At 56.3% G+C, this 57,671-nt stretch carries 53 protein-coding genes and 1 tRNA gene (2 of these 54 cut by a window edge); 26 read left to right on the top strand and 28 right to left on the bottom strand.

Features of this window, described 5'->3' with window-relative positions:
* A protein-coding gene (locus tag GS636_RS00800; RefSeq protein ID WP_171182962.1) for a molybdopterin-binding protein crosses the window boundary here: on the bottom strand, positions 1-288 show its 5' end (the start). It extends 714 nt beyond the left edge of the window; 288 of the gene's 1,002 nt are visible here — the first part of the coding sequence; it begins with the start codon at positions 286-288; the stop codon falls past the left edge of the window.
* Positions 285-1,253, bottom strand: a complete 969-nt coding sequence (locus GS636_RS00795; RefSeq protein ID WP_171668126.1) for an XdhC family protein — start codon at positions 1,251-1,253, stop codon at positions 285-287. Before GS636_RS00795 ends, GS636_RS00800 begins: the two co-directional genes overlap by 4 nt.
* A 228-nt stretch (positions 1,254-1,481) precedes the next feature.
* Here GS636_RS00795 and GS636_RS00790 point away from each other — a divergent pair, with 228 nt between their 5' ends.
* Complete coding sequence (locus GS636_RS00790; RefSeq protein ID WP_171089709.1) at positions 1,482-1,982, top strand: hypothetical protein; 501 nt, start codon at positions 1,482-1,484, stop codon at positions 1,980-1,982.
* Between the two features lie 4 nt (positions 1,983-1,986).
* Here GS636_RS00790 and GS636_RS00785 read toward each other — a convergent pair whose 3' ends face one another.
* Together GS636_RS00785 and GS636_RS00780 are read right to left on the bottom strand one after the other, a co-directional pair.
* On the bottom strand, positions 1,987-3,246 hold the full coding sequence (locus tag GS636_RS00785; RefSeq protein ID WP_171668125.1) for a VWA domain-containing protein: 1,260 nt from the start codon (positions 3,244-3,246) through the stop codon (positions 1,987-1,989).
* Positions 3,247-3,304: 58 nt separating this feature from the next.
* Positions 3,305-4,213: a MoxR family ATPase gene (locus tag GS636_RS00780; protein WP_171668124.1), complete on the bottom strand. Its 909-nt coding sequence runs from the start codon at positions 4,211-4,213 to the stop codon at positions 3,305-3,307.
* 161 nt (positions 4,214-4,374) lie between these two features.
* Here GS636_RS00780 and pyrC point away from each other — a divergent pair, with 161 nt between their 5' ends.
* Positions 4,375-5,412, top strand: a complete 1,038-nt coding sequence (pyrC, locus tag GS636_RS00775) for a dihydroorotase (protein ID WP_171668123.1) — start codon at positions 4,375-4,377, stop codon at positions 5,410-5,412.
* Here the strand turns inward: pyrC and GS636_RS00770 are convergent.
* Positions 5,409-6,701: an MmgE/PrpD family protein gene (locus GS636_RS00770; protein ID WP_171668122.1), complete on the bottom strand. Its 1,293-nt coding sequence runs from the start codon at positions 6,699-6,701 to the stop codon at positions 5,409-5,411. The genes pyrC and GS636_RS00770 overlap by 4 nt on opposite strands.
* Before the next feature lie 37 nt (positions 6,702-6,738).
* Complete coding sequence (locus GS636_RS00765; protein ID WP_171183625.1) at positions 6,739-7,185, bottom strand: type II toxin-antitoxin system RatA family toxin; 447 nt, start codon at positions 7,183-7,185, stop codon at positions 6,739-6,741.
* 72 nt (positions 7,186-7,257) lie between these two features.
* Here GS636_RS00765 and hpt point away from each other — a divergent pair, with 72 nt between their 5' ends.
* Positions 7,258-7,794, top strand: a complete 537-nt coding sequence (gene hpt / locus GS636_RS00760) for a hypoxanthine phosphoribosyltransferase (protein WP_171668121.1) — start codon at positions 7,258-7,260, stop codon at positions 7,792-7,794.
* Between the two features lie 27 nt (positions 7,795-7,821).
* Here the strand turns inward: hpt and GS636_RS00755 are convergent, their stop codons facing one another.
* Both GS636_RS00755 and lipA read right to left on the bottom strand, forming a co-directional pair.
* The gene (locus GS636_RS00755) at positions 7,822-8,964 is read right to left on the bottom strand and encodes an amidohydrolase (RefSeq protein WP_171668120.1); all 1,143 of its coding nucleotides are present in this window, start codon (positions 8,962-8,964) and stop codon (positions 7,822-7,824) included.
* A complete protein-coding gene (gene lipA, locus GS636_RS00750; protein WP_171089690.1) occupies positions 8,961-9,911 on the bottom strand; it encodes a lipoyl synthase in 951 nt (316 codons plus the stop codon). The genes GS636_RS00755 and lipA overlap by 4 nt, the downstream gene beginning before the upstream one ends.
* Before the next feature lie 261 nt (positions 9,912-10,172).
* Between lipA and GS636_RS00745 the strand changes: the two genes are divergently transcribed.
* Entirely contained in the window at positions 10,173-10,721 is a 549-nt protein-coding gene (locus tag GS636_RS00745; protein ID WP_171668119.1) for a peroxiredoxin, read from the top strand.
* A gap of 61 nt (positions 10,722-10,782) precedes the next feature.
* On the opposite strand, the gene GS636_RS00740 is transcribed toward GS636_RS00745, so the two are convergent.
* Entirely contained in the window at positions 10,783-11,865 is a 1,083-nt protein-coding gene (locus tag GS636_RS00740; RefSeq protein WP_171668308.1) for a DUF6456 domain-containing protein, read from the bottom strand.
* Positions 11,866-12,105: 240 nt separating this feature from the next.
* Here GS636_RS00740 and GS636_RS00735 point away from each other — a divergent pair, with 240 nt between their 5' ends.
* On the top strand, positions 12,106-12,405 hold the full coding sequence (locus GS636_RS00735; RefSeq protein ID WP_171668118.1) for a DUF6477 family protein: 300 nt from the start codon (positions 12,106-12,108) through the stop codon (positions 12,403-12,405).
* Here the strand turns inward: GS636_RS00735 and GS636_RS00730 are convergent, their stop codons facing one another.
* Together GS636_RS00730 and GS636_RS00725 are read right to left on the bottom strand one after the other, a co-directional pair.
* Complete coding sequence (locus tag GS636_RS00730) at positions 12,406-13,950, bottom strand: trimethylamine methyltransferase family protein (RefSeq protein WP_171668117.1); 1,545 nt, start codon at positions 13,948-13,950, stop codon at positions 12,406-12,408. It lies immediately after the preceding gene.
* A 137-nt stretch (positions 13,951-14,087) separates the two neighbouring features.
* Entirely contained in the window at positions 14,088-14,783 is a 696-nt protein-coding gene (locus GS636_RS00725) for an MgtC/SapB family protein (protein ID WP_171089683.1), read from the bottom strand.
* Positions 14,784-14,942: 159 nt separating this feature from the next.
* Between GS636_RS00725 and guaA the strand changes: the two genes are divergently transcribed.
* The 9 genes from guaA (at position 14,943) to GS636_RS00680 (ending at position 24,360) form a co-directional block, all read left to right on the top strand.
* Positions 14,943-16,502, top strand: coding sequence for a glutamine-hydrolyzing GMP synthase (guaA, locus tag GS636_RS00720; protein WP_171668116.1), 1,560 nt, complete (start codon positions 14,943-14,945; stop codon positions 16,500-16,502).
* Positions 16,503-16,710: 208 nt separating this feature from the next.
* Positions 16,711-17,616 (top strand): DMT family transporter, encoded by a 906-nt coding sequence (locus GS636_RS00715; RefSeq protein ID WP_171668115.1) that lies wholly within the window; start codon positions 16,711-16,713, stop codon positions 17,614-17,616.
* 127 nt (positions 17,617-17,743) lie between these two features.
* The gene (locus tag GS636_RS00710) at positions 17,744-18,907 is read left to right on the top strand and encodes an OmpP1/FadL family transporter (RefSeq protein ID WP_171668114.1); all 1,164 of its coding nucleotides are present in this window, start codon (positions 17,744-17,746) and stop codon (positions 18,905-18,907) included.
* Positions 18,908-19,007: 100 nt separating this feature from the next.
* Positions 19,008-19,904 (top strand): DMT family transporter, encoded by an 897-nt coding sequence (locus GS636_RS00705; protein WP_171668113.1) that lies wholly within the window; start codon positions 19,008-19,010, stop codon positions 19,902-19,904.
* A gap of 48 nt (positions 19,905-19,952) precedes the next feature.
* Positions 19,953-20,825, top strand: a complete 873-nt coding sequence (locus GS636_RS00700) for an ATPase (protein ID WP_171668112.1) — start codon at positions 19,953-19,955, stop codon at positions 20,823-20,825.
* Between the two features lie 36 nt (positions 20,826-20,861).
* Positions 20,862-21,779 carry a homoserine O-succinyltransferase gene (gene metA, locus GS636_RS00695; protein ID WP_171668111.1) on the top strand — a complete coding sequence of 306 codons (918 nt, stop codon included), beginning with the start codon at positions 20,862-20,864 and terminating at the stop codon, positions 21,777-21,779.
* A complete protein-coding gene (locus GS636_RS00690; RefSeq protein ID WP_171668110.1) occupies positions 21,769-22,722 on the top strand; it encodes an alpha/beta fold hydrolase in 954 nt (317 codons plus the stop codon). The genes metA and GS636_RS00690 overlap by 11 nt, the downstream gene beginning before the upstream one ends.
* A 49-nt stretch (positions 22,723-22,771) precedes the next feature.
* Positions 22,772-23,641 carry a polyphosphate kinase 2 gene (gene ppk2, locus GS636_RS00685; RefSeq protein ID WP_171089667.1) on the top strand — a complete coding sequence of 290 codons (870 nt, stop codon included), beginning with the start codon at positions 22,772-22,774 and terminating at the stop codon, positions 23,639-23,641.
* Between the two features lie 104 nt (positions 23,642-23,745).
* Positions 23,746-24,360: a TetR/AcrR family transcriptional regulator gene (locus GS636_RS00680; protein WP_171089665.1), complete on the top strand. Its 615-nt coding sequence runs from the start codon at positions 23,746-23,748 to the stop codon at positions 24,358-24,360.
* Between the two features lie 6 nt (positions 24,361-24,366).
* Here GS636_RS00680 and GS636_RS00675 read toward each other — a convergent pair whose 3' ends face one another.
* From GS636_RS00675 to pyrH, 11 genes are all read right to left on the bottom strand, one after another.
* Entirely contained in the window at positions 24,367-25,425 is a 1,059-nt protein-coding gene (locus tag GS636_RS00675; RefSeq protein WP_171089663.1) for an adenylate/guanylate cyclase domain-containing protein, read from the bottom strand.
* Positions 25,422-25,790 (bottom strand): group 1 truncated hemoglobin, encoded by a 369-nt coding sequence (locus GS636_RS00670; protein ID WP_171089661.1) that lies wholly within the window; start codon positions 25,788-25,790, stop codon positions 25,422-25,424. The genes GS636_RS00675 and GS636_RS00670 overlap by 4 nt, the downstream gene beginning before the upstream one ends.
* A 306-nt stretch (positions 25,791-26,096) precedes the next feature.
* A tRNA-Ser gene (locus GS636_RS00665) sits at positions 26,097-26,186 on the bottom strand.
* 146 nt (positions 26,187-26,332) lie between these two features.
* Positions 26,333-28,759, bottom strand: coding sequence for a DUF3772 domain-containing protein (locus GS636_RS00660; protein WP_171668109.1), 2,427 nt, complete (start codon positions 28,757-28,759; stop codon positions 26,333-26,335).
* Positions 28,759-29,793 (bottom strand): cysteine synthase A, encoded by a 1,035-nt coding sequence (locus GS636_RS00655; protein WP_171668108.1) that lies wholly within the window; start codon positions 29,791-29,793, stop codon positions 28,759-28,761. The genes GS636_RS00660 and GS636_RS00655 overlap by 1 nt, the downstream gene beginning before the upstream one ends.
* A gap of 68 nt (positions 29,794-29,861) precedes the next feature.
* Positions 29,862-30,977 carry an NUDIX domain-containing protein gene (locus GS636_RS00650; protein WP_171668107.1) on the bottom strand — a complete coding sequence of 372 codons (1,116 nt, stop codon included), beginning with the start codon at positions 30,975-30,977 and terminating at the stop codon, positions 29,862-29,864.
* Positions 30,978-31,004: 27 nt separating this feature from the next.
* On the bottom strand, positions 31,005-31,445 hold the full coding sequence (locus GS636_RS00645) for a TrgA family protein (RefSeq protein ID WP_171668106.1): 441 nt from the start codon (positions 31,443-31,445) through the stop codon (positions 31,005-31,007).
* A gap of 15 nt (positions 31,446-31,460) precedes the next feature.
* Complete coding sequence (locus GS636_RS00640) at positions 31,461-32,669, bottom strand: cyclopropane-fatty-acyl-phospholipid synthase family protein (RefSeq protein ID WP_171668105.1); 1,209 nt, start codon at positions 32,667-32,669, stop codon at positions 31,461-31,463.
* A 69-nt stretch (positions 32,670-32,738) separates the two neighbouring features.
* The gene (locus GS636_RS00635) at positions 32,739-34,163 is read right to left on the bottom strand and encodes a deoxyribodipyrimidine photo-lyase (protein WP_171668104.1); all 1,425 of its coding nucleotides are present in this window, start codon (positions 34,161-34,163) and stop codon (positions 32,739-32,741) included.
* 48 nt (positions 34,164-34,211) lie between these two features.
* A complete protein-coding gene (locus tag GS636_RS00630; protein WP_171668103.1) occupies positions 34,212-35,438 on the bottom strand; it encodes an aminotransferase class V-fold PLP-dependent enzyme in 1,227 nt (408 codons plus the stop codon).
* A 249-nt stretch (positions 35,439-35,687) separates the two neighbouring features.
* Complete coding sequence (gene pyrH, locus GS636_RS00625; RefSeq protein WP_171089645.1) at positions 35,688-36,440, bottom strand: UMP kinase; 753 nt, start codon at positions 36,438-36,440, stop codon at positions 35,688-35,690.
* Between the two features lie 97 nt (positions 36,441-36,537).
* Here pyrH and miaA point away from each other — a divergent pair, with 97 nt between their 5' ends.
* The 5 genes from miaA to GS636_RS00600 all read left to right on the top strand — a co-directional run bounded on the left by miaA (position 36,538) and on the right by GS636_RS00600 (position 44,283).
* Positions 36,538-37,443, top strand: coding sequence for a tRNA (adenosine(37)-N6)-dimethylallyltransferase MiaA (miaA, locus tag GS636_RS00620; RefSeq protein ID WP_171668102.1), 906 nt, complete (start codon positions 36,538-36,540; stop codon positions 37,441-37,443).
* A 330-nt stretch (positions 37,444-37,773) separates the two neighbouring features.
* On the top strand, positions 37,774-39,444 hold the full coding sequence (locus GS636_RS00615; RefSeq protein WP_171089641.1) for an ABC transporter substrate-binding protein: 1,671 nt from the start codon (positions 37,774-37,776) through the stop codon (positions 39,442-39,444).
* A 136-nt stretch (positions 39,445-39,580) separates the two neighbouring features.
* Complete coding sequence (locus tag GS636_RS00610) at positions 39,581-40,627, top strand: ABC transporter permease (protein WP_171089639.1); 1,047 nt, start codon at positions 39,581-39,583, stop codon at positions 40,625-40,627.
* 13 nt (positions 40,628-40,640) lie between these two features.
* Entirely contained in the window at positions 40,641-42,104 is a 1,464-nt protein-coding gene (locus GS636_RS00605; RefSeq protein ID WP_171668101.1) for an ABC transporter permease, read from the top strand.
* A gap of 91 nt (positions 42,105-42,195) precedes the next feature.
* Positions 42,196-44,283 carry an ABC transporter ATP-binding protein gene (locus GS636_RS00600; RefSeq protein ID WP_171668100.1) on the top strand — a complete coding sequence of 696 codons (2,088 nt, stop codon included), beginning with the start codon at positions 42,196-42,198 and terminating at the stop codon, positions 44,281-44,283.
* 120 nt (positions 44,284-44,403) lie between these two features.
* Here GS636_RS00600 and GS636_RS00595 read toward each other — a convergent pair whose 3' ends face one another.
* The 3 genes from GS636_RS00595 to GS636_RS00585 all read right to left on the bottom strand — a co-directional run bounded on the left by GS636_RS00595 (position 44,404) and on the right by GS636_RS00585 (position 47,157).
* Positions 44,404-45,390 (bottom strand): MBL fold metallo-hydrolase, encoded by a 987-nt coding sequence (locus tag GS636_RS00595; protein WP_171668099.1) that lies wholly within the window; start codon positions 45,388-45,390, stop codon positions 44,404-44,406.
* 129 nt (positions 45,391-45,519) lie between these two features.
* The gene (locus GS636_RS00590; RefSeq protein WP_171668098.1) at positions 45,520-46,482 is read right to left on the bottom strand and encodes a LuxR C-terminal-related transcriptional regulator; all 963 of its coding nucleotides are present in this window, start codon (positions 46,480-46,482) and stop codon (positions 45,520-45,522) included.
* 96 nt (positions 46,483-46,578) lie between these two features.
* Positions 46,579-47,157: a lytic transglycosylase domain-containing protein gene (locus tag GS636_RS00585; protein ID WP_171668097.1), complete on the bottom strand. Its 579-nt coding sequence runs from the start codon at positions 47,155-47,157 to the stop codon at positions 46,579-46,581.
* A 203-nt stretch (positions 47,158-47,360) separates the two neighbouring features.
* On the opposite strand from GS636_RS00585, the gene ssb reads away from it, so the two are divergent.
* A complete protein-coding gene (gene ssb, locus GS636_RS00580) occupies positions 47,361-47,849 on the top strand; it encodes a single-stranded DNA-binding protein (RefSeq protein ID WP_171174437.1) in 489 nt (162 codons plus the stop codon).
* 18 nt (positions 47,850-47,867) lie between these two features.
* A complete protein-coding gene (locus tag GS636_RS00575; RefSeq protein ID WP_171668096.1) occupies positions 47,868-48,938 on the top strand; it encodes a site-2 protease family protein in 1,071 nt (356 codons plus the stop codon).
* 9 nt (positions 48,939-48,947) lie between these two features.
* Here the strand turns inward: GS636_RS00575 and aroB are convergent, their stop codons facing one another.
* A complete protein-coding gene (aroB, locus tag GS636_RS00570; protein ID WP_171668095.1) occupies positions 48,948-50,060 on the bottom strand; it encodes a 3-dehydroquinate synthase in 1,113 nt (370 codons plus the stop codon).
* The gene (locus GS636_RS00565; RefSeq protein ID WP_171668094.1) at positions 50,060-50,647 is read right to left on the bottom strand and encodes a shikimate kinase; all 588 of its coding nucleotides are present in this window, start codon (positions 50,645-50,647) and stop codon (positions 50,060-50,062) included. The genes aroB and GS636_RS00565 overlap by 1 nt, the downstream gene beginning before the upstream one ends.
* A 79-nt stretch (positions 50,648-50,726) precedes the next feature.
* Between GS636_RS00565 and GS636_RS00560 the strand changes: the two genes are divergently transcribed.
* From GS636_RS00560 to GS636_RS00545, 4 genes are all read left to right on the top strand, one after another.
* The gene (locus tag GS636_RS00560) at positions 50,727-50,876 is read left to right on the top strand and encodes a hypothetical protein (protein ID WP_171089619.1); all 150 of its coding nucleotides are present in this window, start codon (positions 50,727-50,729) and stop codon (positions 50,874-50,876) included.
* Positions 50,866-52,386 carry a hypothetical protein gene (locus GS636_RS00555; protein WP_171668093.1) on the top strand — a complete coding sequence of 507 codons (1,521 nt, stop codon included), beginning with the start codon at positions 50,866-50,868 and terminating at the stop codon, positions 52,384-52,386. Before GS636_RS00560 ends, GS636_RS00555 begins: the two co-directional genes overlap by 11 nt.
* A 2-nt stretch (positions 52,387-52,388) precedes the next feature.
* Entirely contained in the window at positions 52,389-53,345 is a 957-nt protein-coding gene (locus GS636_RS00550; protein ID WP_171668092.1) for a site-specific tyrosine recombinase XerD, read from the top strand.
* Between the two features lie 62 nt (positions 53,346-53,407).
* A complete protein-coding gene (locus GS636_RS00545) occupies positions 53,408-54,715 on the top strand; it encodes an HlyC/CorC family transporter (protein WP_171668091.1) in 1,308 nt (435 codons plus the stop codon).
* Positions 54,716-54,767: 52 nt separating this feature from the next.
* On the opposite strand, the gene GS636_RS00540 is transcribed toward GS636_RS00545, so the two are convergent.
* On the bottom strand, positions 54,768-56,336 hold the full coding sequence (locus GS636_RS00540) for an ABC transporter substrate-binding protein (protein ID WP_171668090.1): 1,569 nt from the start codon (positions 56,334-56,336) through the stop codon (positions 54,768-54,770).
* A 192-nt stretch (positions 56,337-56,528) separates the two neighbouring features.
* Between GS636_RS00540 and GS636_RS00535 the strand changes: the two genes are divergently transcribed.
* Positions 56,529-57,671, top strand: partial view of an FAD-dependent oxidoreductase gene (locus GS636_RS00535; RefSeq protein WP_171668089.1) — the start only. Its footprint extends 1,275 nt past the window's final position; 1,143 of the gene's 2,418 nt are visible here — the first part of the coding sequence; it begins with the start codon at positions 56,529-56,531; its stop codon lies beyond the right edge, outside the window.

The raw sequence follows: 57,671 nt of genomic DNA, 5'->3' as shown, positions 1-57,671 counted from the left end.
ATCGGCCAAAAGGTTGACCCGCCCGGTAAACGCCTCGGTCACGCGCAGGTTGGCTGCGGCAGCATCAGGCGCAAGGGCTGCCGCCAAGTTACGTGCGGCCTCGTCCTCATGGCAGTCACCGGTATCAAGCTGTGCGACAATGACTTCGCTTAGACCAGCTTGCGTCAACTGCACGATATGTTCGGGCTGCAATGCCAGTCCCTTTCGCAGCTTGCGCCCACCTGCAGTGACCGAATGCGCCAGAATGGCCCCTTCGGCCTGCGCTACGGGAACCGGGCCAAACCTCATGCTTTGCCCCGCAAGACCGCTGTCATCTGAGCAAGAATAGCAACGGCGATTTCTGCAGGTCCCGCAGCACCAATATCCAATCCGATCGGGCCGTGAATTCTGGAAATCTGTTCCTCAGTGAACCCTGCAGCTTTCATGCGATCCACCCGTTTGGCATGGGTGCGCGTCGAGCCCAGAGCGCCGATATAAAATACACCTGCATCAAGTGCCGCTTGCAGCGCCGGGTCGTCCAGCTTGGGATCATGGGTCAGCAAGACAATGGCGGTCCGCGCGTCCAGCCCCAGCTTGGCCACCGCTTCGTCCGGCCAATCAGTCAGGATCGTTTCCCCCGGAAATCGCGCGCTGGATGCAAAGGCATCGCGCGGATCAATGATGGCCGGATCATAGCCCGCAATACGCGCCATCGGTACAAGTGCCTGTGCGATATGGACGGCACCCACAACGATCAGCCGCAAAGGTGGGTTGTGAACCGCCACAAAGGTTTCGCCGTCCTCCTCAAAACCGGACCGATCCATACGCAGCCGTTCCGCATAAACGTTGCGGCGCAAAGCCCTGTGCCCGGTGTTTGTATTCACTTCATACGCCACCGGCTCGCGTGCGGCACGGGCTGCGACCAATTCTGCCAGCATGGGCTCGGGCAGGACCTTTCCAATGGGTTCGACCAGAACACGGATCGTTCCGCCGCAGGCCAGACCAACGGCAAAGGCATCCTCGTCGCTGACACCAAATTCCAAAAGCCGGGCTTCGCCCTCGTCCAAGGCTTCAAGCGCTTCAACGATCACCGCACCTTCTACGCAGCCGCCGGAAACCGAGCCTTCAATCCGCCCGTCGCCGCCGATCACCAGTTGAGACCCTACGCGTCTTGGCGCGCTGCCCCAGGTTTCGACAACGGTCGCCAAGGCCGCGCCCCGCCCGCTGCGGTGCCAGTCCAAAGCCGTTTCCGGGCTGTTGTCGAATCGCTCCATCAAACCCTCCAGATGTCACCCGTTTCCAACATAGGCAGGATTGACGCGAAGAAAAGCGCGGCAGTCTTGCCAAAAGGTCTATGTCTACTCTTTTTCAACGCTATCAATGGCTGAACCGCATTCAACAAATCATAGGATTGATTGTTAGGTGTCAGAGCTCTAGCTTGCACATGCAACCGGTATTTTACCGGACTGCGTATCCAAAATTTATATATCGGAGACAAGCAGTTGAAACGTTTTTTGACACTGGGTGCCGCAGTAGGTCTTTTGGCCTCGACGGCGGCGTGGGCTGACACATTCCAACGGTATGGAGAAGTCGAGGGCTGGAAAGTCTTCATCGACAATGAACGGAAATCCTGCCTGATCGAGGCCGTGGATGATGCGGAAAACGTCGTGCAGATGGGTCTGACCGAAGATCGCAGCGTCGGTTATGTCGGTGTGTTCACCAAAGCCGATACCGATATCAAACGGGGCGAGACGCAAGAGGTTGCGATCCTGATTGGTGACAACATCTACTTGGGTGAAGCCACTGGTATGAAAGGCAACATCACCAAGGGTTATTCAGGCGGCTACATTCTGTCGGACAACCCTCAATTCGCGGACGATCTGGCCAAGAAAAAGGTCATGATCGTGTTCCCCGAGACAGCGTATGCCTTCACTGTTGATCTGACCGGCACATACAAAGCCATGGAAATGGCGCGTAAGTGCAATGACGAGCAGCTGTCGTAATCGACTAACCGGAAAGCGCGGCCATCAGCCGGGCTTTCTGACCCTGGTCGTCGGTTTTTGAAATCACGTCGGCCAGGTCTTCGAGTGAGGCAATGGAATGCCCTGCCCGGAAACTGTCCACATGCGGCAGCATGGTCGCCACGCCTTGCGCTTTTGGGGCGAACCCATCCCAGCGCAGCAACGGATTCAGCCAGATCAGCCGTTTTGAAGACAGGTGCAGGCGCTCGATCTCTTTCTGCAGAACCTTAGGCTCGCCCCGTTCCAGCCCATCCGTAATGAGCAAAACAACCGCCCCCTGCCCCATGACCCGGCGCGACCAGTCACGGTTGAATTGGTGAAGGCACTCTCCTATACGCGTGCCGCCTTCCCAATCCTGCGCCTCGGCCCCGGCGGCGGCAAGCGCTGCATCCACATCCCGTTGACGTAAATGTCGGGTGATGTTGGTCAGGCGGGTGCCGAAAGTGAAAGCGTGAACTTTGGCCCAGCCCGCCCCCTTGGCATTCGATACCGTATGCAGGAAATGCAGGATAATCCGACTGTACTGGCTCATCGATCCTGAGATATCACACAACGCCACAAGGTTAGGCCAGCGTGGCTTGGGCTGCAGCCTGTAGATATCGTGCAGCTTGCCGCCTTGCCGCATAGCCCCGCGCAAGGTGCGGGCCCGGTCTATGCGGTGCCCAAGATGGCTCGCCTGCCCCCGGCGCGACTCGATGGGTTTGACCGGCAGAGTCATCCGCGCCAAGACGCGTTTGGCTTGCGCTATTTCAGCGGTGCTCATCTGTTCAAAATCCAGATTGCGCAGTCGTTCCTCGGATGACGCCGTCTGAGTGGCGTCTATCTCGATTTCAGTTTCGCCTTCGTCTTGCGCGGCGGGTTCAGGCATATCCCGTTCAACGCCGTCCAACAGTGCCTCGGCCGCCCGTTTTTCACCCGCGTCCGCTTTACGCTCTTCCTGCACGCCGCGAATGGCGGGCAGCATCATGGCCATCATGTGTTCCATGTATCGCGGATCGCGCCAGTACATTCGGAAGACTTGCGCGAACACCGTTCGATGTTCCGGGCGGTTCACAAAACAGGCGTGCAGAGTCCAATAAAAGTCTCGTTTCCTAGTAAACCCAGCCGCCTGCACGGCGTTGATGGCATCAATCACGCGCCCTGGGCCAATTGGCAAACCCGCCTTTCTAAGGGCACGGGCGAAGTGCGTGATATTCTGCGCCAGCTTTGGATTGTCCGGTATGTCCAGAGGGAGTTGTTCTGCCATCAGCATCCATGGGGGCTCTGCCCCCATACCCCCGGAGTATTTGTGAAAAGATGAAGCATCAGGCCGGTTCGAGGGTGGCCTTGGCCTCGTCCAGAATGCGTTTCGCCTCGGACCCTTGCAGTTTCTGGATGTCGTCCTGGTATTTCAGGATTGCGCCCAGAGTGTCGCCGATCACCTCTGGGCTGAGGTTCATCACATCCAGCGCCAGCAGACATTTGGCCCAGTCAATGGTCTCGGCCACACCGGGTTTCTTGAACAAGTCCTCGGTGCGTAGCCGTTGAACAAAGGCCACGACCTCACGGCTGAGCGCATCAGCCGCTTCAGGTGCACGGGCGTGCAGGATTGCCATCTCGCGCTCGAAGTCCGGGTAATCGACCCAATGATAAAGGCAGCGGCGTTTGAGGGCGTCATGCACCTCGCGCGTGCGGTTTGACGTGACAATGACAACGGGCGGCTCGGGCGCTTTGACGGTGCCGAGTTCCGGGATCGTGACCTGAAAATCGCTGAGGGCCTCAAGCAGGAAGGCTTCAAAAGGTTCGTCGGTGCGGTCCAGTTCGTCGATCAGTAGAACCGGCGCGCCATGTTTATCAGGCCGCATCGCTTGCAACAAGGGGCGTTCGATCAGGTATTCGTCTGAGAACAATTCCGCCTGAAGCGCGCTTCGGTCCGCCCCGCCCGACGCCTCAGCCGTACGGATCGCCACCATCTGCGCCGGAAAGTTCCACTCGTAAACAGCAGAGGACGCATCCAGACCTTCGTAGCATTGCAGGCGGATCAGGCGACGTTTTAACCCCGCAGCCAGTGCTTTGGCGATCTCGGTTTTCCCAACGCCTGCTTCACCTTCCAGAAACAGCGGTCGGCCCAGTTTCAACGACAGAAAAACAACAGTCGCAAGGGCGCGTCCGCAGACATAGCCCTGGGCTCCCAACATCTGCTGCACGGCATCAATTGAATTTGGTTGCGTCATGGACCCCTCTCTCCTTAGCGGACAAACAGGTCATGCACCGACCTGCGCGTCAAGACCTCGCGCCAAGACACAGCTACGACGTTCGGGTTGGTTGACAAGTTTTTTCACCAACGCGTGCGGTCGCGGTTGGTCTTTTTCAACAGCTATGCTAGCGGAAGCCCATGACCGATACCCTCACGATCCGCCGCCCCGACGACTGGCATCTGCACCTGCGCGATGGCGCCATGCTGCAGGCCGTTCTGCCCGAAACTGCACGCCATTTTGGCCGTGCGATCATTATGCCCAATCTGGTGCCTCCGGTCGTGACCGGCGCGCACGCCGCAGCGTATCGCGACCGCATCATGGCCGCGCTGCCCGACGGTATGACGTTTGAGCCGTTGATGACACTTTATCTGACCGAGGATACGGACCCGGACGATCTGGCGGCTGCCCATGCAAGCGGTTTGGTCAAGGCCGTGAAGCTGTACCCCGCAGGGGCTACGACCAACTCGCATTCCGGTGTGCGGAACTTTGACAACGTGCGTCCTGTGCTGGAGCGTATGGCCGAGATTGGCCTGCCCCTGTGTGTGCACGGCGAAGTCACCGATGCCGAGATCGACATTTTCGACCGTGAGGCCGTGTTCATCGACCGTGTACTGGACCCGATCCGAAAGGCCACTCCGGGTCTGCGCGTGGTGATGGAGCATATCACCACCCGAGACGGTGTTCAGTATGTCAAAGCCAATGAGGCAAACCTGGGCGCAACAATCACGGCGCATCACCTGATCATCAACCGCAACCACATTCTGGTTGGCGGGATCAAACCGCATTATTACTGCCTGCCCGTCGCCAAACGTGAAGAGCATCGGTTGGAACTTCTAAATGCCGCGACCTCGGGCGATCCGCGTTATTTCCTTGGCACCGACAGCGCGCCGCATACGGATGAGAACAAGGAAATGGCCTGTGGTTGCGCGGGATGTTTCACAGCGACCAACACCATGTCCCTGGTGGCCGAGATGTTCGACCGCGAAGGCGCATTGGACAAGCTGGAAGGCTTTGTGTCGCTGAATGGCCCTGCGTTCTATCGCCTGCCCGTGAACGAAGGCACCATTACGTTGACCAAGGGCGAGCCAGTCGAATACCCCGACAAGATCGAAACCGGAGACGGACCCGTCACCGTTTTCGACCCCGGCTTTCCGTTGCATTGGCGCGTGGTTTAACCTGTCAGTTTGACAGCCAGATCGCGGGCGCGACCTCCGGTGCGCAGCATTGACCAGATCGCGTCCGCCTTATCCGTGCCGATCAACTTGGCCGCTTTGGCACGTACACGATCTTCGCGGTCAGACAGCGATATAGGGTTCAGCAAATCATGGGTTGCTTCACGGCGGATACCATCGCGGCGCAGCAAAGCCAGATTGGCTTGCGTTTCTGACAAGCTTTCATCTGCTTCAACCGTGATGCGGTCGCGCAAGGACGTAATGCGTGGGTCAGCGCAAACCTTGTCCGTATAACTGCCGGGCAATGCGGTATCATATCCCAGCGCCTGCATCGCGATGACAGTGCGATATGAGAATTTAGCCCCCAACCCGGTTGCAGGTGTCAGCTGATTGCAAACACTCATCCAACGCGGATGGGTTTTGATCTTGATCTCGGCCACTTCAGGCTCGGCGATGTCCAGTTCCCGCGCTGCTTCGAGCGCGGCGTGCAAGCCGTGACAACAGGCGTGGAACTTGTGACTAACGCTTTCGAACAACCATTCATCGCCCAAACCGTCCAGCGCACTTAAATCCGCCGCGCCCTGATGGGTTGCGCCAAATCCAAACGGGCCTTCCAGTGCATCGGCATTGGCCTCAAACCCGTGATGCACCAACAAGGCAGTTTCGACCCCTGCAGCGGCAGCAAGACCTGCGTTGTAGGGCTTTCCCATCGTCCCGAACTGAGCCTTCAGCCCCGCAGCCCGTGTCGCTGTAAGCCCCAGAACGGATCGCATCTGCCCCGCATCGAAGCCCAACAATCGCCCTGCGGCGACGGCGGCCCCAAATGCACCAGACGTGGCTGTCTGATGAAACCCGACCTGATAGTGGCCCCGACCCAACCACAGGCCAACACGAATTGAGGTTTCCATCCCAATCAAAGCGGCTTCGAGCAAGTCGACCAGAATACGATCATCCCACTCGGCCACAGCAAGCGCCGCCGGAAGGATGGCAACAGACGGATGCCCGATATGGGCAAAATGCGTGTCGTCATAATCCAGCGCATGAGACACGGTGCCATTCACCAACGCGGCTCCGCGCAATGGCGCTTCACCGCCGCCAAATAGATGGGCCTGTGCCTGACCACCCTCCTCCAGAACCATCTTGCGAATGATGGATGAGACAGGTTCGTTCGCACCCGCTCGACCAACCGCAACCCAGTCCAGCACGGACAGAGACGTCACAATCCGCGCCTGAGATGTCGTTGAAATCGGTCCCGCCGCAAACGCGGCCAATGATGTAGTGAAATCCGTCATGGGCGCAGTCTAGCGAGCGCAATTGCGGCGTAAAGACCTAGCCGTAGAGTTCTTGGGCCCGCGCCTCGAACGCACGTACGATCCTTTGCATGGCTTCGTTGAACACGACGCCAATGATCCCTTGCAGAATCGCGTTCTTGAACTCGAAATCCACGTGGAACGAGATATTGCAGCCTCCATCCGGCGCATCCTCGAATTGCCAGTCGGACTTCATGTATTTGAAGGGGCCATCCAGATACTCGGTATCGATCTTCTTCTGGTCTGCAAATAGAGTCACCCGGCTGCCAAAACGTTCGCGGAACACTTTGAACGAGATGACCAGATCAGCTTCCATCACCTGCGCCTCGCCCACAGCATATGTCTTGCGGATCCGAGCTGCAGCGCACCACGGTAGAAACTGCGGATACTTGGCCACGTCCGCCACCAGATCATACATCTGCTGGGCCGTGTATGGCAGGTGGCGAGTTTCCGAATGGATAGGCATGACGTCCGGTATTTGCAGGTGACAATGGCGCGTCATGTCGTATGTTGCGCGCCAAAGATCAAGGGGGCAACGATGACTGACCGCGCATATGTGATAGATGAGATGATCTCGGCCAAGGCCATCGCTGCCAGAATTGAAGAGCTCTGTCGCGAAATCACAGCAGAATTCGGCAACACCGACAAGCTGGTTGTCGTGGGCTTGTTGCGCGGCAGTTTTGTTTTTATCGCCGATCTGGTCCGCGAATTGGATTTACCGATCGAAGTGGATTTCCTTGAGGCGTCATCTTACGGCGACGCCATGGAAAGTAGTCGGGAAGTTCGTATTCTCAAGGACTTGCGCGGCGCTATTGAAGGGCGCGATGTGCTGGTCGTTGAAGATATCGTGGATACAGGTCACACGCTGAATCACGTCACCAAACTGCTTCAAAGCCGCAAACCTGCACGCCTGAAATCCATTGCTCTGCTCGACAAGCCAAGTCGTCGTGAAGTGGATTTCCGGTCAGACTGGATCGGGTTCGAGATCCCGGACGAATTTGTGGTCGGTTACGGCATCGACTACGCGCAGCGAAACAGAAACCTACCCTTTATCGGTAAGGTTCGGTTTACCTGAGGCTACACGACACCCTAAAGCTGAGTCTTATCCCAAAATCTGCCGAATGGATGAGGTGAAAATTCCAGCGCCCAAAGGTATCAACTCATCTGGGAAATCATAGTCCGGATTGTGCAGTTGAGGGTGATCCCGCCCCGACCCCAACCAGAACATCGCGGCTTTTGCGCTTTTGCCAAACTGCCCAAAATCCTCGGAAAATCGCTGTGGCTGATCGACCAAACGGCATTCAATTCCCTGATCAACACAGGATCGCTTCAGAATTGAGACTGTTTCCGGGTGATTGACGCAAGCTTCGAAGACCTCATCGTAAGAGATCTCCACCGAAAGTCCCTCGTCCTGCGCCGTCTTGCGGACCATCGCTTCAGCTTCGTCGATCAGGCGCGTCATCCGTTGGTCCGAGACTGTGCGCAGCGTCACCCACAATTCAGCTCGTCCGGGGGCAACACCCACAGTGCGCTCGCCCAGATTGGCGTGCGTGACGGTGGTTAAGGCGTAGTCGTCGTTCAAGTCGCCACCCGCCCCCAAATCAGCCAAGGCTGGCATTAGTTTGGCCAAGGCACCCGCTGGTGACACGCCATCTTGAGGCGCAGCCGCGTGCGAGGTCTTACCCGTCAGCACAACCTGCATACCGCGCGAGGCACAGTTTGCCGGACCGGTGCAGAGTTCGACCGCTCCAAGCTCCAACCCCGGCAAGTTGTGCAAGGACAATACGATATCCGGAGAAATCCCGGCAAATTGGGGATCTGCCCGGAACGCGACCGCGCCATGCCCTGTCTCTTCGGCGGGTTGGAAAATCAAAACGACGCGACCGGAATTTGGACGTTTGTGACCCAAGGCGTCAGCGACACCCAGAACCATTGTCATGTGGCCGTCATGGCCGCAGAGATGCCCTTTGCCATCTGTTTGCGAGACATAAGGCAGATCAGCCACTTCCTGGATCGGAAGGCCATCCAACTCGCACCGAATGGCCAGAGTTGGACCCGGCAGTCCGCTTTCAAAAACACCGGCAACCCCATGTCCTCCGATGCCGGTCAGAACGCGATCTGCTCCGGCTTCGCACAACAAATCAGCGACGCGCGCCGCAGTTTGCACTTCCTGCCCCGAAAGTTCCGGGTTCTGGTGCAATTCGCGGCGCAGGCGGGTCAGCCGTGCGACAAGATCCGGGGTCACGCTTGCTGCAGCTTTTCTTGACGCGCGGTCCTCAGACGGGCGAAATCGTCACCCGCGTGGTAAGACGAACGGGTCAATGGTGTTGCCGACACCATCAGGAAGCCTTTTCCATAGGCCGCCTTTTCGTAAGAGGCGAATTCTTCCGGCGTGACGAAGCGATCCACACCATGGTGCTTTGGGGTCGGTTGCAGGTACTGACCAATGGTCAAAAAGTCGATATCCGCGGCTCGCATGTCATCCATGACCTGACGCACTTGCTGCTCGTCTTCGCCCAATCCAACCATGATGCCGGATTTGGTGAAAATCGACGGGTCCAGTTCTTTCACACGTTGCAGCAAACGCAGCGAGTGAAAATACCGCGCGCCGGGACGGACCTCAGGGTATAAACCAGGCACGGTTTCCAGATTGTGGTTGAACACATCGGGTTTCGCCTGAACCACAACCTCCAACACCTCAGGCTCACATTTCAGGAAGTCAGGTGTCAGAATCTCGATCGTGGTCTTCGGGGAACGGTGGCGCACTGCGCGAATGGTCTGCGCGAAATGCTCTGCTCCACCATCATTCAGGTCGTCGCGGTCCACCGACGTAATAACAACGTGGTTCAGGCCCAGCTTTTCAACCGCATGTGCCACGCGACCCGGTTCAAACGCATCCAACTCGTCAGGTCGCCCGGTGGCGATGTTGCAAAAGGTACAGCCGCGCGTACAGATCTCACCCATGATCATCATTGTGGCATGACCCTGGCTCCAGCATTCGCCAACATTGGGGCAACCCGCTTCTTCACAAACCGTTACCAGATTGTTGTCACGCATGATCTTGCGGGTGTCCGCATAGCCCTTGCCACCCGGTGCCTTGACCCTGATCCAGTTCGGCTTTTTGGGTTGCGCGTTATCCGGGCGATGCGCTTTTTCCGGATGGCGTTGTTCTGGGATCTTGAGATCTCGCACGGGCTGTTATCCTGACTTTGGGTCAACTTTGTGTACCTATAACATAAACAAGTCGCCATTGTTACACCAGCGACGCATAGCCGCTATGCGCGTATTTTCCGCAAGCAAAATGATTTAAGGCTAAACTATATTTTTACCTTTTGTTTTCAAAGCGCAAAGGCAAGAAAAAAACTTCATAGGCGCAGAACTTCTTCGATTGAAGGTGTTTTGGAACTGTTTTAAGTCCCGCTCAGATCACATCTGACTCACAGGAGCTTGAGCATGAAAACCGGAGCGAAACTGCCCGACGTGACCTTCCACACACGTGTCCGGGACGAGGCTGTTGAAGGCCCAAACCCGTTCCGTTGGGAAGACAAGACAACCGCCGATTACTTCGCTGGCAAGCGTGTGATCCTGTTCTCGCTGCCCGGTGCGTTCACGCCGACCTGCTCGACCTACCAACTGCCGGGTTTCGAGAAAGGCTTTGCCGATTTTACCACCCAAGGGATCGACGAGATTTACTGCATGTCCGTCAACGACAGCTTTGTGATGAACAAGTGGGCGCAGGATCAAAGCTTGAAAAATGTCAAAGTCATCCCTGACGGTTCGGCAGAGTTCACGCGCAAGATGGGTATGCTGGTTGACAAAGACAATCTGGGTTTCGGCATGCGTTCGTGGCGCTATGCCGCCATCGTCAATGATGGCGTGGTCGAAGCTTGGTTCGAAGAGCCCGGCCTGATGGATAACTGCCCCGAAGATCCCTATGGCGTGTCTTCGCCGGAAAATCTGATGACGCATCTTCAGGCAGCGGCGGAACCGGAATTGGCCTGATCACTGGCTTAAGGCATGAAAAAGGCCCGCTTTGCGCGGGCCTTTTTGTCTCTGGTGACACTCAACCGATCATGCGGTCACGTTCAGCCTGATCCTTGTAATGCTGTTTGAGCCTCTGCAAAGCAATGCGTAGGACAATCTTGCCGGACCGGGCCGACCACCCCATGCGTTTTTCCGCCAGTTCCAGCCCTTCGAGATAACAGCAACAGCGCAGCGCAACATCGCTCAGACCCGGACCCAGATCTGACAGTGCGCGCGCAACTCTATCCCTAGCATCGGAAAACCCCCTGCCGCCATGCGCATCACTGTCGTAGGTGCCGCGACCATCCGCGGTCAGGAAATGATCCCAGTTCTGTGAAACCTGCGGACCAATTTGCGCCAGTTCGAAGTCTTCGCGCAAACGCTCTCCGGCCTTCACGAGTGTTTCATCCAGAAATGGTTTTCCGTCCCGATCGCGGCACCGTGCCAAAGCGGTCAATGGACTTTCCGTGGCGCTATATCGAATACGACTAATGCTTTGAGCAAGCCCACCTGACGGCTTTGCGTGAAACCCACTTTGCGCTTCGGCAAAGCCAGGCTCTGTCCCGGCCCGGGCTTGGTTTTTGGCCTGAGCGATCAAACGGCTCAATGCCGTTCGTCCCGCTGACGAGATCCGACACCGCGAGATACGCGCGGGATTGTCGCAGGAAATCCAGCCTTTGAGCGCCAAGGCCTGTGCAATCTTGCAATCGACCACTGCAGTTCTGGTTGCAGCGCTGTCACCTGTGTCGCGGACAACAACGGCCTTGTCCATCTCCTCGGCCACCGCAAGCACGGATCCGGTTTCGCTCAGGCGACGCAGAATACGCAAAGCTTCGCGCTCAAACTCTTGCTCTTCAGCAGCCTCATCCTGAGAGGCAAATGATCTGTTACCCGTGCCGGAAACAGAAAAGTGCGTTTCAGCAAGCGATTGCAGTGCCGCATCAACCAGAGGATCATCGCGACGCATTTCGATACGTCGAATTTGCCTTAGGATGGTTGACGCATGGCATCCAGCTGACCGCGCTATTTCGCGGATCGAGCGGCCGGTTTCGGTATGGGCAAGGTATCTTTGCGCCCCCTCTGGAACCCATGCCGGAATGGTGAAAGCCATGTTGTTTTCCATCATTATTTGCCCTCATCGACAAAACAAACTGCTACTTTTCGCCCTCGGAATGCGGGTTAACCAATTCTAACTAGAGGTCCATTCGTTACTCGTTCGTTAACCGTACGAGGCACAAACCAGATTTGATTCAAAAAGATAAACAGTCGTGAAACCATCGTTCGGCGAGACTGATGCAAAGGTAACACCCGCTTAGATTGTGCAACAAGGGATCCCGGAAATCTTAAGGTAAAGGGACAAAATATGCAGGACCTGATGACGATGATCGCAACCCTTCGCCGCCCTCGTATGCTGGCGCGGACGGCCAAGTTCGGGGCCAGAGATTACAATCGGGACAGGCACTTGCAGCGCATTCTGGGATACGGGTCGCTACCCGGATCCGGACAGGCCCTACTGCGATTGATGGAGATGGAGAAAGAAGTAAACGAACAGCGCAAAGAAGAAGATGCGGCCTATTCCCTGGTGCGGCATCTGGATCTGCTTATCGCGCCGTTGGGTGAGGCGCAGTTGTATCAAGCCAACCGCGCCTCAGCTTTTCAGTGATCAGGTGAACGCATCCGGCATGGAAGCCTTTTTCTCGGCGATATAGGCTTCCAGCGCTGCGGCGGTATCCGGATCCATCTGCGGTTGCTGGTAGTTTGCCAGCAAATGCTCGACCCGCGCGGACGCCAATGCGCGCGTGTCACGTGCACCCTCTTCCTGCCAGGTTTCGTAGGGCTTGTAGTCCAGCAAGTCAGACTTCCAGAAGGATTCCTTGAAGTTTGCCTGCGTGTGCGCACAACCAAGATAGTGACCGCCCGGCCCCACTTCGCGAATTGCGTCCATGGCCTGCGCGTTGTCATCGTACGTGACACCCTTGGCCAATGAATGCAGAATACCCAACTGGTCTGCATCCATGACGAACTTTTCGAAATCGGCAACAAGGCCACCCTCAAGCCAGCCACAGGAATGCAGCATGAAGTTCACGCCGGACAACAGGCCCATGTTCAACGAGTTTGCTGTCTCGTAAGCCGCCTGCGCGTCTGGCAATTTTGAACCACAGAAGGACCCTGCAGACCGGTAAGGCAGGTTCAAGCGCCGTGCCAACTGACCCGCACCATACGTAATGTGTGCTGCTTCAGGCGTGCCAAAGGTGGGTGCGCCCGAATTCATGTCGATCGAGGTCACGAATGCACCAAAGATCGCTGGCGCGCCGGGGCGGATGATCTGGCTATAGGCCACACCAGCCAAAACTTCGGCCAAAACCTGCGTCAGGGTGCCTGCAACCGAAACCGGAGCCATCGCGCCGCCCACGATAAAGGGCGAGATGATGCAAGCCTGGTTGTTGCGCGCATAAACCTCCAGCGCGCCCATCATCACATCGTCAAACGTCATTGGGGAGTTGATGTTGGTCAGCGACGTCATCACTGTATTTTCCTGTACGAACTCCTTACCGAACAGGATCTCGCACATCTCGACCGAGTCCTGCGCCCGGCTGGGATCTGTCACCGAACCCATGAAAGGCTTGTCTGACAAGGTCATATGCGCCTTCAGCATGTCCAGGTGGCGTTTGTTCACCGGAATGTCGGTTGGTTCGCACACCGTGCCGCCCGAATGGTGCAACCACTTGGACATATAGGCCAGTTTCACGAACTTGTTGAAATCGTCCATGGTCGCATAGCGACGGCCGCCTTGCGCATCACGCACGAAAGGAGGGCCGTAAACAGGTGCCAGAACCATATTACGGCCACCGATGACCACCGATTTCTCGGGGTTGCGGGCGTGCTGCGTGAACTCGCTGGGGGCGGTTTTGATCAGCTCGCGCGCAAGACCGCGTGGGATGCGAACACGCTCGCCGTCGATATCTGCACCAGCATCGCGCCAGCGTTCAAGCGCGGCGGGGTTATCGACGAAGTTAACGCCGATTTCTGCCAACACGGTTTCCGCGTTGTTCTCGATGATTTCAAGCGCCTCTTCATTGAGGATCTCGAAATTCGGAATGTTCCGTTCAATGTATTTCGCGGTCTCGATACGGACCGCGGTACGCTCGGCACGGCGGGCGGCGCCACCGCCACCTCTTGCCCTGCGTCGGGTGTTTGCCTCTGCCATGAGAAAATCCCGTCTGGTTGGTTAGATTGGAGCTTGTGATACAGGTTTACCAGAACTCGGGCATCGGGATTGCGGCGCTCTGGGGGGAAAAGCGACATTGGCACCCTGCCGAGCAGCAAACACCTCCTCAAAGTTAATCAGGCCTCTGAAACACTATCCCACTCAATGCTTTCGATACTCGGCTCCAACATCAGCGGCGCAACCACCTTGTGTTGAAGCTCTTCGGGGTGATCCTCCATCGAAACAAGAACCGCTATGGTCTGCGAACCGTCAGCACTGTCCCCTTTCTCAAACCCAACGATGCGAATGTCATTTTGGGCCAGCGCCTTGAGAACCGCGACGCGCGCATCGGCCTGCGTCTCTTCCTTGCATTGCAAAAGAATCTTGAATTCCTGCGTCAGCGGAACGCCGGCGCGGGTTGTCCGTTTGAGCCATTTGACAAGGGGCCTAAGGCCAAGGTTCACAAAAATGACGAAGCCAGTCATCATCAAGGCGAATAGCCAAGCCCCCGTCCCCGCCATCATTCCAACAGCGGCCGAACACCACAAGGTTGCCGCCGTATTCAGCCCATGGATCGTGAATCCGTGGCGGAAAATGATTCCGGCCCCTAAAAAGCCAATGCCAGACACGACCTGTGCCGCCACGCGGGTTGGGCTGACCTCGTCCGGAAAAAGAGCAGAGAACACAACAAAGGCCGCGGCGCTCAGGGCCACAAGCGCATTTGTCCGCAAACCGGCCATTCTCTGCCGGACTTGCCGTTCGGACCCGATTAGCGCCCCGCAAAACAACGCAAGCGCCAGATTCAGCGCGGCAATTTCTATGGAAATCGGCAATTCATAATCCTTATCCAGACGAATCCAGACTTGGATCCTTTCAGATTGTCATATTTTTGTTACAAAACTTTTACAATTGGGTTTTTGTCGAGGCCTGAAAATCCAAAGGAATTGGACGTCGCCCTTGCGAAATCACCGGGCTTGCCCTAAGGCGCAGACATGACCCAGACATCCCACGACCGCCTTCTGATCATCGACTTCGGTAGCCAGGTAACGCAGCTTATTGCCCGCCGCCTGCGTGAGCTGAATGTTTATTGTGAAATCCACCCTTACCAGAATGTCACGATGGATTTTGTGCGGGAAATGTCCCCCCGTGCCGTGATTTTCTCGGGTGGCCCTGACAGCGTGACGCGCGAGGGTTCGCCCCGTGCTCCGCAAGAGATATTCGATTACGGCGTTCCAATTCTTGGCATCTGCTACGGCCAACAAGTGATGATGCATCAACTGGGCGGCAAGGTGGAAAGTGGTCACGGCACTGCCGAGTTCGGTCGGGCCTTTGTCACCCCTGAAAACAAGTTGGATATTCTTGACGGCTGGTTCGCTGATGGGGATGAGCAGGTCTGGATGAGCCACGGCGACCACGTCAGTGAAATCGCACCCGGCTTTGAGGTCTTTGGCACCTCGCCCAACGCGCCTTACGCGATCACGGCGGACCCTGCGCGCCACTTCTATGCAGTGCAGTTCCACCCCGAAGTGCATCACACTCCCAAGGGCGCGAAGCTATACGAAAACTTCGTCAAACTGGCGGGCTTCAAGGGCGACTGGACCATGGGCGCCTATCGCGAAGAGATGATCCGCAAGATTCGCGAGCAGGTCGGCGACAAAAAGGTAATCTGTGGTTTGTCCGGTGGTGTCGACAGCTCGGTTGCTGCGATTCTGATTCACGAGGCAATCGGAGACCAGCTGACCTGTGTCTTTGTCGATCACGGTCTACTGCGAAAGAACGAAGCCGAAGAGGTCGTGGGCATGTTCCGCGACAATTACAACATTCAGTTGATCCATGCGGACGAATCCGAGCTGTTCTTGGGCGAGCTCGAAGGTCAAAGCGACCCGGAGACTAAGCGTAAAATCATCGGCAAGCTGTTCATCGACGTGTTCCAGAAACATGCCGACACCATCGAAGGGGCCGAGTTCCTGGCTCAAGGCACGCTTTATCCTGACGTGATCGAGTCGGTGTCCTTCTCGGGCGGTCCGTCAGTGACGATCAAGTCGCACCACAATGTGGGTGGCCTGCCCGAGAAGATGGGGCTGAAGCTGGTCGAACCGCTTCGTGAGCTGTTCAAGGACGAAGTCCGCGCACTGGGCCGAGAACTCGGCCTTCCGCAGAGTTTCATCGGCCGCCACCCCTTCCCCGGACCGGGTCTGGCCATTCGCTGCCCCGGTGAAATCACCCGCGAAAAGCTGGACATCCTGCGCGAAGCCGATGCCGTCTACATCGACCAGATTCGCAAGCATGGCTTGTATGATGAAATCTGGCAGGCGTTTGTCGCCATCTTGCCCGTGCGCACCGTGGGCGTCATGGGCGATGGCCGTACCTACGACTATGCCTGCGCGCTGCGGGCTGTCACTTCCGTTGATGGTATGACCGCAGATTATTATCCCTTCAGCCACGAGTTCCTTGGTGAAACCGCGACGCGGATCATCAACGAGGTTAAGGGCATCAACCGCTGCACCTATGATATTACCTCAAAACCGCCGGGTACGATTGAGTGGGAATGATAGGCGAACGCCGCACTGAGATAAAAGGTTGAACGCGCGGAATGTTGTGTGCGTTCAACGCGCTTCCACAGAAATACACTGAAACATTCTTGCATCCACTCCTTCTTCGGCGTTTGATTTGCTAGACACATTTAACTGTCTTTTCTAATGCCTGGCTTTGCACTCCATCGCATGTTTGGCCACGCGACTAATTCTGGGTGCGTTAGTAATGAGCCACGGGCAAAGTCACGTCTTTAAGGCTGCTCTATGGATGACGGGTGCCATCGCCTCGTTTTCATCCATGGCCGTTGCCGGACGAGAGTTAAGCCTCACCCACGACACGTTCGAGATCATGATGTATCGCAGCATCGTCGGGTTTCTTGTTGTGGCGCTTGTCCTGACAATCACCCAGAACTGGGCGCAGGTTTCAACGAAACGCCTGGGGCTGCACGCGACACGAAACACACTGCATTTCACCGGACAGAACCTTTGGTTCTACGCCGTAGCAGTTGCGCCGTTGGCACAAGTCTTTGCCCTTGAGTTCACGCAACCACTCTGGGTCATACTGTTATCCCCTTTGTTCCTGAAGGAACGTCTGACCCCACTTAAGATAGTCGCAGCGCTTATTGGGTTTGCAGGCGTACTGATTGTCACTCGCCCCGGTTCTTCCCCGCTAAGCCCAGGTCTTGTTACCGCGGCTCTTTCTGCTGTTTTCTTCGCGTTTACAACAATTACCACCAAGAAACTCACCCGGTTTGCAAGTATTGGATGCATCGTTTTCTGGCTGACGGCTATGCAGGCTGTACTGGGTGCCGCAGCGGCCGGATTCGATGGTCAGATTTCACTGCCGAACGCAAACACCGCTCCGTTTCTGGTTCTTGTTGGTTTGGCCGGATTGCTGGCGCATTTCTGCATCACCAATGCCCTGGCCATTGCCCCGGCCACTGTCGTGGTTCCCTTCGATTTTGCCCGTCTTCCCACGATCGCAGTGGTCGGGATGATCCTGTATCACGAGCCCATCGACCATTGGGTCATGATCGGCGCTGCGGTCATTTTCTCTGGCATCTTCTTAAACATCTGGTCCGAAAATCGTAGCAATTTGGCAACAACTCCAAACATGAGTCGCACCAAGTAACGCTCCGTCACCAGTTGACCTTAAAGTAACCAAAAAGAAAGTATCGTGCGGAATAAAACGGGCAGGCGATCATTTCACTCACAACAGTCGCCAACATAACCCGCAGGAGACCCATAGGGAGGACAGAATGAAAAAAACGCTACTTACAACCTGCGCGCTGTGCGTTGGGGCAGCAACTGCCCATGCAGGTGGCCTTGACCGAAGCGGTCAGGGGATCAATTTGATTTTCGAAGAAGGTTCAGTTGTTCAATTCCGTCTTGGCTACACTGATCCGAGTGTGACCGGCACTATGCCCGCGTTGGCGGGTCCAAATATCGGCCAGCCTCAGGACTCTGGCGAAGTGGCAAATGATTTCTTCACGCCGCACCTGGGCTACAAGGCAGCCCTGACCGAAAAACTCGATTTTGCAATCATGTATGACCAGCCGTTTGGTGCCGACATCCAGTATGCAGCCAGCTATCCGCTGTCGATAAACCCAATTCCAGGCGGTCGGTCTGACGTCCTGAGGGCGACAGCGGACACCGACGCGATCACTGCATTGCTGCGCTACAAGTTCGACGGAGGCTTTAGCGCAATCGGCGGTATTCGCGCGCAGCGCGTTGAAGCATCAGTCACCGTACCGCTTGCTGCGGGTTACAACGTAGACACAAACGCCGACACAGCATTTGGATACGTTATCGGTGTAGCCTGGGAAAAGCCTGAGATCGCGGCCCGTGTGTCTCTGACCTACAACTCGAAAATCAGCCACGATCTTTCGCAGACCGAATCTCTGAACCCACCGCCGATTCCCCCAATTCCACCGGGAACGGTTGCGACGTTCAACACTAACAGCGAAATTGAAACACCCCAGTCCATCAATCTGGACTTCCAGACGGGTGTTGCCCCGAAAACCTTGCTGTTCGGATCGGTACGTTGGGTCGACTGGCCACAGCTGGTCTACAACCCGCCAAACTACCCACCGACCAGCAACCTTGTTGACTATGACGATGCCACCTTCACCTACTCACTGGGATTGGGCTACCAGTTCTCGGATGAGTTCTCCGGCGCTGTGACTCTTGGCTACGAGTCGTCTCAAGGTACCCCGGTTTCAAACCTCGGCCCGACCGACGGTTTCTGGAGCATCGGCGTAGGTGGCACCTACTCGCTTGAAAATGCACAGATTTCTGGCGGCATTCGCTATACGGATATTGGCGACGCAACAGCAGACGGCGCTGGCCCCGGTGCGCGTGCAACATTCACGGGCAACAGCGCCTGGAGTGTTGGGTTCCAGATCACCTACGCTCTGAACTGATCGTCACAATCTCAGAACATGTCAAAGCCCCGCTGTTTCAGCGGGGCTTTTTCGCAAGAACCGGGTCGCAGTTTCACCTTCCGAATGAGACAGTGACGCCATGAATACACAAAAACACCTTTCGCCCCGCGCGTGGGCCGAGCTTTTGCTACTTGGCATCATCTGGGGCGCGTCCTTTGTCTCGATCAGGATCGCGCTGGACACCATTCCGGTCATGACGTCCGTGCTTCATCGCACGTTCTGGGCTATGCTGGTGCTTTGGCTGGTGGTCTGGGCTCAGGGGCACGAATTTCCGCGTGCTCCAAGGGTTTGGGCTGCCTTTCTGGTCATGGGTCTTCTTAACAACGTGATCCCTTTCAGCCTGATGGCCTGGGGGCAGCTTTACATCGACACCGGCCTGACCGCGATCCTGAACGCCTCGACCGCCGTGTTTGGGGTGCTGGTTGCAGCTATGTTTTTTCGCGATGAACGGCTGACAAAATCCCGACTGATTGGCGTTTGTCTGGGCTTCGTCGGCGTCACGATTGCAATTGGCGTACAAAACTTCACAGCGTTCAGCCTGCAAAGCACAGCCCAGCTTGCTGTTCTGGCTGGAACAGTATCATACGCTTTCGCAGCCGCATGGGCCCGATATGCGCTGACCGATCTTCCCCCAATCGTTGCCGCAGCAGGCATGTTGACCGGATCGACCATCTTGGTGCTGCCGCTAACCCTGATAACGGATGGTTTGCCAAGTCTTGCGCTGCCAGCAATCACCTGGGCGGCCATTGGCTATTACGCAATTTTTGCAACTGCCGGGGCGTACCTTTTGTACTACCGTGTTCTGGCCATGGCCGGCAGCGGCAACCTAATGTTGGTGACGCTGGTGATTCCCCCAGTCGCCATCGTATTGGGGGCGTTACTGCGTGGCGAAGCCTTGTCGCCCAATGCCTATTTTGGCTTTGCTATTCTTGCCGCAGGTCTTTTGGTTCTCAATCGCTCTGGCCGTCGTGATTGACGCCGCCCGTTGCCCGATTTAGCAAAGGCAAAAAAGGGACAGCGCATAATGATCTACTCCTCAGCCGAAGACTGGCGCACCGCACGTCGTAAGAAAGTGCTGTTCTTTGGCATGTCCGGCCTGGGCAAAACGTATGTCTCAAACATCCTCAGGGATTCGGGGAACTGGTTCCACTACTCGATCGATTACCGGATCGGCACGCGTTACATGGGTGAATACATCACCGACAACGCCAAGGCCGAAGCTATGAAGGTTCCGTTCCTGCGCGACCTGCTGTTGTCGGACTCGATCTATATCGGCTCGAATATCTCGTTTGAAAACCTGACCCCTGTTGCCGCCTATCTTGGCAAACCGGGCAATCCGGCGCTTGGCGGGTTGGAAATGCCAGAGTACCGCCGCCGGCAGGAGCAGTTTCGTCTGGCCGAGATCCACGCCCTTTTGGATACCGAATATTTTATCGACCGCGCCGAGCGTTTGTATCAATACCCGCACTTTATCTGTGATACGGGTGGTTCGATCTGTGAATGGGTCGACCCCGAGGATCCCAAAGATCAGATCTTGTCAGAACTGTCGCGCCAAACCCTGATGATCTGGTTGCAGGGGGATGAAGGTCATACAGCCGAATTGGTGCGCAGGTTCGATAAAGCACCGAAACCAATGTCTTATCAGGCAGATTTCCTGACCCGCACATGGGCCGAGTATCTGGATCAAAAAGGGTGTGCCGAATCTGATGTGGACCCTGACGATTTCGTTCGCTGGACCTATGCGCAGGCTCTGGCGCACCGCCAACCGCGCTATGAGGCGATGGCCAAGAACTGGGGTGTGACGATTGCAGCCGATGATATCGGCAAGATCCGCGACGCCGGTGATTTCGATGAGTTGATCGAACGCACCCTTGAGACCGAACCCAAGAACGCCTAACTAGCAGTTTTCCTTACTCTCTTCGAAGTCTGACACATGCCCATCAAAATCCCATCTGATCTTCCCGCTTTTGACGTCCTGACCAAAGAGGGCGTCATGGTTATGGACGAAGATCAGGCCATGCGTCAGGATATCCGCCCGTTGCGCATTGGATTGCTGAATCTGATGCCCAAGAAAATCCAGACGGAAAACCAGTTCGCGCGCCTGATTGGTGCAACCCCTTTGCAGATCGACCTGTCCCTGATCCGCATGACCGAACACCGCACCAAAAATACTGCGGCCGAACATATGTCTGAGTTCTACCACCCATTTCAGGAGGTCAAGGACGAGAAATTCGACGGCCTGATCATCACGGGCGCGCCAATCGAGCATCTGGAATTTGGTGACGTTACTTATTGGGACGAGATCAGCGAAGTCTTCGAGTGGACGCAGACCAATGTTCATTCGACCTTTGGTGTCTGCTGGGGCGGAATGGCGATGATTAACCATTTCCACGGCGTGCGTAAACACATGCTGGACGCCAAGGCGTTTGGCTGTTTCCGTCACCGGAACCTGAACCCGGCCTCGCCGTTTTTACGCGGGTTCTCAGACGACTGCGTGATCCCTGTCAGCCGCTGGACTGAGATGAAACAGGGTGAAATCGACAGCGCCCCCGGTTTGAACACTCTATTGGGCAGCGACGATGTTGGGCCTTGCCTGGTCGAGGATCCCGATCACCGTGCGCTCTATATCTTCAACCATTTCGAATATGACAGCGATACGCTGAAGCAGGAATATGACCGGGACGTTGCCAACGACACGCCGATCAACGTGCCGGTCAACTATTACCCGGATGATGATCCATCACAAACGCCACAAAACCGGTGGCGCAGCCATGCGCACCTGCTCTATGGCAACTGGATCAACGAAATCTACCAGTCCACGCCTTTCGATATGAGCAAAATTGGCAAGTAAAGCGTTCATACTCCTTGGCCTCATCGTACTGGGCCTGACCGTGCTGACCGCTTGGCGCAGCGCCAGGAATGAGGCGATGGCAGAAGCGGCCTTTCCACCCGAAGGTCAGGTTCTTGATGTTGATGGCGTCGCCGTACACGCCGTTGTGATGGGCGAAGGCCCGGACGTGGTTCTGATCCATGGCTCTAGCGGGAACACGCGCGATATGACCTTCGCGCTGGCCCCCATTCTGGCACAGAACTTTCGGGTTATCGTGTTCGACCGCCCCGGCTTGGGGTATTCAGAAAGCTTCAACCCCGACGGCGAAACCATCATCGAGCAGGCAGATATCCTGCAACGGGCGGCAGCGCAGCTGGGGGCCGAAAAACCCATCGTTGCAGGCCAAAGCTATGGCGGATCGGTCTCGCTTGCGTGGGCAGTAACGCGTCCTGAAAACATCTCGGCCCTGGTTCTGATCGCGCCTGCGGCCATCCCGTGGGAAACGCCCTTGGATGGCTTTAACCGGCTGGCATCAACCACCGCAGGTAATGCTCTGGTCCTGCCCCTGATCAGCTCTTTCGTGCCTGAATGGTACGTGACGCAAGCGTTGGACAAAGTATTTGCGCCACAGACCGCGCCTGAGGGGTACGCAGAGCACTTCGGCCCCGGCCTCACGATCCGGCGTGGATCAATGCACGCAAATGCCAAGCAACGCGCCAATCTGCTGGATGAGATTACCCGTCTGCAGCCCAGATATGGCGAAATTTCCGTGCCAACGGAAATCATTCACGGAACCGCTGACGACACGGTTGGTCTTGAATGGCATTCCGAACGCCTGATCGACCAAATCCCAGGGGCCGAGTTGATCGACTTGCCTGGCATCGGCCACATGCCGCAGGTGGTCGCCGCCCACGAGGTCGCCGCCGCCATAGATCGTGCGGCCCAGCGTGCGGGTTTGCGTTAATCCAGGCTCTAATCCATAGTAAGATATGGATTTTATCGCGAGGTGACATATGGCCCGGTCCGAAAAAGGTTCTATCGAAAGATATTATCAGAAAGACGCCCCCAAGGCGGTACGGGAAGAAATCAAGAAATCGGGAAAAGGCGATATTCTAAACGCCACATACCCGTATCGCGAGAAAATGAAGACCAAGGACTATGATGCTCAGATGGAGCTTCTCCAGATCGAGTTGGTCAAGATGCAGTCCTGGGTGAAAGAAACAGGTCATCGGGTGGCGATCATCTTTGAAGGGCGCGACGCCGCTGGTAAAGGCGGCACTATCAAGCGGTTCCGCGAAAACCTGAATCCGCGCGGCGCGCGCAATGTAGCGCTTGCCAAGCCTTCGGATGCGGAACGCAGCCAATGGTATTTTCAACGCTATATCGCCCACCTGCCCGCCGCTGGCGAAATCGTTTTCTTTGACCGGAGCTGGTACAACCGGGGTGTCGTCGAGAATGTCTTCGGCTTTTGCACGCAGGAAGAGCGTGAGAGGTTTTTCCGTCAAGTTCTGCCGCTGGAAATGGGGTTGGTGAATGACGGGATCCATCTCTTCAAATTCTGGCTCAATGTCGGGCGTGCCGAGCAGTTGAACCGCTTTTTGGCGCGCGAGACGGACCCGCTCAAACAGTGGAAGCTTAGCCCGATTGATGTGGCGGGTCTGAACAAGTGGGATGAGTATACGGAATCGATCTCGGAAACGCTGACCAGATCGCACACCGACGCCTGCCCTTGGACGATCGTGCGTTCAGACGACAAGAAGCGTGCGCGTCTTGCAGCCATCCGTACGGTCCTGCATGCGTTGGACTATGATGAGAAAGACAAGAAGAGCATCGGCAAGATTGACCCACAGATTTGCGGTGGTCCGGATGTCTGGGATGCGTAACCCTGCACTCCAACGAAGTGTTTTGACGGACAGGGTTGGACGGATCTGCGTGTTTGCTCTATCTCGTTGTTTTCAAACACTGCATCAAGACAGCTGAGGCCGGAATGACGAAACGCGGGTATCACCACGGGAACCTGAAACAGGCTTTGGTCGAAGCCGCGTTGTCCCTGATTGAAGAAAAAGGGCCTACTGGTTTCACCCTGTCCGAAGCCGCAAAAACCGCCGGAGTGACCCCTGCCGCTGTCTATCGCCATTTTCAGGGACGTGAAGACCTGATTGCCGAGGCGGCGCGGCAAGGGTTCGAGATGTTCGCAGATCTGATGCAATACGCCTACGACAAGGGGCAGCCATCAGCGCTTGCAGCGTTCGAGGCAACCGGCCGGGCTTATTTGGCCTTTGCCCGCAAGAACCCCGGCCATTATATCGCGATGTTCGAAAGCGGGATCTCTTTGAACCGCACGACCGAGCTTTCTTTGGCGGCCAATCGCGCAAAATCGGTTCTGGAAAAAGCGGCGGCGGACCTGTCCCAACATATTCCGCCAGAAAAGCGCCCACCTGCATCGATGTTCAGTGCCCATATCTGGGCGATGAGCCACGGTGTTGTTGAGCTTTTTGCCCGCAACACTGGCGCAACCTCTCCATTTCCGCCAGAGGATTTGCTGGAAAGTGGGATTGGCATTTACCTACGCGGTTTGGGCCTCATTCCTCAAGACGACTGAAACGGGTCACAGCAACCGGTTGCCTTGTGGCATACTCAGACCCGAGGTCACATTAATCAGGTCCATCTCGCCCATTCCCTTGATGTCAACACAACCAAGGTCGGAAACCTGAAATTCGTCGATCAGGGCATACTTCATCTCTTCCGGTGCCACGATGTTCATTGGGTTGGCGAAGACTTGTAAGCGGGACGCTATGTTCACAGCCGGGCCAAAAACGTCGTAGACATATTTCTGAATTCCAACGACCGATCCGACCGCAGCCCCCATCCCCAGGCCAATCCGGGCCTGCCATTTGTGCGGATGGCTTTCGTTCCGGCGCTCGAGATAACGGAGAAACCGCACGGCACAATGCGCGACAGCCGTGGCATGATCCGGGGTTGGGTCAGGCATGCCGGACACAGCAAGGTATGCGTCACCTATTGTCTTGATCCGCTCACACCCAAACTGTTCGACGATACGGTCAAAAGCCGTGAAGATATCGTTCAGTTCACTCAGGGTTACGGTTGGGTCGGTCTTGGCTGCAAAATCTGTGAACCCAACAAAATCCAGCATCACCACCGAAACCTGCTGATACAGCTGAGGTGTGACGACGCCAAATGTCTTGAATTCTTCATAGACGGCCCTTGGCATCAGGTTCAGCAACAGGCGTTCAACCCTTTCTTTTTCGCGCTCAAGTTCTCGGGTATTGCGCTCGACCATGGTGGAATAGCTGTCGATCATGCTTTCCAACTCGCGAATGCGGGTGATGTTCTGGCATTCCACAATCAGCACCTGCTCCGACAACCCATTGGCCAGCGACACTGTCACCGCAAAGATCAACGTCCGGCGTTTTGGTTTGATCTGAAGCTCGACGGAATACCTGAGGCCAGACTGTTTGACATCTTCCAGTTCTTTGGGGTCGAGATCCGGCAGAATGTCTCCAAGCGTATTCCCTTCTTCCGGGGTCCCAAACCATTCCGCGAAAGGCCCGTTGTGAAACACAAATTCCAGATCCGAGGCACGCACCACGGCGACACCAACACCAATGGCGCGCAACAGTTGCTCATTGATTGCCAGTATGCTCATGCCGCAGTCCGGACGACGATGATGGACCGTTTGCCCTCAATTGCGGCGAGCGCTGTTTTGATATCCCCGTCCGACATGCCATGGGCGCTCAGCGCATCGCCGAACAGTTCCGCCATGACGTCAAATTCATCATGTGAGATGTTCAGATGCCGGTGAACAGCTTCAATTCTGTCGTCGTTGAATGATGCAGGTCCTCCGATTAGCGAAGACACAAACTTCGTCTGATGGTCAATCAAACGGGGCATATCAATGTCCTCGAAGTAATGGCCGATGTCGTCAGAATCCAATGCCATCTCATAGAAGGTCATCACGACGCGGCTGATTGTTTTGAAGCCGCCATACTTTTCATAAAGTGTCTGTGTCACACGAATACCCGCGCGTTACTGATCAATAACACCACAACTCTATATCAAATTGATATTTTTGTTAACGTTTATGATCAGTATGCTCCGACCGGAAAAGAGTTTTCAGGCAAGTCAATTGAAAACTGCCGCAGGTCTTTGCATCCGAATAACTTAAAACAGTGAAACGAGTAGATGAAGCCAACACACCCACCTGGTTTCAAAAGCTTCTCCTGCCCCTTCATCCTTCATGTGATTTTCAGTGGCGGCATCGGTGAATCAAACCGTTCTGCACCCGTGCACCAAAGATCATCACAGTTAGGAAGACTATGGCGGAGAGACAGGGATTCGAACCCTGGAGACGGTTTCCCGCCTACACACTTTCCAGGCGTGCGCCTTCGACCACTCGGCCACCTCTCCGTGCCGGCGATATGTGAACCAATGTCGTCAGATTTGCAAGGCCCCAATGCGGCGAAAAATCGGGAATGACCCAAATAAGTTGCCCTGCCCCCGTGCGGCTTTCACCGTACCATTTCAGAGCGTTCCAAGGACGTTGGATAACGCCGTTAAACTTCGTCACCAGCGTCGGGATCCAAATCAGCCTCTGTCAGGTCAGCGGACTTTTCTGATGGGGCCTCAGGCTTGCTTTCCACGGGTTTGGCAGGGTCTCTCTGATCTTTGACATCCGCCTGCAAAGCTTCGGGATTGCGCAACCAGATGTCGCGCTGAGCAAACGGAATCTCGATACCCGCGTCCGAGAATCTGCGGTTGATCTCGTGGTTCATGTCGGACTTCACCGACAGCACCCAGTTTACGTCACGCAGGATTGCGCGGATCTCGAAATCAAGGGAATCCGCGCCAAAGCCCTGAAACACAACACTGGGCGCCGGGTTTGCCAAAACCATCGGATGGTTATTGGCGATCTCACCCAGAATGGTTTCGACCTGGCGCGTATCGGTACCGTAGGCGACACCAACGGGCACGATGACACGCCCAATTGTGTTGCCTCGGGTATAGTTCGTCACCACGCCGCTGATCAGATCCGAATTTGGAACGATCACATCTGTTCGGTCGAAGGTTTCGATCCGGGTCGAGCGGACCGAGATATCGCGCACATAACCCATCATACCGTTCACATCAATCCAGTCCCCTTTGGAAATGGGGCGTTCCACCAAAAGGATGATGCCAGAGACAAAGTTGGACACGATAGTTTGTAGACCAAAGCCAATGCCGACCGACAAAGCACCGGCGACAATCGCAAGCGACGACAGGTCAAACCCGGCCACCATGATTGCCACAAGCGCAGCGAGAAATATGCCGACATAGCCCGAACCGGCCACGATCGCGTTTTGGCCACCCGGATCAATTTTGGTCTTCGGCAGAAGTGAATTGCGCAACCCGCTTTGCAGCAACCGTGTCAACGCGTAACCGATTGCGAAGACAGCTACAAAGGTCAGGAAGTTGGTTGGTGAAATCGTGACACCGCCAACGTCGAAACCAAGTAGTAAGCGTGACCACGCTTCCAACAGATCGGTTTCACGCGCTCCCCAATATATCGCCAGAATAGGCAGCGCAATTATGGCCAGTGCAAAACCGACGAGTACCGCAAAAAGAGACTCACGAGCCGCGTCCCCTTGCCCGGTAATCCAGCCGTAAATCTGGCTGATGAATCTTTGCAGGATGACCAACGCCCCGATGAGCACCAGGGTCTTCACAGCGGGGAACACGATTGCTTCGGCCGCATTGGTGTACCCAAAGATCGCCAGAATAGGAGACGCTATCCCCAATAGGAACAATGCCCGGCGCAAGAACTCGACCAATTGGCTGAAGCCTGCCGCTCGAGTTGATGCAGATTGGTCAGGCGGACCGTCCGTGGTGCGAATCTGGCGTATGCGCAGCAGCAACAAAGCTGTTGCGACAATGACCGGGAAACTGACAACGGCTCGGGTCGCATCCGAGATGTTTTCGATCCGTTCGAACAGCAGTGCCAATTCGTGCAAAATCAGCATCACGGCAAGCAGGTCGATGTACAGGCGCAGCTCTCTTATTTTTGCAGCGGACAGCCGTTTGAACCCCTGCGACGCGCCGATCACATATACCTGCCGACCAATCCAGTCGTAGAACAGGATTATCCCTGCCCAATACGGGATGTTTTGCAGCAGCAGGCTTCCCCTCAGTCCCGTAACACCAGTCAGGCTTATCGCAGTTACCGCGGCCAGAACCCCAATCCAAGGCAACAGAATGCGTAAAAGCGAAATGACGAAAGACCAAACCCCAGTGCCGGACCCGCCCCAAAGCCTTAAGTATTCCCCCCCACGTTCGGACCACTTTTTGCCAAAAATCAGCAGTACAGCTGAAAGGGCCAGCAGTACGAAAATTGCCAATCCGCGGTCACGGATTTGTTCGCGCACAACGTCTGAACGAAAGTTGGTGATCGTTTCATTTCCGAGGCTCTGGATTGCTTCTTTTACGTCCACCCATGCCGGACCCCAGTATGCGGGGTTTATCGGCGACGGACCTTGTTCAAAGAACTCCTTGGTCTGCCGCGTACGCAGGATCTGATCTATTTCGCTGATCAAACCGTTGGCACGGCTATATGCCTCCTCGGAAATAATCCGCGGCACGCGCAAGCTGTTTAGCTGTTTTTCCAGATGCGCCCGCAACGTTGCAATATCTTCCGGCTCGGTCGCGTCCCCTTCGGGCTTGGGACCAAGCGCGTTGATTTGACTGTCCAACGTGGAAATACGGTCGGTGTTGGCGCTTCTCGCTCTGTTAAAGTCGTCCCTGTAACTATTAATTTCTGAACGTAAATTTTCCAGAGCTGCGTCCGAGGCGCGGTTCGCCTCGATCACATCTTCTGCACGGTCCGCCGTTTTCAACCATCCCTGATAATATTCGCTCTGCCGGTTACTCAGCTGCGCATCCGCGCCGCCTGCGAACCCAACTAGGCACAGAAAGAACAGGATAAGAAACAGGCGGACCTGCGCCAGCATCATACGTCCTCGAACACGCCCGGAATGCTTCGGGGGGCCTCGGTCATCCAATCCGGTACCGGCAGTTCCTTCTCGCGCAGGAATTCCGGGTTGAACAGCTTGGACTGATAGCGGGTTCCGTAGTCACACAGAATGGTAACGATGGTGTGGCCCGGCCCAAGATCCTTTGCCAGACGCACCGCTCCGGCCATGTTGATGGCGGTCGAGCCACCCATGACCAGCCCTTCCTCGCGCAGCAAATCGAAGATCAGCGGCAACGCCTCATTATCCGTCATCTGGTACGAGAAGTCCGGCTTGAAGCCCTCAAGGTTCTTGGTGATGCGCACTTGACCGATGCCTTCGGCAATGGAACTGCCTTCCATCGCGATTTCACCAGTGGTGTAGTAAGAATAAAGCCCTGCCCCCATCGGATCGACCAGGCCAATTTTCACACCTTTGGGCTGCAACGCGTCGGCCACGCCGGCCAGAGTTCCGCCAGAGCCAACAGCGCAGACAAAACCATCGACCTTGCCGTCTGTTTGCTCCCAGATTTCAGGGCCGGTTGTTTCCACATGCGCCTGACGGTTGGCAACATTGTCGAACTGGTTTGCCCAAATCGCGCCATTGGGTTCGGTTTTTGTCAATTGCTCGGCCAAACGACGCGAATAGTGCACGAAGTTGTTGGGGTTGCGATAGGGTGCGGCCGGAACCTGAACCAACTGCGCACCCGCAAGGCGCAGCATGTCTTTCTTTTCTTCCGACTGGGTTTCCGGGATTACAATCACCGTCTTGAACCCCATGGACGCACCGACCAGTGCCAGACCAATCCCGGTGTTGCCCGCCGTTCCCTCGACAATCGTGCCGCCGGGCTTCAACTCGCCTCGGGCTACCGCATCACGGATGATGTAAAGCGCCGCACGGTCCTTGACGGACTGGCCGGGATTCATGAACTCGGCCTTTCCGAGGATCTCACAACCGGTTTCTTCACTGATGCGCTTCAACCGGATCAGTGGTGTTTTCCCGACTGCGTCGGCAAGGTCTCGTGCAATGCGCATGGCGCCCTCTTGTCGTTTGGTATCAGAGAAGATTTACAGCCGCGCCGCCGCGACCACAAGCATGATAGTCATGCGCGCAACCTGTCCCGGTGGCGCGCCAGCCAATAGGCCAGTGCCACAAGTTGTACGTCTTTGAAAACATGACGATCCGTCATCTCTATGAACGTATCAAAAGGCAGTATCTGACTTCGAATATCTTCGCCTTCGGTATCAAGGCCGCCAGTTGTGGTGGTATGGGTCAAGTCACCCAATCCGACATACAGATACATGAACCCGGTGGAAGACCCGCTAGACGAATATGCCCCGCCCGCGTACTCAAGCCGGTCAAACGTTACACCTGCTTCTTCCATCGCCTCACGATGGGCTGCTTGTTCCGGCTCTTCGCCTGGATCTATCATCCCGGCCACGGCCTCCCACAGCCAGGGTTCGGGGTCGTTGATCAAAAAGGCCGGTGGCCTGAATTGTTCGACAACAAGCACAGTATCGCGCACCGGATCGTAAGGCAGAACGGACACTGCACTGCCTTGCATCAGGCTGCCCCGCTGCAGCACGGGGCCCATGGTGCCATCATGCTGCCGATGCTGAAGGTCAACCTCTTCCATCCCGAAATAGTTCACATAGGCACGATCGTGGCGATGCACGATAACGTCCTTGCTTGTATCTCTCAGATCGCCAGTGCGCCGTTTGCCCGCAAGAATCTTGGCCCAGGCCCGTGTTTGGATCGCGCGAATATTGCCAGCCATGTCCTGAGGCTTCAGCCGGCCGAAATACGCCATCTCTTCTTCTGCAGCCAGAGCGGTGATCTCACCCAACCGGTCCGCCCACCGTTGCAAAGACCAGGGGCCGTCCGGCTCCCAACTGCCTGGTGCAGGGAAAAAGACCTGTGCTTCCTGTTTGGTCCCGTCATGCAGAACCACCTTTACGGGTGTCAGGTCATAATCAAACGCACCCTCATAAAATGCCAACCGAGCCAGGTCTTCGGACGACAAATCTTGAACGAATACGCCTTGGGCGCTGTCACCCCCTGACGTCTGGATCATAGGAAAATCCTGACCCTGAACAGCCCAAACGGCATGATCAGGCAACATCGCCGTTTGAACTGAAATCTCTTGAAAAGAGCGGCCCAGAACACGTTCGAGCAACGGCAAATACCGCAGCGTTCCATAGAAAAATAAGTTAGGCAAACTCGAACTCTCAGATAATGGATTGCTTCAACGCCATTGGCGGTGGGCCTGTTCGGTGGCCAAACCGGCAACAACTGACCCAATAGCAAACGCAAGAAGTATTTCAGGTGTGATCAGCAGTTTGCCATAATCGACCCCGATTTTGAAAATAGCCAGAACCGCCTCGAAGGGACCGCCATATCTGTTGCGCATGGCGAGGCGGAACATCTCGTAACACCCCTGCACGAACAAGGCCCAGAAAACCAACGACGCGACACCCGTCAGGCCATTGTTGATCCCCGCCGTCCATCCTCGCCCGGCGCGTTTACCCATGATGGTCCAGCCGCAGACCGCGCCTAACGCCATGTTCACATAGGTAAAGTAACCATAGTCCTTACCCTCTTCACCATTGTCGATGATCATCCCAGAGACAACGAAAGCCAGCACGACAAGGCAAAGAGCGGCGACAAGACGCGAGGCTGTGGGCATATGACAGTCCGTTCATTAACTTGGTTTTGCTATGGTGATCTGTGTCACATCACAATTGCTTGTGTCAAAGGCCGCGCCACATGCGGTCAAATAATAATTCCACATGCGGCGAAAACGCTCATCAAAGCCCATCTCAGCAATTTGATCCCACTTGTCGTTGAACGTCTCGTACCAGCGGCGCAGTGTCAGGTCATAGCTTTTGCCAAACTCTTTCGAATTCACCACACTCAAGCCAGCCTGGTCGATCTGTTGTCGCAAGATCGACGGCGACGGAAGCATTCCGCCTGGAAAGATATATTTCTGAATGAAATCAACGCCATTCTTGTAGTAGTCCCAGCGATGATCACCCACGGTAATGATCTGCAACGTCGCTTGCGCACCGGGTTTTAGTCGCTCTCGTACCGTTTCGAAATAAACGGGCCAATATTTTTGACCGACGGCCTCGAACATCTCGATTGAAGCTATGCCGTCATATTGGCCCTGTTCGTCGCGGTAATCTTGCAACTTGAACTCTACCAGATCTGATAACCCTGCCTTTTCAATACGTTCTTTGGCATACTTGAACTGCTCTTGGCTGATCGTCAAACATGTGACGCGCAGGCCACGTTCCTTGGCGGCGTATTCCGCAAACCCACCCCAGCCGCAGCCGATTTCCAGTATGTGATCGCCCGGCTTCGCGCCCATCTCATCTACAAGGCTTGCATATTTCGCGGTTTGTGCCTTTTCCAAGCTTTCTTGCCCTGTTTCGAAGATCGCACTGGAATAGGTCATCGTCTCGTCCAGCCACAGGCCGTAAAAATCATTGCCCAGATCGTAGTGATACGAGATGTTTTTCTTTGCCTGCGCCCGGTTGTTGCGGTGCAGCCAAAATCTTAGCCGTTCATAGGCTTGTACCAGGAACTTGCCCGTAAACCCATCATATACGGTTTCAGAGCCCAAATGCACGACATCCATGAAGGATCGCAGGTCGGGCGTGCTCCAGTGACCATCAAGATAGGCGTCGGAAAAGCCCAGCTCTCCTTCGCGGATCAAACGCGCAAAGACGTCATCGTCATGGACATCGACCTGAGCCACCGGCCCCGGCTTAGTGCCTTCGGCGCGAAATGTTCGGCCATCTGGCAGCGTGATATCCAGACGCCCATGTTCCATATTGGTCAGCATCTTGAAGACTTGCGCGAAATATCTGGGCAGATCATTCTGCCCTTCGGTTGTCGTCAGGATCATCCGCTCTCCCCTCTGCGGTATTGATGTAAGGCTAGGCCGCGATTCTGTTTCTGGCAAGTTTTCAATTCCTTAGTGGGATTTTCGGCTTTCATATGCGCTCAGCGCACGGGTTCGCCCCTCGGCCAAAGCAACAATCGGTGCAGGATAATCTGCGTCTGGGCGCAAACCCCAAGACTTTGGAACAGCCTCAAAATACGAAATGGCCGTGTCGCTCGGGCTTTTCTCGCCTTCAGCGATCCAGCGCTTCAGATAAGTTCCATCCGGATCGAACTTCTCAGCCTGCGTCTGCGGGTTGAAAATGCGAAAGAACGGTGCCGCGTCAGGGCCCGAGCCCGCTACCCATTGCCATCCCATTGCGTTGCAGGCCGGGTCCCAATCGATCAGGCAGTCATCGAACCACTGCATTCCGATTTTCCAGTGTGCCATCAAATGCTTGGTCAGGTAACTGGCGACAATCATCCGGGTTCGGTTGTGCATTCGGCCCGTGACATACATTTGCCGCAAGCCTGCGTCGACCACGGGGACACCGGTTCTTGCCTGCGTCCACGCAACAACTTCGGGGTGGTTAGGATCTGTGTTCCACGGAAAACTGTCCCATTCCGGCTTCCAGTTGCCCGTGACCAACTGTGGCGTGTGGTACATCAGGTGATAGGCAAACTCGCGCCAAACAAGCTGGCGCAGGAAGGCATCAGTGCCTGATACGCCCATCAATGCGGCCTGCTGAACCCGATGCCAGACTGTGCGCGGGCCTATCTCGCCCAGCGAGAGATATTCCGACAGATTGGATGTTCCGTCCATATCCATCCGATCGCGGTGTTTGGAATACAGCGCAACACGGTCCAAAAACACGTTTAGATGTTCGTGGGCAGCTTGCTCGCCGGGGTGTACATAGGGGCGCACGATCGACGCGCCCCTGTTCATGGCACGACCCAACTGCCACTTGTGAAGTTCTTCAGTTGATGGCCACTTTGCAGGAGCAAGCAATCCCGTCACAGAGGCGTCAGGCGCAGGTACATCTCGCCCTTGAACAGCGCGCCACATGGGCGTGTAGACACGAAACGGCTGGCCGGTTTTGGTCGCCACAGTCCAGGGTTCAAACAGCAAATGCCCGGCAAAGGATTTTGCCATGACACCCTGTTCCGTCAACACTGACTTGATCTTTTTGTCGCGCGCTATCGATGCGGGATCATAAGATCGGGACCAATAGACAGCGCCGGCACCTGTCTCTTGGATGAGAGCTTGCAATTGGGCCAGCGCGTCGCCGCGACGCAGGATCAATCGGCTGCCGAGACCGTCAAGGGATCTGGAAAACGCCTCCAACCCCAACCCCAAGCGCCACTTTGGGGCGGCCCCCAACTGTTCGACAAGGTCATCGTGAAGAAAGACCGGAACAACCGGGCGACCGCTTTCTGCCGCTGCGGTTAAGGCTGGATGGTCCGACAGGCGCAAATCCCGTCGGAACCACATAATAATCGGAGTGTGCTCGTCTTTCATGTCCGCCCTGAGGTTTTCATCGTACTACGAAGGCTCAGGGAAAGTGGATCACAAAACGCGTTCAAGTGCATCTAAAAGCTGATCAATTTCCTGTTGCGAGGTATAGTGCGTGAAGCTCACCCGCAACACACCCTGCTCTGGCTCGACCCCCATGGCCTGCAACGCACGTACGGCATAAAAATCACCACCGCTCGCCATGACGCCGTATTGGGACAGTTCCTCGGCAACAGGGCCCGCAGGTCGGTTCAGGGACAACGCAACTGTCGGTGCGCGCCGGGTCGCATCGGATGTTCCGATCAGGCGGACTGCGTTGCGATCCTTGACAGCATTCAACACAGGTTGCAGCAAAGACACTTCGCGCATGCGCATCAGGTTATGCACAAACTCGCCTTGCGCGGCTGCGTCACTGTCTGGCCCACCATGATGTGCATTTAGCAGTTCGACATAATCCGCCATGCCTGCACTGGCTGCGATCTGCGCGTGATCCGGACCTGCTGGGGTAAAGCGCTTGTGCAGAACATCACCGTTGAAATAATGCGCCTGATTGGGCAGCAACTCTCCTATCGTGCGGCGGATGACCATGCAGCCCTGATGCGGACCATAGGTTTTGTAGGCAGAAAACAAATAGATATCCGGCCCCAGATCTCCAACATTCGGGAAACCATGCGGGGCGTAAGATACGCCGTCCACACATACAAATGCACCGGCGGCATGCGCAATGGCGGTGATTTCCGTTACTGGGTTGATCTCACCCACCACGTTTGAACAATGCGGGAAACAAACCAGACGAACCTTTTCGTCCAGCATGTTCTCTAAGTCCTGAGGGTTCAGCGAGCCGCTTTCAGGATCAATCTGCCATTCCTTTATCTCGATCCCTGCCTCGGCCAAACGCCGCCAAGGACCAGAGTTAGCCTCGTGATCCTGATTTGTTACGACAATAGCTTCGCCTGGCTTCATCCATTGCCGGAACGCCTGCGCCAGAACATAGGTGTTTTGCGTTGTCGAAGGGCCAAAGCTCAGCTCATCTGTGTCGACGCCCAGAATTGCAGCCACGCGGACGCGGGCCTCGTCCATTTCCGCACCACCCAGACGGCTTGCCTCGTAAGGCGCATAGGGTTGGACTTTGCGTTGGGTGTAAAACCGCGTCAGCCTATCGATCACCGGTTTACACGTGTAAGACCCACCTGCGTTTTCAAAGAACGCCTGCCCTTGCAAGCTGGGTTCGGAAAAAGCCGGGAACTGCGCCCGCACGAAGTCAATATCCAGAGAGCTCATGCCTCATTGCTCCTTATTATTTCGCATTTTGATCAATGAGATACCCGCACATGTTTCCGGGCGTCTCAGAAATCACGGCAGGTCTTCCAGCCCAGCCTGTAGTCGCACGTCAAAGTGGCGAACTACGGGGCAGCTCTTTCGTAAAAAGAGCACGGACACTTAGACAGTCGCATCCATGACCGTCAAGGCGCAGCACAAAAGAAAACCCCGGCACAGCGCCGGGGTTTTGTAAGCGGTTCAGCGTCTGGTTTAACCCTGAACTTTGGTATACGTCCCCTCGCCCGCCAGAATTCCGCGGAATCCGCCGGGTTCGTCCAGACCGAAGACTATCAGAGGCAGATTGTTGTCGCGCGCCAGCGCAATGGCCGAGGCATCCATAACGCGCAGGCGCTTGGCCAGAACATCATCGTAGGTCACGGTGTCATACCGCACGGCGTCGGCGTGTTGTTTGGGGTCTTTGTCATAAACCCCATCAACACCGTTTTTACCCATAAAAATGGCCTCGCACGCCATTTCATTGGCGCGCAGAGTGGCTGCAGTGTCTGTGGTGAAATACGGGTTGCCGGTGCCGGCAGCGAAAATGCAAACCCGCTTTTTCTCTAGGTGCCGTACCGCGCGGCGGCGGATATAGGGTTCACACACCTCATCCATGCGAATGGCCGAGATCACGCGGGTGAACACTCCGATTTCCTCTAGTGCCGACTGCATTCCCAGTGCGTTCATTACAGTGGCCAGCATACCCATATAGTCGGCTGTGGTCCGCTCCATTCCTTGCGCCGATCCGCTCAGCCCCCGGAAGATATTGCCGCCGCCAATGACCATGCAGATCTCGACGCCCAGATCGTGAACCGACTTCACTTCTTGCGCGATGCGCTGAACTGTTGGCGGGTGCAGGCCGAATCCCTGATCTCCCATCAACGCCTCGCCCGAGATTTTCAGCATCACCCTGTTATACTTTGTTTTCGGGGATTCAGCGGTTTCTAACGAAGGGGAAAGGCTCATGTTGCGCTCCGGGCTGGCACGGGTTTAATTTCCGGCGCAAAATGAAGCAAAAGCTCCGCAGGTTCAATGCGGTTGGTGAGGATTGAGGCAACCGCACATGACCCAGCAATCAACGGCACAGTATTTTCAACACCTGCCTCCTGTTCCCGATGACAAACCGGTCCTGATTGCAGGTCCGACCGCTTCCGGAAAATCCGCCCTGGCGCTTGAGGTTGCCGAACGATTTGGTGGCGTGATCGTCAACGCGGATGCCAGCCAGGTGTATGATTGCTGGCGGGTTGTCTCGGCGCGCCCGTCAGAAGAAGAAGAAGCCCGCGCGCCACATCGCCTGTATGGTCACATTGCATACGATCAGGACTATTCGACCGGGCATTGGCTGCGGGAGGTAACGCCCTTGCTGAGCGGTGCGCAACGCCCGATCATTGTGGGCGGCACCGGTTTGTATTTCACCGCGCTGACCAAAGGCATGGCACAGATCCCTGCCACCCCAGCAGAGATACGGGCTGAGGCAGACCAGATCTCACTGCCTGAGCTCATTACAGGGGTCGATGATGAAACACTGGCCGGTCTGGACGTACAGAACCGGGCGCGTGTGCAGCGCGCCTGGGAAGTGCAGCGCGCCACCGGACGCAGCCTGCTGTCCTGGCAGTCCGACACTCCGCCGCCGGTTCTGAATCTGAAAGACACAGTGCCGATTGTGTTAGACGTTGATAAGGCTTGGCTTTTGGCACGAATAGAACGCCGGTTTGATCAAATGCTAGAGCAAGGCGCTATTGAAGAGGTACGCGCAATGCTGGACAGGTTTGATCCCAACCTGCCAGCCTGCAAAGCAATCGGGGTACCAGAGCTCAGAGCGTATCTGAGCGGCTCAATGACGCTCGATCAAGCCCGCGATCGCGCAACGATTGCGACACGACAATTCGCTAAACGACAACGCACCTGGTTTCGAGCTCGCATGAAGGCATGGAATCACATCGACCCCTCAAAATTATACCAAACTTGACTCCTTTCTGGACTTGTCCGAAAAAGATCTCATAACAAATTGTTTTTGAATACTTTTTTCCCTGACCTTGCGCCATACATGGAAGCTGTACCGCACAAACCCAAAGCTCGCCGCAGTTGCGAAGCAAGGTGTTCAACATAGCGAGAATGTCGTTTTTGTACTCTCAATGACGAATTCGAACATTGACCTAGCCTGAATTCTGGTGCCGAATACTGCCATGGGGATGCTCAGAGACCAACAATCAGAACCCTTTAGTCTGGCGACAGGTAACAACCAAGTCGCGTAGAAGCATAATCAATCAACAAAATCTAATGTCACAGGGAGACATCTATGACGAATGACGTAACCACCAATGACAAGGTGCACTGGGCGGCCGAGATGCACGCACAGGAATACCGTGACGGCAAGCTGAGCCGTCGTGAGTTCCTGGCCCGCGCCACTGGTCTGGGCGTTACCGCAGCCGCCGCCTACGGCATGATCGGCATGGCAGCACCAGCTTACGCCGAAGGCGAAGATGCCAAGAAAGAAGGCGGTACCCTACGCGTTCAACAGGAAGTACGCGCGCTGAAAGATCCGCGCACTTATGACTGGTCGCAAATCGCCAACGTATCACGTGGAACGCTGGAATATCTGGTCGAGTACAACTCGGACGGTACATTCCGCGGCATGCTGCTGGAAGGCTGGGAAGTCAACGAAGACGCGACTGTTTACACTCTGAAAGTCCGTCCGGGCGTCAAGTGGAACAACGGCGACGACTTCACAGCGGACGACGTGGCTCGCAACGTCGCGCGCTGGTGTGACAAGAGCTCGGAAACCAACTCGATGGCTGGTCGTTTTGCGACACTGGTTGACGCGGACACAGGCCAGGCCGTTGAAGGTGGTATCGTGGTTGTTGACGCAAATACTGTCCAACTGAACCTGCCTGCATCGGACATCTCGTTGATCGCGGGTATGGCTGACTATCCGGCGGCCATCGTTCACAGCTCGTTCAACGAAACCGACCTACTGAACAATGTCGGCACAGGCCCATACCTGATGAGCGAGTTGGAAGTCGGCGTGAAAGCCGTACTAACACGCAACGAAAACCACACCTGGTGGGGTGAAGAGGTCTTTGGTCGCCCGGCGCTGGACAGCATCGAGTATATTGACTACGGCACCGACCCGTCTGCTTGGTTGGCGGCATTGGAATCCGACGAAGTCGACATGCTGTATGAATCAGTCGGTGAATTCATCGACGTGATGGACGGTCTTGGCTATGTAAAGTCCGAGGTTGTCACGATGAACACTATCGTAATCCGCCCGAACCAGCTGGCAGAAGTCGACGGCAAGCAGCCCTACGCTGATAAACGTGTGCGTCAGGCGTTGCAAATGGCCGTAGACAACGCTGTTTGCCTTGAGCTGGGTTTTGGTGGCCGTGGCTCGCCTGCCGAAAATCACCATGTCGGCCCGATCCACCCGGATTATTTCGAACTGCCACCGCAGAAAGTTGATCCGGAAGGTGCACGCAAGCTTATGGAAGAGGCCGGCATGGCCGATTTCGAGCACGAATTGATCTCGATCGACGACGACTGGCGTCGGAATACAACCGACGCTGTCGCCGCTCAGCTGCGTGACGCAGGTATCAAGGTCAAGCGGACGGTTCTTCCGGGCAACACCTTCTGGAACGACTGGGCGAAGTACCCGTACAGTTCGACCAACTGGAACCACCGGCCGTTGGGCGTTCAGATTTGGGCACTGGCCTATCGTTCTGGAGAGGCTTGGAACGAATTCGGATGGGCTAACCCGGAGTTCGACGCGCTGCTAACCCAAGCGCTGGCCATTGCGGATGCCGACAAACGGCGCGAAGTGGTCGCCAAGGGCGAAGCGATGATCCAAGAAGAAGGCGTAACAATCCAGCCTTACTGGCGGTCGCTCTATCGTCACATGAAGGACGGTCTGGTCGGTACCGACATGCACGTGTCGTTCGAGCACCATCACTATAAGTGGGGTTGGGCCGCGTAAAGCCAGCCTGCTTCTCACTAGGGGCGCCTGATCGGGCGCCCCTTTCCAGCCGCAGACGTTGCCGACACGGGGTCGGATGTCCGAGGCCAGAAAATGGTCCACTGATCTGCGGAACACCCGAACAACAGGGGCCAACATGGGACTCTTTATCCTCCGACGGTTCGGCGTGATGCTACTTACGGCATTATGTCTTACTTTCGTGGTCTTCTTTTTGACCAACCTCTACCCGAACCTTGAAAAGCTGGCCAAAACCCAAGGCAACCAGCGGATGTCAGACGAGCAAGTTGAAACTTGGCTGGACAATCGAGGCTACCTGCAACCCACACTGATCAAATACGGCCAGTGGCTTGGCGTGATGCCGGGCTTCACAAAAACACTGGACGACGGGACTTTTCTGGGCTCTTGCGTACGACCCGGTTCGACCGAGGAAAACACGCCCCGCTATTGTGGTGTTCTGCAAGGAAACTGGGGCTATTCCACAGTTTTCAAGGACGAGGTTGGTAAAATCGTCGGTGTGCGGCTTGGCAATACCGGCTACTTGATGTTCTGGGTTCTGGTTCTGATGGTGCCTTCGGCGCTGCTTGTTGGTGTGCTGGCGGGGATGCGCGAAGGATCTGCCATGGATCGGTCGCTGTCGACCTTCTCGATCATCACGACCGCGACGCCTGAATATGTATCCGGCGTGATTTTCATCGCGATCTTCACCTCTTCGACCGTCGGCCTGAAATGGTTCAAGGGCACGGCGACGTCGGCAATGGAAAACCCGACATTCGAGAACTTCTTCCTGCCGGTTCTGACAATCTCGCTCTATGGGATGGGTTACATCGCCCGCATGACGCGCGCCTCGATGACCGAGGTGATGACCGCGCAATATATCCGAACCGCGCGCCTCAAGGGTGTGTCCTTCGGCAATATCGTCATGAAGCACGCGTTACGTAATGCGCTGATCGCGCCTTTCACGGTCATCATGCTGCAGTTCCCGTGGCTGCTGAATGGTGTCGTGATCGTCGAGACCCTGTTTAACTACAAGGGCTTTGGCTGGGCGCTGGTTCAGGCGGCAGGCAACAATGACATCCAGCTGTTGCTGGCGATTTCTGTCGTGTCGGTTTTTGTGGTGCTGTTCACCCAGCTGATCTCGGATATCGGCTACGTTTACCTTAACCCGCGTATCCGCATTTCTTAAGGAGGGTGAGATTATGGAACCATTGACCTGGACCGGCTCTATCGCCTTCCTGAACCCATTGTTGATGATCGCATTGGCTGCACTGATTATCTCAATCGTAACGTGGATCGTTGCCAGTATCTTTCTGCCAGAGCAGCAAATAGTCGTAAATTCGGATGGATCCGTCAGTTCGAGCGGCGGCATCCGTGGCCTGATTAACCTTGCGTTGCAGTACAGTTTCCTGGCCTGTGTCGGATTGGCGCTCGCTTATCTGGTGCTTGGTGTCCTTATGGGCACCGGCGCCGGAATAATCGGCGCGATTTCACAGCAGTTCCTGCCCGTTTGGGTGGCATTGATCATCATGTTTGCCATGTCCATCGCGTTTAAACGGCGCCTGGGACTGTATGGCAAACTTTACGACAGCCCAATCGGCATGATCGGCTTTGGCCTTGTGATGTTCTGGGTGTTCACCGGCATCTTCGGCGCACTGGACCTGATCGTTACACATGACCCGCTTGTTCAGCTGTCTGGCATGAAGAACAAGGTCCCCGGCACGCCTATTCCAAACCCTGAAGAAGGCCAGTTTGCCTGGTATCTTCTGGGCGGAGACAATCTGGCACGGGACGTATTCAGCCGCATGGTCAGCGGTGCCTGGATCGTGGTGCAGATTGCTCCACTGGCGACGATGTTTGCCTTTATGGTGGGTATCACCTTGGGTCTGCCTGCGGGATACTATGGTGGTCGCCTCGACACGTTCCTGTCGTTTCTGGCAAACCTGATCCTCGCTTTCCCGGTCATTCTGCTGTTCTACCTGTTGGTGACACCGGAAATCGTGGCGACAGGTGTGCCGAACTATATGGCAGCCGTGTTGTTCATCTTCCCAATCCTGTTCATCGGAGTATTGTTGAATTCGCGCTATTATACGCGCCCGAATTTCCGCACGCCTCTGTTGATCGGGGTTCTGGGTGTAGCGATATGGTTGTACCTGTCACTGATCTCGACTGGCGGTTACATCATCAACACCGAGAGTTATCGAATTTGGGGCCTGCCCACCTATCTGGATCTGTTCGACATTCCAGGCGGTATTCTGGTGGTGTTCGTTTCAGTTGTGTTCGTCAACTCGCCCACGGTATTCCGTATCGTGCGTGGTCTGGCACTGGACATCAAAACCCGGGATTACGTCGCGGCGGCGCAAACCCGTGGCGAAGGACCCTGGTACATCATGCTGTGGGAGATCCTGCCCAACGCGCGAGGTCCACTGATCGTCGATTTCTGTCTGCGTATCGGGTATACAACGATCCTTCTGGGAACTTTGGGTTTCTTCGGACTAGGCCTTCCACCTGAAAGCCCGGATTGGGGATCCACGATCAACGAGGGGCGCAAGCTTCTGTCGATCTACCTGCACCCTGCCCTTCCGCCTGCCTTTGCCCTGCTGTCGCTGGTTCTTGGTCTGAACCTGCTGGCTGACGGTCTGCGCGAAGAAAGTCTGAAGGACTGATGTGATCGAGGCCGGGGGCTCTGCCCCCGGACCCCCGAGGTATTTTTAGCCAGATGAAGGGGATCCCCGCATTTGGTGAGGAGTAAGCAAAATGAGCAAGATGGCGGAATATGACGGCCCGATCCTGGAGATCGACAAGCTGTCAATTTCATTCTTTACCCGCCTGCGGGAAATTCCCGCCGTGATGGACTTCTCGGTCAGTGTGCAGCCCGGCGAGGCTGTGGGCTTGGTCGGCGAATCCGGGTGCGGAAAATCAACCGTGGCGCTGGGTGTCATGCAGGACCTGGGCAAGAACGGTCGGATCGTGGGTGGTACGATCAAGTTCAAAGGTCGGGATCTGGCGGAAATGTCGGCGGAAGAATTGCGCGACATTCGCGGCAATGAAATCGCGATGATCTATCAGGAACCGATGGCCTCGCTGAATCCGGCGATGAAAATCGGCAAGCAGCTGATGGAAGTGCCGATGATCCACGAAGGCGTGAGTGCGGAAGAAGCCTATTCACGGGCATTGGAAGTGGTGACGGATGTGCGTCTGCCTGACCCGGAGCGTATGCTGAATTCTTTCCCGCATCAGCTTTCAGGTGGTCAACAGCAGCGGATCGTGATCGCGATGGCGCTGATGTCAAAACCGGCGCTGCTGATCCTGGACGAGCCTACAACGGCGTTGGACGTGACTGTTGAGGCCGCGGTGGTCGAACTGGTCAAGGACCTGGGTAAAAAGTACGGCACGTCGATGCTATTCATTTCGCACAACCTCGGTCTGGTGCTGGAAACGTGCGATCGTCTGTGCGTGATGTATTCGGGTGAAGCGGTCGAGCGCGGCTCGATCAAGGACGTCTTTGACGAGATGCAACACCCCTACACGCAGGCGCTGTTCCGCTCGATCCCTTTGCCGGGTGCCGACAAGAACTCTCGCCCACTGGTAGCCATTCCGGGGAACTTCCCCCTGCCCCATGAGCGGCCTCCAGGCTGTAACTTTGGGCCGCGCTGCGACTATTTCGAAGAAGGGCGCTGCGACGCAAAAGACATTCTGATGGAGGCTGTGCCCGGAAACGACAGGCACCACACGCGCTGTCTGAAATTCCAGGAAATCGACTGGAACGCCCCCATCACCGTGGGTGAGCAGAAAGAAAAAGGTGAGATCGGTCGGACCGTCCTGAAAATGGACAACCTCAAGAAATACTACGAGGTTGCGGCAAATGCTCTGTTTGGTGGCGGCGAAACGAAGGTTGTTAAGGCCAACGAGACGCTGAGTTTTGAGGCCCACGAGTCCGAAACGCTTGCGATTGTTGGCGAGTCCGGCTGCGGCAAGTCTACCTTCGCCAAAGTACTGATGGGGCTTGAAACAGCTACGGACGGTCAAATCCTTCTGGACAACCGCAATATCGAACAGGTGCCCATTGAGGAACGGGATGCCAAGACCGTTGGCGAAGTTCAGATGGTGTTCCAGAACCCATTCGACACGCTGAACCCATCGATGACCGTGGGGCGTCAGATTATTCGCGCGCTAGAGATTTTTGGCGTCGGAAACTCTGAGGCAGAGCGCAAGAAGCGGATGCTGGAGCTGTTGGATCTTGTGAAACTGCCACGTGCCTTTGCAGACCGGATGCCGCGTCAGTTGTCGGGTGGTCAGAAGCAGCGCGTGGGTATCGCGCGCGCGTTTGCCGGTGATGCACGCATTGTGGTAGCGGACGAGCCGGTCTCGGCCCTGGATGTGTCGGTGCAGGCGGCCGTGACCGACCTGCTGATGGAAATCCAGCGCGAGCACAAAACCACCTTGCTGTTCATCAGCCACGACTTGTCCATTGTGCGTTACCTCAGCGACCGCGTGATGGTGATGTATCTGGGCCATGTGGTCGAGCTGGGCACCACCGATCAGGTTTTTGCCCCACCTTACCACCCCTATACCGAGGCGCTGCTGAGTGCGGTTCCAATTGCGGATACCTCGATCGAGAAACAGCATATCGTCCTGGAAGGCGATATCCCTTCTGCCATGAACCCGCCCCCGGGTTGCCCGTTCCAGACACGATGCCGCTGGAAGTCCGAAGTGCCGGATGGACGCTGCGAATCTCATGTGCCACCGGTGCAGACCCTCGCGGATGGGCATCAGGTGAAATGCCATCTAACCGAAGAAATTCTGGCGAAGATGGAGCCGGTGATCAAAGTCGCCGCAGAGTAACCTTGCCAACTAGACCTAAAAAGGGCCGGTCGTTGACCGGCCCTTTCTGTTGGCGCCGTGGTTTGTGGGGAGACAGGCGGCGCTTAGAAATATGCGTGAGTGGCGGTTCCCGGTGTGTCCTCAGCCTGTCATGACATTGTTTCCGAAGTGCATGAATTCTTGGTTCATTCCGGCAACGTCACCGGCCTCAAGCTGCAAGCTGGCACTTTCGAGCATTTTATAGCTTTGCTGCTCTTTCACCCAATCGTCCGCCGATTGCAGCGTGGTCAGTGTGTAAGAGGTGACCTCGTTCAGGTAATGAGTAGGAATGATAACCTTAGGCTTGAGCTTGGACACAATATCATTGCCCTGCTCAAAGCTGAGGATATGTTCAGATCCGTCCACTGGCAGCGTCAGAACATCCACCTGTCCGATGGCATCCCAGAACTCCTGCGGTGGGTTGTGACGGTTGTCGCCCCAGATCAGCGTTCGAATTCCGCCGGTTTCAACCAGATAGACCACCATATCCATGTGGCCCACATTGTTCGGCGGACAGGCTTCTGCCCCGAACTCGGCCAGCGCATTGGTCCAATCGTACCACCCGGGCGCAACGCAGGCGTGCTTGTCTGCAAAGCCGGTGATCTTGAGATCGGCGAATTCAAAATTGCCTACCATCCGGTCCAGCACCATGGTCGAACTTGGCCGTTCAATTGCGTCATGGTCAAAATGCGCGTGCGTCGACAAAGTGATATCCACAGGGATCTGAGGAAACTCGTTTCTGAACCACAAACCCCACGCCCCCGACGGATCATCACGCCAGGGATCGAACAGAGCCGTCGCCCCGTTGGGTGACGTGATCTTGATAGCGCAATGACCGTAATAATCGATACCAACCGCCCCGGTGCTGGCCTGCCCGGTGGACCCCTGCAGGTCGATCACATGGTTGTTGTTCCCGGGTTGCAACCACGCCTGTGATTGCGCTTGGGCTGGGTTCGCCCCCAGGACAGAAGCTGTCGCGCCAACACCAGCAGCGCCTGCCGCCATGAAGAACGACCGTCGTGAAAGCCCCGGTGCCAGATGATCCTTGTCCCCTTTCACGATGGTCGGCTTCAGATCTTTGCGATCCATGGGATGTTCCTCTCTGTTGGATGTGTGCAGTTCGTCCGCACCTCATGACAGAGCGTAACAAGCCAAGGCATATTGGCTCAGACCGAAAAAATAGGGGTGAAATATGGGGGCATTCCCCATATTCGATGTTCACGAAATCGAGAGCAGATGGCTTCGCAGGTTTTGGTCGCGCCCTTCAAGACCCAGCTTTCGGCGGATGTTGTTGCGGTGGAAATCGATTGTCGACGTCTCTCGGGACAGAGCCTTGGCAATGTCTTTGGTTGTTTTTCCAAACATGACCATCTGCGCAATCTCAATCTCGGTCGGGGTCATGACCGCAAATGCGTCTGTTAGTTTATCTGACAGAGACGACGTAATCTCGCTCAGGTTTTTTTCAGCCAGATCGAGATAGACATTCTGTGCCTCGTCATCGGCAAACTGTGCGCGCACTTTCTCAAGATACGGCAAAACCCGGCCACGGACCTGTTCGACGATCTCGAGATCGCGGCTCTTTCGATCATCCTCCAGACTGGACAGCAATACCCGCAATGCGGTGTTGGTTTCCTGCAACTCACGGGTGCGGTCCGAGACACGGGTTTCAAGTTGCGCCAGCGTTTCGTTCAGCTTTTCTTCCAGTGCGCGACGCAGGTAAACCTCTTGCAACAAAGCCAAATCTGACTCGACCATGCGCGCAAACTGGGTCAACCCTTCGCGAAACAACAACGCCCTGCGGTTTTGTTTGCGATCAAGAACGCAGATTGTGCCAAACACCGATCCGTCCGGCCACTTCAAGGGCAGCCCGATGTAGAACGTCATCCCGTGTTCCAGGTCTTCGTTATCGGACCAAACCGGGTCACAGGAGGCATCCTCGACCACCAGTTCTCCGTCCCGTTGAAGCACACCCTGACAATAGAGCTTGGGATTCAACTGAAAACTCATCCCAACCGGATAGGGGTTTTCCGGATGGTCCGATGTAATCAGAACCGCATGATCCGGCGCATCGGTCTTCATGATCAGGCTTGCAGGCACATCTGCCAACTCAGCCACCAGATCAACCAATTGTTGCCAGTTGGCCAGCGTTTCCTTTGGAATCTGTGGATGATCAGTGGGCACGGCGGACCTCAGTTGTGACTGGGCGATACCCGATCAGGTTAGTTGGTCCGAATGCAGAGAATCAAGAAACGCGCCCTCTGCGCCGCAGCATCATGCCTAGCCGCCCCAGATGACCTTCACGTAGTTCTGGGTTTCTTTGTATGGCGGTATGCCACCATGCTTTTCGACCGCCTTTGGACCCGCGTTATAAGCGGCCAGGGCCAGCGGCCACGATTTGAACTTGCGATACTGCCACGACAAATAACGCGCCCCACCCTCAAGGTTTTGCTTTGGGTCGTGTGGGTTGACCCCCAAAAGCTCGGCGGTCTGAGGCATCAGCTGCGCCAGTCCCAGCGCGCCTTTGTGAGATTTCGCCTGCGGGTTCCAACCGCTTTCCTGCTGCACGAGCCGCAGAAACAGATCTTCGGGGATGTTGTGCAACCGGGCTGCCTGACGCGCCAGATCCAGATATTGGCCGCGATACTTGCCGGTATAACGCTTGCTGGTTTGCGCACGCGAGGTTTTGGGCTTGAGACGCTCAGAATCCCGATACTGCGTGGCTGCGCGCGAATCCAACACTTTGGATTGCTTCAGGAAAATATCCTTTCGGCTTTTGGTAGACAGCGTTTGCGCCTGCACAGGCGCAACAGCCAGCACAAGGCAGACAACAGTAAACCCAGCAACCCAAGAACGCATCAATGCCAATCCTGCTCGATCAGAAACCAGTCGGAGTATAGGTATTCCCGACAAAAATGAAAGCTTGGTAAACATCAAAGTAAGACTCTTGTTGAACACTGTTGTATCAACTGTGTTCCAACCACGATGCAGGCCGTATAGGGTCTCACGAAACAAGCCGCGCCGGATTCGGCGCATATACGCGAAACAGAACGAGGAATTACATGGCGGGTTCAGTCAACAAGGTCATTCTGGTAGGTAATCTTGGCCGCGACCCCGAGGTTCGGTCGTTTCAGAACGGCGGCAAAGTGTGCAATCTGCGCATTGCCACCTCGGAAAACTGGAAAGACCGCAACACAGGCGAGCGTCGCGAACGTACGGAATGGCATTCGGTCGCCATCTTCTCAGAGCCTTTGGCCCGCATTGCCGAACAATATTTGCGCAAGGGCAGCAAGGTCTATATCGAAGGTCAGCTGGAAACCCGCAAGTGGCAGGATCAGTCCGGTCAGGACCGGTATTCGACCGAAGTGGTTCTGCGCCCCTATCGCGGTGAACTGACCCTTCTGGACAGCCGTGGCGAAGGTGGCGGCGGCAGTGGCGGTGGTTATGGCGGCGGCCAAGCTGGCGGTGGCTACGGCGACCCTTACGGTGGCCCGTCCAGCTCACCAGCGCCTGCATCGGGTGGAATCGACGACGACGAGATTCCGTTCTAAACGAAACGGAGATACAACATGACATGGTCCTTCTCTCTCGGCCGGTTGCTCGGGTCCGAACTGAGGGTCCATGTCACCTTCTTTCTGCTGTTGGCCTGGGTCGGCTTTGCAGCCTATTCCGTGGGCGGTCTTCCGGCGGCCATCGACCACCTTGTTTTTGTGCTTGCGCTATTTGCTTGTGTGGTTGCGCATGAATTTGGCCATGCCCTCATGGCCCGGCGCTATGGTATCAAAACCCCTGACATTACTCTGCTGCCCATCGGTGGGTTGGCCCGGCTTGAACGCATGCCGGAAAAACCGATGCAAGAGGTCTATGTGGCGCTTGCGGGTCCTGCAGTGAATATCGTCATCTGGATCGTGCTTGTTGCCCTTGGCGCGGGGACGCCCTTTGAAACCTTTTCGCAAATAGACGCGCCCGGCACAGGGTTGTTGGACAGGCTGGCCTATATCAACCTGCTGCTGGCGGCGTTCAATATGATACCCGCTTTTCCCATGGACGGGGGCCGCGTATTCCGCGCCCTGCTCTGCTTGCGTATGGACCGGGTCAAAGCCACCCGCGTGGCAGCAATTGCTGGCCAAATCGTCGCCGTTGGGCTTGGTTTCCTTGGGCTTAGCTCTGCGAACCCCATTCTTGTCCTGATTGCAGTGTTTGTGTTCGTTGCCGCCAATGCCGAAAGCCAGGATGTTGCACTGCGATCCGCCGCCCGCCGCGTATTGGCACGGGACGCCATGATCACCGAGTTTCACGCCTTATCCCCCAGCGACACGCTCAGCACGGCGGCGCAAGCCGTCATTCATACGACACAGCACGAGTTTCCGATTCTGGATACCGACCATACGCTGTTGGGCTTTGTGACCCGAAACCGTTTGTTCACAGCTCTGGCCAGCGATTTGCCCAGATCAACCGCTGCACTTTCGGTGATGGATGCCGATATACCTTCGGTTTCGCTAACGACAGGGCTCGAGGGCGTGTTGGCGCATTTACACAAAGGCGCTCCGGCTATCGCGGTTGTCACGCAGGACGGGCGCATGGTGGGCTATATCACCCGTGAGAATATCGGTGAACTCATGGTGATTCAGGGCCGCTAGGGCCCTGTTTCACGCCGTCGCCAAAGCGTCTGACAGGACTGACAGAACAGCGTCTTTCGGAACATCAGATGTAACAAAAGCCTGACCGATGCCGCGCGCGAGGATGAAGCGCAATTGCCCATCCACAACCTTCTTGTCCTGCCCCATCAGTTCCACCAGCGCGTCGGCACTTGGTAGATCACCCGGAATATCGGCAAGGTCGGTTTTCATCCCCATAGCTCGCAGATGCGCCCGCACCCGGCTTGGGTCTTCCTGCGAACACAGGCCAAGACGCGAGGACAGTTCAAACGCAAGCGCACAGCCGATGGCGACGCCTTCGCCATGCAGCAGCCGGTCGGAATAGCCTGTTGCCGCCTCAAGCGCGTGGCAGAACGTATGCCCCAAGTTCAGCAAAGCACGATCACCCTGTTCGGTTTCATCCCGCGCAACGATATCGGCTTTCATCTGCACAGAACGCGTGACAGCCCGCACCCGCGCCGCCACGTCTCCGGCGGACACACTTGGGCCGTTTTGTTCGAGCCAGTCAAAGAATTCCGCGTCACCCAGCAGACCGTATTTCACGACCTCGCCATAGCCCGACAGAAAATCCCTCTGGGTCATGGACCCCAGAACCGATGTATCCGCCAGAACGAGTGAAGGTTGATGGAACGCCCCAATCAGGTTTTTGCCCTGAGGCGCATTGATCCCGGTTTTACCCCCAACCGAGCTGTCGACCTGTGCCAGCAGCGAGGTGGGGATCTGCACAAACCTGACCCCGCGGCGCAGGACAGCCGCAGCAAAACCTGCTAGGTCGCCAATGACACCACCACCCAAAGCCACAACCACGTCACGGCGTTCGACTTTCTCGGCCAGCAGCCATTCAACCGCGCGTTCGAAATATGGCCAGCTTTTTGTGGCCTCGCCAGCGGGCAAAGCCAGCGCGGTCATCTCGATCCCCGCAGCGCTGAGCCCCGCGCGCAACGCGTCCAAATGCAGGTCAGCCACGTTTTCATCGGTTAGGACAGCGACTTTGGGGCGCGGTAGCAAGGGCGAAATCCACTCTCCTGCCCGCGCCAGCAGATCCGGCCCGATTTCAACATCATACGAACGGTCGCCCAGATCCACATGTACTGTTTGATGCATTACTTCAGTTCCAAAACATCGGGGCGCGCCAACAAAGCGTCGACAACCCTGTCCACCATATTTTCGATCGAGGTTTCGCCATCCGACTCTGCGATCAAATCCGCCTCGGCATAAACGGGCACGCGCGCCTCGTAGAGAGCCTTTAGTGTCGCATAAGGATCAGCCGTTCGAAGCAACGGACGCGTGTCTTTGTGACGTACCCGGTTCCACAAAACGTTCAGGTCGGCCCGAAGCCAGACCGAAGCGCCCTTCTGGCTGATTGCAAGGCGATTCTGAGGTTGCAGAAACGCCCCTCCTCCGGTGGACAGGATGCCCTTTTTCTCCCCCAGAAGACGTCCGATAACCTGCGTTTCTTTCGCACGGAAAAAGGGTTCGCCATCCCGTTCGAAGATTTCCGGGATGGTCATGTTGGCGGCTGATTCGATCTCAGCGTCGCTGTCCAAAAACGGAACGCCAAGGCGCGCGGCCAAGGCGCGGCCCACAGCGGTCTTGCCTGCCCCCATCATCCCCACCAGAACCACGGTTTTATGCAGATGAAATCTGCCCTGTGTGTCCGAGATGTGCGTGTTATGCTTAATTTCGCTCATTTCACCGTGAATGACGTGATCTTGGGAAAAATGCCAGTTATAACTTGGCCAAAATCAAAAATTGAGGCAGCGTGGGGCCATGGGCCGTCTGATCAAATTCGTGATATATGTTCTTTGCCTGGGTTTCATTGGGCTGGTGGCTTATGCCTATGTCGGGCCGTTCTTCGGCGCGGATTTTTCGGCGCCTCAAAGTGAAATCCGCGAACCGGTCGAACTGGATGTCAACTAAACCGGCGCTTTTCGCCATCTTTCTGGCAGGATCGGCGCAGGCACAGGACCCTTTGTCGGCCATCGAATGGCTGACAAACCCTCCTGAAAACCTGCCCGGAACTGTTCTGTTGGAACCGCCAGTGACGCAGAACGGCGCGTTGCCGGATATCGAAGTCACCTCATTGGAAGCCTTGTCGCGTCCGCTCGGTCTTGTGTCATCATCTGTGACCGGCCTTCCGATTGATCTTTGGCAAAGCAGTGATCCCAAGCGTCTGGCTGACCTGATTGCCAAGACCCCGGTCCGTCACAACCCCGCCATGCAGCGCTTGTTGTTCACGTTGCTTTTGTCAGAAACACGCGCCCCATCCGGGTCAGACGCGCATGAGGTTTTACTGTTGGCGCGTCTGGATCGGCTGATGCAACTGGGTGCTGCAGATCCGGCGCAGTCGCTTGTGCAATTGGCTGGGCCGACGGACACGCAAGAGCGGTTTCAACGCTGGTTTGACGCGACATTGCTGACCGGCGATGAAGACCGCAGCTGCACTGCGCTTATTGCTGAACCGCATCTGTCGCGGGACTATGCGGCGCAGATCTTTTGCAAAGCCCGACGCGGGGATTGGGTGTCCGCAGCGCTGACCCTGGAAGCCGCACATGCGCTAGAGCTTCTTCCACCAGAAGAATTGGCGGTTCTTGATCGGTTTCTCAGCCCCGAGTTGTACGAAGACGCGGCATATCTGCCGCAGCCCGAGGCCCCCGACCCGCTGAACTTCCGCCTGTTCGAGGCTATCGGAGAACGCCTGCCATCGGCACCTTTACCTCGTGCATTTGCAAACGCAGATCTGCGCGACGTTGCAGGCTGGAAAGCCCAGATTGAAGCCGCAGAACGGCTGACGCGGATTGGCGCTTTGACCCCAAATCAGCTTTTGGGCCTTTACACCGAACGTGATCCCGCCGCATCCGGCGCTGTCTGGGACCGAGTTTCGGCAGTACAACGGTTTGAAAGCGCGTTGGACACGGGCAACGCGGACGCCATCGGAAAAACACTGCCTGCTGTTTGGCAACAAATGCGCAGTGTGGGCCTTGAGGTTCCCTTTGCAGAGCTTTTCGCAGAACGTTTATCGCAGGTTTCCTTACCAGTGCCCGCGACTGAAAACCTGCGATGGCGCATCCTGATGTTGTCGGACATGTACGAACGCGCGGCCCTTGCGACACCGGACAGTTCGACCGACACTTTGTTCCTGGCGGCGCTTGCCCAGGGCGATCCTGGCCGGGCCATATCGCCTTCACCCAAGGCAGATGCCATCGCACAAGGGTTTGAATGGTCGGCACCCGTACCCAGTGATATCGACACACTGCTGTCCAACGGTCAGTTGGGCGAGGCCATTTTGGAAGCAATGCAACTGTTTGCCCATGGCGCGCGCGGTAATCTGGTGGATCTGACCGGAGCAATCGCGACCTTTAGAAAGGTGGGGTTAGAGGATACAGCCCGCCGCGCCGCCCTGACACTATTGATCCTGCAAGAGCAGTGACCATGAACGGTCCGGCATCTAACGAGCTTTGGATCTCAACCTTCCTGCAAGCACAGGCGGCTGAACTTGGCGCGGCGACAAACACGTTGCTGGCTTATGGTCGTGATCTGAAAGATCTTGCCGCTTGGCTGGAGCACAGAACCACCGGGTTTGAACAGGCCGACCGTGATCAGATCGAAGCCTACCTGATCGACTGCGATGCGCAGGGATTGTCCCGATCAACGCGTGCAAGGCGCTTGTCGGCCATCAAGCAACTCTATCGGTTTGCTTTTGAGGAAGGTTGGCGCGACGTGAACCCCGCCATTCAAATCAAAGGTCCGGGGCGGCAGAAACGTCTTCCAAAAACTTTGGATGTGTCCGAGGTGGACCGGCTGCTGGACGCCGCACGGCAAACCGGACGCACCCAGGCGGACCGCGTGCGCAACACATGTCTGATGGAATTGCTTTATGCGACCGGCATGCGCGTGACCGAGCTTGTGTCCTTGCCCGTCTCTTCGGCGCGCGGCGATCCGCGTATGCTGCTGGTGCTGGGCAAAGGCGGCAAGGAACGGATGGTGCCCCTGTCCCCACCCGCGCGGGATGCATTGGCCGCTTGGCTGACCGTGCGCGACGACGCCGAAGAGCAGACCGTGGAGAAAGGTGGCCAACGGTCCCGCTTTTTGTTCCCTTCGCGCGGAAAATCGGGCCATCTGACGCGACACAGGTTCTTTCTGCTGGTCAAGGAACTGGCCGTACACGGCGGTGTTTCACCCGAAAAAGTCACGCCACACACATTGCGACATGCCTTTGCCACGCATCTTCTGGCCAATGGCGCTGATCTGCGTTCGATCCAGACCCTGTTGGGTCACGCCGACGTCGCAACAACCGAGATTTACACCCATGTTCTGGACGAACGTCTGGCGGAACTGGTGTTGCAGCATCACCCGCTGAGCAAAGACCCCAAGAAAGACGAAGGCTAAGCCCTTGATCCGGCGGGGTGGCATCCCCATAACGGATGCAGAACTCTAACTCTCAAGGACCAATGGAACCCTCACCTTCTCTGATCGACAGCACTTTCTGGTTTACCTCTGGTGCTATCCTCCTTTTGCTCGTCTTGTCCGGCTTCTTTTCTGGCTCGGAAACAGCGCTTACGGCCTCTTCTCGCGGAAAACTCAGGGCGCAGGCCGACAAAGGATCACGCGGGGCAAAAAAGGCGCTCGAGATCACCGATGATAACGAGCGTCTGATCGGATCGGTTCTACTGGGCAATAACCTGGTCAACATTCTGGCGGCGTCGCTGGCGACTGCACTTTTCACACGACTGTTTGGTGAAAGCGGCGTGGCCTTGGCAACGTTGGTGATGACCTTGCTGGTTTTGATCTTTGCCGAAGTGCTGCCGAAGACCTACGCCATCACCAATTCTGAAAAAGCTGCATCTGCGGTTGCACCAATCATCAGCGTGGTTGTAACGGTGTTTTCGCCTATCGTTGCCGCTGTGCGATTGCTGGTGCGCGGTGTCTTGCGCCTGTTTGGGGTGCAGATCGACCCCGATAGCAACATTCTGGCCGTGCGCGAGGAAATCGCCGGAGCCCTACAACTTGGCCATTCCGAAGGCGTGGTCGAAAAGGAAGACCGCGACCGAATTCTGGGCGCGCTGGATCTGGGTGACCGCGCGGTGGAAGAGATCATGTTGCACCGCTCGAACATCGAGATGATTGATGCCGACGCCGCACCCGAAGCGATCCTGAAGCAATGTCTGGAAAGCCCACATACGCGCCTGCCCGTCTTTCGGGACGAACCGGAGAACATTGTGGGTGTTGTGCACGCCAAAGACTTGTTCCGCGCCATGTATGCGCAAGCCGGTGGCAGCGATGGCGGCACTGACCGTCTGGCCAGCTTTGATATCGGTAAAGTTGCCAATGACCCCTATTTCGTACCGGAAACCACCACTCTGGACGACCAGATGCGTGAATTCCTGCGGATGCACAGCCATTTTGCACTGGTGGTAGACGAATACGGATCTTTGCGCGGCCTGATTACGCTGGAAGATATTCTGGAAGAGATCGTAGGCGAAATCGCAGACGAATTTGACATCGAAGAAGAGGTGCCGGTCACTCGCACAGATGATGGTCAGTTCCTTGTGGAAGGTGCCATGACCATCCGCGACGCCAACCGTGCGCTGGACTGGTCCTTGCCGGATGAAGAAGCCAACACCCTTGCAGGTTTGGTCATACACGAGGCACAGATGATTCCGGTCGTGGGTCAGGTGTTTTCGTTCCACGGATTCCGGTTCGAGGTCACCGCTCGCGAAGGCAATCGCATCACCGCATTGAAAGTGCGTCCGCTTTAAGGCTAAGCGGAAACCGGTGCCCCAAATCCGGGCACCGGTCGGTGTCAAAGACTTACGCGAACCAGGTCCGGCTGGCGACGTAACCATCCATCAGGTCGCCGTTTGCATGCGCGGACCAACCCGTCACCTTGTCCGAATACCCGTCAATGAACTGGTTGAACATCGGGTTGATCAGACCGCCTTCTTCCCAGACGATCCGGGCCATCTGACCGTAGATCTCTTTGCGCTTGCTCTCGTCCAACTCGGCGCGCGCCTTCAGCAGCAGGGCGTCGAACTGCTCGTTTTTGAAGCGGGTATCGTTCCAGTCTGCTGTGGACAGGTAACCGACGGACCACATCTGGTCCTGCACCGGGCGCCCGCCCCAATAAGACGCGCAGAACGGCTTGTTGTTCCACACCTCGGACCAATAGCCATCTGCCGGTTCCCGCTGGATTTCCAGCGGGATGCCCGCCTCTTGCGCTGACAGCTGAAACAGCTGCGCCGCGTCGATCGCACCAGCAAATGCCGCGTCTGAGACGTGAAGTACGATTGGTGATCCGTCATGCCCGGACGCCTTGTAGTGTTCAGCAGCTTTGGCCAGATCAAACGCACGCTGCTCCATCGAGTCGTCGAACAGAGGATAGGCTTCGTTGATCGGAATATCATTGCCAACCGAGCCATAGCCGCGCAGCACCTTGTCCACCAGTTCCTCGCGGTTGATGGCGTATTTCAGCGCCAAACGCAGGTCCTTGTTGTCGAAAGGCGCGGTGTCGCAATGCATGACAAAGATGTAGTGCCCACGGCCCGACGATGCGTTGAGCGTTACGCCTGGTGCGCGACCAAACAGTTTGGCGGTGCGTGGCGGAACGACGTTGATCGCGTGCGCCTGCCCCGCTTGCAGAGCAGCAGAGCGGGCGGTATCATCGTTCAGAACCAAAATCTCGTGGCTGTCGTAGTGGCCAACGCTTTCATCCCAGTGGTTGGCGAACTTTTCAAATGCGTAACGCACACCCGGTTCATCCGCGACCACCTTATAGGCCCCGGTCGAAATCCCGTCTGCCGGGTTGTCCATGCCGCCGCCCGGCTGCATGATCAGGTGATAATCCGACATCAGATAAGGCAGGTCAGCATTCGGAGTGGTCAGGGTGATGACCACGTTGTCTCCATCGACCCGAATATCCTCGATCCCGCGCATGATCCCCAGCGCACCGGATTGAGCGTCCTCGTTCGAGTGGCGTGCCAACGTCAGTTGAACATCCTCTGGCGTCAGGGTTTTGCCGTTGTGGAACTCTACGCCTTTGCGGATACGGAAGGTCCAGACCTTGCCATCTTCTGTTGCTTCCCAGCTTTCTGCGATGCTTGGGGCAATGCCGCCCTCCGCAGTGACAACGGTCAGCGTGTTGCCAAACGCTCGCAGCGCCTTGGCGGTCACATGCGACGCCGACAGGGCAGGATCCAGCGTGTTGGTGCTTTCGCCCCCTTTCAAACCCAGAACAAAGTGTCCCCCTTTCTTAGGCGTGTCCGCCAGACCCGCTTCGGCCCAGATCGTGCTGGCCACAGCTGCGCTCAGGCCCAGGGCCGCGGATTTCGCCATGAATTCCCGGCGGCTCAGCGCTTGGGGGTTGAGATCGAATTTACTCATTTCATTTCCTATCTGAGTGTCTCATGAAGGTGCAGTCGCGCGGCCCTTAGATTGATTCTGTAACAGGCGCGTGACCGACCTCAGGCGCGTCTATCCCGCACTGCAAATGACTTCCACGACAAGTTTTGTCGCATTTGGCATTGCGCCTAAGGGCGCGCTGCGCACACTGGCGGAAATCAATCGGAGGTCCCTATGAAATTGCAAACCCGCGTGGTGGTCATCGGCGGCGGTGTCGTCGGCTGTTCCGTTCTGTATCACCTGACCAAACTGGGTTGGTCAGATGTCATGCTGCTGGAACGCTCTGAACTGACCTCGGGCTCGACCTGGCACGCGGCGGGTGGGTTTCACACGCTGAACGGCGACACCAACATGGCCGCGCTTCAGGGCTATACCATCCGGCTGTATAAAGAACTGGAAGAGATCACAGGCATGTCCTGCGGTCTGCATCATGTGGGTGGCGTGACGCTGGCCGACAATCAGGACCGCTTCGACATGCTGTTGGCAGAACGCGCCAAGCACCGTTTCATGGGGCTTGAGACGGAAATCGTCGGGCCAGACGAGATCAAAAAGATCGCACCTATCACCAATACCGATGGCATCATCGGCGCGCTGTTTGATCCTCTGGACGGGCATCTGGATCCGTCGGGCACCACTCATGCCTATGCCAAGGCCGCACGCATGGGCGGGGCAACAATCGAAACCCATTGCATGGTACGCGAAACCAATCAACGCCCCGATGGCACTTGGGAAGTCGTGACGGACAAGGGCACCATTCACGCCGAGCATGTAGTCAACGCAGGCGGCCTATGGGCGCGTGAAGTGGGCGCGATGGCCGGTGTCTACTTCCCTCTGCACCCGATGGAGCACCAGTATCTGGTCACGGATTCGATCCCGCAGATCGAAGCGATCATTGATGCGGGTGGCGAGCATCCACATGTGATGGACCCGGCTGGCGAAAGTTATCTTCGGCAAGAAGGACGTGGGCTTTGCATAGGGTTCTACGAGCAGCCTTGCAAACCCTGGGCTGTGGATGGCACGCCGTGGGAGTTTGGTCACGAACTGCTGCCTGATGACTATGACAAAATCACCGACAGCATCGAGTTCGCCTACAAACGTTTCCCGGTTCTCGCCGAAGCTGGTGTGAAGTCTGTAATCCACGGGCCGTTCACCTTTGCGCCCGACGGCAACCCGCTGGTCGGGCCGGTGCCTGGAATGCGCAATTACTGGTCGGCTTGTGGCGTGATGGCCGGATTCAGCCAGGGCGGCGGGGTTGGCCTGACACTGGCGCAATGGATGATCGAGGGCGAGCCAGAGCGCGATGTCTTTGCCATGGAC

The sequence above is a fragment of the Ruegeria sp. HKCCD4884 genome, assembly GCF_013110855.1.
Lineage (GTDB): Bacteria > Pseudomonadota > Alphaproteobacteria > Rhodobacterales > Rhodobacteraceae > Ruegeria.
The sequence above is the reverse complement of the archived record's forward strand: the minus strand, read 5'-3'. Positions and strand labels throughout refer to the sequence as shown.

Bases quoted from the DNA above. Each gene is read 5' to 3' on its own strand.
- GS636_RS00765 (WP_171183625.1), bottom strand. From the start codon at position 7,185: ATGCCTATCCATTCGGAAACTCGCCACCTGCCATACACGGCCCAGCAG.
- aroB (WP_171668095.1), bottom strand. From the start codon at position 50,060: ATGCATCAAACAGTACATGTGGATCTGGGCGACCGTTCGTATGATGTT.
- GS636_RS00645 (WP_171668106.1), bottom strand. From the start codon at position 31,445: ATGCCCACAGCCTCGCGTCTTGTCGCCGCTCTTTGCCTTGTCGTGCTG.
- hpt (WP_171668121.1), top strand. From the start codon at position 7,258: ATGACTGACCGCGCATATGTGATAGATGAGATGATCTCGGCCAAGGCC.
- GS636_RS00640 (WP_171668105.1), bottom strand. From the start codon at position 32,669: ATGATCCTGACGACAACCGAAGGGCAGAATGATCTGCCCAGATATTTC.
- GS636_RS00795 (WP_171668126.1), bottom strand. From the start codon at position 1,253: ATGGAGCGATTCGACAACAGCCCGGAAACGGCTTTGGACTGGCACCGC.
- GS636_RS00600 (WP_171668100.1), top strand. From the start codon at position 42,196: ATGAGCAAGATGGCGGAATATGACGGCCCGATCCTGGAGATCGACAAG.
- GS636_RS00545 (WP_171668091.1), top strand. From the start codon at position 53,408: ATGGAACCCTCACCTTCTCTGATCGACAGCACTTTCTGGTTTACCTCT.
- GS636_RS00700 (WP_171668112.1), top strand. From the start codon at position 19,953: ATGATCTACTCCTCAGCCGAAGACTGGCGCACCGCACGTCGTAAGAAA.
- GS636_RS00610 (WP_171089639.1), top strand. From the start codon at position 39,581: ATGGGACTCTTTATCCTCCGACGGTTCGGCGTGATGCTACTTACGGCA.
- pyrC (WP_171668123.1), top strand. From the start codon at position 4,375: ATGACCGATACCCTCACGATCCGCCGCCCCGACGACTGGCATCTGCAC.
- GS636_RS00595 (WP_171668099.1), bottom strand. From the start codon at position 45,390: ATGGATCGCAAAGATCTGAAGCCGACCATCGTGAAAGGGGACAAGGAT.
- GS636_RS00770 (WP_171668122.1), bottom strand. From the start codon at position 6,701: ATGACGGATTTCACTACATCATTGGCCGCGTTTGCGGCGGGACCGATT.
- GS636_RS00660 (WP_171668109.1), bottom strand. From the start codon at position 28,759: ATGCTGGCGCAGGTCCGCCTGTTTCTTATCCTGTTCTTTCTGTGCCTA.
- pyrH (WP_171089645.1), bottom strand. From the start codon at position 36,440: ATGAGCCTTTCCCCTTCGTTAGAAACCGCTGAATCCCCGAAAACAAAG.
- GS636_RS00740 (WP_171668308.1), bottom strand. From the start codon at position 11,865: ATGGAAAACAACATGGCTTTCACCATTCCGGCATGGGTTCCAGAGGGG.
- ssb (WP_171174437.1), top strand. From the start codon at position 47,361: ATGGCGGGTTCAGTCAACAAGGTCATTCTGGTAGGTAATCTTGGCCGC.
- GS636_RS00555 (WP_171668093.1), top strand. From the start codon at position 50,866: ATGTCAACTAAACCGGCGCTTTTCGCCATCTTTCTGGCAGGATCGGCG.
- GS636_RS00785 (WP_171668125.1), bottom strand. From the start codon at position 3,246: ATGGCAGAACAACTCCCTCTGGACATACCGGACAATCCAAAGCTGGCG.
- GS636_RS00575 (WP_171668096.1), top strand. From the start codon at position 47,868: ATGACATGGTCCTTCTCTCTCGGCCGGTTGCTCGGGTCCGAACTGAGG.
- GS636_RS00635 (WP_171668104.1), bottom strand. From the start codon at position 34,163: ATGAAAGACGAGCACACTCCGATTATTATGTGGTTCCGACGGGATTTG.
- GS636_RS00630 (WP_171668103.1), bottom strand. From the start codon at position 35,438: ATGAGCTCTCTGGATATTGACTTCGTGCGGGCGCAGTTCCCGGCTTTT.
- GS636_RS00605 (WP_171668101.1), top strand. From the start codon at position 40,641: ATGGAACCATTGACCTGGACCGGCTCTATCGCCTTCCTGAACCCATTG.
- GS636_RS00550 (WP_171668092.1), top strand. From the start codon at position 52,389: ATGAACGGTCCGGCATCTAACGAGCTTTGGATCTCAACCTTCCTGCAA.
- GS636_RS00745 (WP_171668119.1), top strand. From the start codon at position 10,173: ATGAAAACCGGAGCGAAACTGCCCGACGTGACCTTCCACACACGTGTC.
- GS636_RS00560 (WP_171089619.1), top strand. From the start codon at position 50,727: ATGGGCCGTCTGATCAAATTCGTGATATATGTTCTTTGCCTGGGTTTC.
- GS636_RS00730 (WP_171668117.1), bottom strand. From the start codon at position 13,950: ATGGCAGAGGCAAACACCCGACGCAGGGCAAGAGGTGGCGGTGGCGCC.
- GS636_RS00585 (WP_171668097.1), bottom strand. From the start codon at position 47,157: ATGCGTTCTTGGGTTGCTGGGTTTACTGTTGTCTGCCTTGTGCTGGCT.
- metA (WP_171668111.1), top strand. From the start codon at position 20,862: ATGCCCATCAAAATCCCATCTGATCTTCCCGCTTTTGACGTCCTGACC.
- GS636_RS00715 (WP_171668115.1), top strand. From the start codon at position 16,711: ATGAGCCACGGGCAAAGTCACGTCTTTAAGGCTGCTCTATGGATGACG.
- GS636_RS00655 (WP_171668108.1), bottom strand. From the start codon at position 29,793: ATGCGCATTGCACGAGACCTTGCCGACGCAGTCGGGAAAACACCACTG.
- guaA (WP_171668116.1), top strand. From the start codon at position 14,943: ATGACCCAGACATCCCACGACCGCCTTCTGATCATCGACTTCGGTAGC.
- GS636_RS00615 (WP_171089641.1), top strand. From the start codon at position 37,774: ATGACGAATGACGTAACCACCAATGACAAGGTGCACTGGGCGGCCGAG.
- GS636_RS00680 (WP_171089665.1), top strand. From the start codon at position 23,746: ATGACGAAACGCGGGTATCACCACGGGAACCTGAAACAGGCTTTGGTC.
- GS636_RS00540 (WP_171668090.1), bottom strand. From the start codon at position 56,336: ATGAGTAAATTCGATCTCAACCCCCAAGCGCTGAGCCGCCGGGAATTC.
- GS636_RS00780 (WP_171668124.1), bottom strand. From the start codon at position 4,213: ATGACGCAACCAAATTCAATTGATGCCGTGCAGCAGATGTTGGGAGCC.
- GS636_RS00675 (WP_171089663.1), bottom strand. From the start codon at position 25,425: ATGAGCATACTGGCAATCAATGAGCAACTGTTGCGCGCCATTGGTGTT.
- ppk2 (WP_171089667.1), top strand. From the start codon at position 22,772: ATGGCCCGGTCCGAAAAAGGTTCTATCGAAAGATATTATCAGAAAGAC.
- GS636_RS00705 (WP_171668113.1), top strand. From the start codon at position 19,008: ATGAATACACAAAAACACCTTTCGCCCCGCGCGTGGGCCGAGCTTTTG.
- GS636_RS00565 (WP_171668094.1), bottom strand. From the start codon at position 50,647: ATGAGCGAAATTAAGCATAACACGCACATCTCGGACACACAGGGCAGA.
- GS636_RS00710 (WP_171668114.1), top strand. From the start codon at position 17,744: ATGAAAAAAACGCTACTTACAACCTGCGCGCTGTGCGTTGGGGCAGCA.
- GS636_RS00735 (WP_171668118.1), top strand. From the start codon at position 12,106: ATGCAGGACCTGATGACGATGATCGCAACCCTTCGCCGCCCTCGTATG.
- miaA (WP_171668102.1), top strand. From the start codon at position 36,538: ATGACCCAGCAATCAACGGCACAGTATTTTCAACACCTGCCTCCTGTT.